General features: G+C 72.8%; 42 protein-coding genes (1 of these 42 running past the window's edge). 19 read left to right on the top strand and 23 right to left on the bottom strand.

The window, feature by feature from the left end:
* Positions 1-1,433 carry the 5' end (the start) of a nitrate- and nitrite sensing domain-containing protein gene (locus tag AB0H82_RS08295; RefSeq protein ID WP_362990155.1) on the bottom strand. The gene continues 1,576 nt to the left of window position 1, outside the view, so only the first 1,433 of its 3,009 coding nucleotides appear in the window; its start codon is at positions 1,431-1,433; the stop codon falls past the left edge of the window.
* Positions 1,434-1,792: 359 nt separating this feature from the next.
* Between AB0H82_RS08295 and AB0H82_RS08290 the strand changes: the two genes are divergently transcribed.
* Positions 1,793-2,638, top strand: coding sequence for a hypothetical protein (locus tag AB0H82_RS08290; protein ID WP_362990153.1), 846 nt, complete (start codon positions 1,793-1,795; stop codon positions 2,636-2,638).
* Positions 2,639-2,686: 48 nt separating this feature from the next.
* Here the strand turns inward: AB0H82_RS08290 and AB0H82_RS08285 are convergent, their stop codons facing one another.
* Positions 2,687-3,175 carry a MarR family transcriptional regulator gene (locus AB0H82_RS08285; protein ID WP_362990151.1) on the bottom strand — a complete coding sequence of 163 codons (489 nt, stop codon included), beginning with the start codon at positions 3,173-3,175 and terminating at the stop codon, positions 2,687-2,689.
* Positions 3,176-3,434: 259 nt separating this feature from the next.
* On the opposite strand from AB0H82_RS08285, the gene AB0H82_RS08280 reads away from it, so the two are divergent.
* Positions 3,435-4,268, top strand: coding sequence for a lysozyme (locus tag AB0H82_RS08280; protein WP_362990149.1), 834 nt, complete (start codon positions 3,435-3,437; stop codon positions 4,266-4,268).
* A 58-nt stretch (positions 4,269-4,326) separates the two neighbouring features.
* On the opposite strand, the gene lon is transcribed toward AB0H82_RS08280, so the two are convergent.
* Positions 4,327-6,741, bottom strand: coding sequence for an endopeptidase La (lon, locus tag AB0H82_RS08275; RefSeq protein WP_362990148.1), 2,415 nt, complete (start codon positions 6,739-6,741; stop codon positions 4,327-4,329).
* 218 nt (positions 6,742-6,959) lie between these two features.
* Between lon and AB0H82_RS08270 the strand changes: the two genes are divergently transcribed.
* Together AB0H82_RS08270 and AB0H82_RS08265 are read left to right on the top strand one after the other, a co-directional pair.
* Positions 6,960-7,997, top strand: coding sequence for a methyltransferase (locus tag AB0H82_RS08270; RefSeq protein ID WP_362990146.1), 1,038 nt, complete (start codon positions 6,960-6,962; stop codon positions 7,995-7,997).
* Between the two features lie 328 nt (positions 7,998-8,325).
* Positions 8,326-8,952, top strand: a complete 627-nt coding sequence (locus tag AB0H82_RS08265; protein WP_362990144.1) for a GNAT family N-acetyltransferase — start codon at positions 8,326-8,328, stop codon at positions 8,950-8,952.
* Here the strand turns inward: AB0H82_RS08265 and AB0H82_RS08260 are convergent.
* Positions 8,867-9,694 carry a rhomboid-like protein gene (locus AB0H82_RS08260; protein ID WP_362990142.1) on the bottom strand — a complete coding sequence of 276 codons (828 nt, stop codon included), beginning with the start codon at positions 9,692-9,694 and terminating at the stop codon, positions 8,867-8,869. The genes AB0H82_RS08265 and AB0H82_RS08260 overlap by 86 nt on opposite strands.
* Before the next feature lie 185 nt (positions 9,695-9,879).
* On the opposite strand from AB0H82_RS08260, the gene AB0H82_RS08255 reads away from it, so the two are divergent.
* From AB0H82_RS08255 to AB0H82_RS08240, 4 genes are all read left to right on the top strand, one after another.
* The gene (locus tag AB0H82_RS08255; RefSeq protein WP_362990140.1) at positions 9,880-10,569 is read left to right on the top strand and encodes a spermidine synthase; all 690 of its coding nucleotides are present in this window, start codon (positions 9,880-9,882) and stop codon (positions 10,567-10,569) included.
* A gap of 65 nt (positions 10,570-10,634) precedes the next feature.
* Complete coding sequence (locus tag AB0H82_RS08250; RefSeq protein ID WP_362990138.1) at positions 10,635-11,375, top strand: response regulator transcription factor; 741 nt, start codon at positions 10,635-10,637, stop codon at positions 11,373-11,375.
* Positions 11,376-11,388: 13 nt separating this feature from the next.
* Entirely contained in the window at positions 11,389-12,468 is a 1,080-nt protein-coding gene (locus AB0H82_RS08245) for a HAMP domain-containing sensor histidine kinase (protein WP_362990136.1), read from the top strand.
* A 275-nt stretch (positions 12,469-12,743) separates the two neighbouring features.
* Positions 12,744-16,586 (top strand): multifunctional oxoglutarate decarboxylase/oxoglutarate dehydrogenase thiamine pyrophosphate-binding subunit/dihydrolipoyllysine-residue succinyltransferase subunit, encoded by a 3,843-nt coding sequence (locus tag AB0H82_RS08240; protein WP_362990134.1) that lies wholly within the window; start codon positions 12,744-12,746, stop codon positions 16,584-16,586.
* A gap of 94 nt (positions 16,587-16,680) precedes the next feature.
* Here the strand turns inward: AB0H82_RS08240 and AB0H82_RS08235 are convergent, their stop codons facing one another.
* From AB0H82_RS08235 to AB0H82_RS08220, 4 genes are all read right to left on the bottom strand, one after another.
* Positions 16,681-20,604, bottom strand: a complete 3,924-nt coding sequence (locus AB0H82_RS08235; protein ID WP_362990132.1) for an SAV_2336 N-terminal domain-related protein — start codon at positions 20,602-20,604, stop codon at positions 16,681-16,683.
* 4 nt (positions 20,605-20,608) lie between these two features.
* Positions 20,609-21,610, bottom strand: a complete 1,002-nt coding sequence (locus AB0H82_RS08230; protein WP_362990130.1) for a MoxR family ATPase — start codon at positions 21,608-21,610, stop codon at positions 20,609-20,611.
* An 82-nt stretch (positions 21,611-21,692) separates the two neighbouring features.
* Positions 21,693-23,723, bottom strand: coding sequence for a trypsin-like peptidase domain-containing protein (locus AB0H82_RS08225; RefSeq protein ID WP_362990128.1), 2,031 nt, complete (start codon positions 23,721-23,723; stop codon positions 21,693-21,695).
* Positions 23,716-24,153, bottom strand: coding sequence for a CU044_2847 family protein (locus AB0H82_RS08220; RefSeq protein WP_362990126.1), 438 nt, complete (start codon positions 24,151-24,153; stop codon positions 23,716-23,718). Before AB0H82_RS08220 ends, AB0H82_RS08225 begins: the two co-directional genes overlap by 8 nt.
* 202 nt (positions 24,154-24,355) lie before the next feature.
* Here AB0H82_RS08220 and AB0H82_RS08215 point away from each other — a divergent pair, with 202 nt between their 5' ends.
* Positions 24,356-24,538 carry a DUF6104 family protein gene (locus AB0H82_RS08215; protein WP_003961784.1) on the top strand — a complete coding sequence of 61 codons (183 nt, stop codon included), beginning with the start codon at positions 24,356-24,358 and terminating at the stop codon, positions 24,536-24,538.
* A 46-nt stretch (positions 24,539-24,584) separates the two neighbouring features.
* Here the strand turns inward: AB0H82_RS08215 and AB0H82_RS08210 are convergent, their stop codons facing one another.
* Positions 24,585-25,496 carry a TIGR03620 family F420-dependent LLM class oxidoreductase gene (locus tag AB0H82_RS08210; RefSeq protein WP_362990124.1) on the bottom strand — a complete coding sequence of 304 codons (912 nt, stop codon included), beginning with the start codon at positions 25,494-25,496 and terminating at the stop codon, positions 24,585-24,587.
* A 196-nt stretch (positions 25,497-25,692) separates the two neighbouring features.
* On the opposite strand from AB0H82_RS08210, the gene AB0H82_RS08205 reads away from it, so the two are divergent.
* Positions 25,693-26,280, top strand: coding sequence for a TetR family transcriptional regulator (locus AB0H82_RS08205; protein ID WP_362990122.1), 588 nt, complete (start codon positions 25,693-25,695; stop codon positions 26,278-26,280).
* A gap of 51 nt (positions 26,281-26,331) precedes the next feature.
* Here the strand turns inward: AB0H82_RS08205 and AB0H82_RS08200 are convergent, their stop codons facing one another.
* On the bottom strand, positions 26,332-27,198 hold the full coding sequence (locus AB0H82_RS08200) for a hypothetical protein (RefSeq protein ID WP_362990120.1): 867 nt from the start codon (positions 27,196-27,198) through the stop codon (positions 26,332-26,334).
* A 181-nt stretch (positions 27,199-27,379) separates the two neighbouring features.
* Here AB0H82_RS08200 and AB0H82_RS08195 point away from each other — a divergent pair, with 181 nt between their 5' ends.
* Both AB0H82_RS08195 and AB0H82_RS08190 read left to right on the top strand, forming a co-directional pair.
* The gene (locus tag AB0H82_RS08195; RefSeq protein WP_362990118.1) at positions 27,380-28,366 is read left to right on the top strand and encodes a DUF4097 family beta strand repeat-containing protein; all 987 of its coding nucleotides are present in this window, start codon (positions 27,380-27,382) and stop codon (positions 28,364-28,366) included.
* Between the two features lies 1 nt (position 28,367).
* Positions 28,368-29,441 (top strand): helix-turn-helix transcriptional regulator, encoded by a 1,074-nt coding sequence (locus tag AB0H82_RS08190; RefSeq protein WP_362990116.1) that lies wholly within the window; start codon positions 28,368-28,370, stop codon positions 29,439-29,441.
* Between the two features lie 442 nt (positions 29,442-29,883).
* Here the strand turns inward: AB0H82_RS08190 and AB0H82_RS08185 are convergent, their stop codons facing one another.
* The 4 genes from AB0H82_RS08185 to AB0H82_RS08170 all read right to left on the bottom strand — a co-directional run bounded on the left by AB0H82_RS08185 (position 29,884) and on the right by AB0H82_RS08170 (position 33,075).
* Entirely contained in the window at positions 29,884-30,468 is a 585-nt protein-coding gene (locus tag AB0H82_RS08185) for a Clp protease N-terminal domain-containing protein (protein ID WP_362990114.1), read from the bottom strand.
* Positions 30,468-30,677: a sigma factor-like helix-turn-helix DNA-binding protein gene (locus AB0H82_RS08180; protein WP_362990112.1), complete on the bottom strand. Its 210-nt coding sequence runs from the start codon at positions 30,675-30,677 to the stop codon at positions 30,468-30,470. The genes AB0H82_RS08185 and AB0H82_RS08180 overlap by 1 nt, the downstream gene beginning before the upstream one ends.
* Before the next feature lie 61 nt (positions 30,678-30,738).
* Entirely contained in the window at positions 30,739-31,701 is a 963-nt protein-coding gene (locus AB0H82_RS08175; RefSeq protein WP_362990110.1) for a zinc-binding dehydrogenase, read from the bottom strand.
* A gap of 150 nt (positions 31,702-31,851) precedes the next feature.
* Positions 31,852-33,075, bottom strand: a complete 1,224-nt coding sequence (locus tag AB0H82_RS08170; protein ID WP_362990108.1) for an NADP-dependent malic enzyme — start codon at positions 33,073-33,075, stop codon at positions 31,852-31,854.
* Positions 33,076-33,696: 621 nt separating this feature from the next.
* Between AB0H82_RS08170 and AB0H82_RS08165 the strand changes: the two genes are divergently transcribed.
* From AB0H82_RS08165 to AB0H82_RS08155, 3 genes are read left to right on the top strand one after another with little or no spacing between them, the layout of a single operon-like run.
* A complete protein-coding gene (locus AB0H82_RS08165; RefSeq protein ID WP_362990106.1) occupies positions 33,697-34,653 on the top strand; it encodes an ABC transporter substrate-binding protein in 957 nt (318 codons plus the stop codon).
* A 40-nt stretch (positions 34,654-34,693) separates the two neighbouring features.
* Positions 34,694-35,635 (top strand): amino acid ABC transporter permease, encoded by a 942-nt coding sequence (locus AB0H82_RS08160; protein ID WP_362990104.1) that lies wholly within the window; start codon positions 34,694-34,696, stop codon positions 35,633-35,635.
* Complete coding sequence (locus AB0H82_RS08155) at positions 35,632-36,393, top strand: amino acid ABC transporter ATP-binding protein (RefSeq protein WP_362990102.1); 762 nt, start codon at positions 35,632-35,634, stop codon at positions 36,391-36,393. Before AB0H82_RS08160 ends, AB0H82_RS08155 begins: the two co-directional genes overlap by 4 nt.
* A 75-nt stretch (positions 36,394-36,468) precedes the next feature.
* Here the strand turns inward: AB0H82_RS08155 and AB0H82_RS08150 are convergent, their stop codons facing one another.
* Positions 36,469-37,248, bottom strand: a complete 780-nt coding sequence (locus tag AB0H82_RS08150; protein ID WP_362990100.1) for a methyltransferase — start codon at positions 37,246-37,248, stop codon at positions 36,469-36,471.
* A 110-nt stretch (positions 37,249-37,358) separates the two neighbouring features.
* Here AB0H82_RS08150 and AB0H82_RS08145 point away from each other — a divergent pair, with 110 nt between their 5' ends.
* Positions 37,359-38,009 carry a CGNR zinc finger domain-containing protein gene (locus AB0H82_RS08145; protein ID WP_362990098.1) on the top strand — a complete coding sequence of 217 codons (651 nt, stop codon included), beginning with the start codon at positions 37,359-37,361 and terminating at the stop codon, positions 38,007-38,009.
* Here AB0H82_RS08145 and sodX read toward each other — a convergent pair.
* The gene (gene sodX, locus AB0H82_RS08140) at positions 37,892-38,326 is read right to left on the bottom strand and encodes a nickel-type superoxide dismutase maturation protease (protein WP_362990423.1); all 435 of its coding nucleotides are present in this window, start codon (positions 38,324-38,326) and stop codon (positions 37,892-37,894) included. The genes AB0H82_RS08145 and sodX overlap by 118 nt on opposite strands.
* A 144-nt stretch (positions 38,327-38,470) precedes the next feature.
* Between sodX and sodN the strand changes: the two genes are divergently transcribed.
* Complete coding sequence (gene sodN, locus AB0H82_RS08135) at positions 38,471-38,866, top strand: superoxide dismutase, Ni (RefSeq protein WP_187811750.1); 396 nt, start codon at positions 38,471-38,473, stop codon at positions 38,864-38,866.
* Between the two features lie 83 nt (positions 38,867-38,949).
* Here sodN and AB0H82_RS08130 read toward each other — a convergent pair whose 3' ends face one another.
* The gene (locus AB0H82_RS08130; protein ID WP_362990421.1) at positions 38,950-39,600 is read right to left on the bottom strand and encodes a response regulator transcription factor; all 651 of its coding nucleotides are present in this window, start codon (positions 39,598-39,600) and stop codon (positions 38,950-38,952) included.
* A gap of 68 nt (positions 39,601-39,668) precedes the next feature.
* Positions 39,669-41,876: a histidine kinase gene (locus AB0H82_RS08125; protein ID WP_362990096.1), complete on the bottom strand. Its 2,208-nt coding sequence runs from the start codon at positions 41,874-41,876 to the stop codon at positions 39,669-39,671.
* Positions 41,877-42,012: 136 nt separating this feature from the next.
* Here AB0H82_RS08125 and AB0H82_RS08120 point away from each other — a divergent pair, with 136 nt between their 5' ends.
* On the top strand, positions 42,013-42,966 hold the full coding sequence (locus AB0H82_RS08120) for a CPBP family intramembrane glutamic endopeptidase (protein ID WP_362990094.1): 954 nt from the start codon (positions 42,013-42,015) through the stop codon (positions 42,964-42,966).
* 145 nt (positions 42,967-43,111) lie between these two features.
* Positions 43,112-45,163 carry a translation factor GTPase family protein gene (locus AB0H82_RS08115; RefSeq protein WP_362990092.1) on the top strand — a complete coding sequence of 684 codons (2,052 nt, stop codon included), beginning with the start codon at positions 43,112-43,114 and terminating at the stop codon, positions 45,161-45,163.
* Positions 45,164-45,167: 4 nt separating this feature from the next.
* Here the strand turns inward: AB0H82_RS08115 and AB0H82_RS08110 are convergent, their stop codons facing one another.
* From AB0H82_RS08110 to AB0H82_RS08090, 5 genes are all read right to left on the bottom strand, one after another.
* Complete coding sequence (locus tag AB0H82_RS08110) at positions 45,168-46,100, bottom strand: sigma-70 family RNA polymerase sigma factor (protein ID WP_362990090.1); 933 nt, start codon at positions 46,098-46,100, stop codon at positions 45,168-45,170.
* Between the two features lie 20 nt (positions 46,101-46,120).
* A complete protein-coding gene (locus tag AB0H82_RS08105; RefSeq protein ID WP_362990088.1) occupies positions 46,121-47,563 on the bottom strand; it encodes an MFS transporter in 1,443 nt (480 codons plus the stop codon).
* Positions 47,547-48,650 carry an alpha/beta fold hydrolase gene (locus AB0H82_RS08100; protein ID WP_362990086.1) on the bottom strand — a complete coding sequence of 368 codons (1,104 nt, stop codon included), beginning with the start codon at positions 48,648-48,650 and terminating at the stop codon, positions 47,547-47,549. The genes AB0H82_RS08105 and AB0H82_RS08100 overlap by 17 nt, the downstream gene beginning before the upstream one ends.
* Positions 48,647-51,196, bottom strand: a complete 2,550-nt coding sequence (locus tag AB0H82_RS08095; protein ID WP_362990084.1) for a thioester reductase domain-containing protein — start codon at positions 51,194-51,196, stop codon at positions 48,647-48,649. The genes AB0H82_RS08100 and AB0H82_RS08095 overlap by 4 nt, the downstream gene beginning before the upstream one ends.
* A gap of 358 nt (positions 51,197-51,554) precedes the next feature.
* Positions 51,555-57,671: an HAD-IIIC family phosphatase gene (locus AB0H82_RS08090; protein WP_362990082.1), complete on the bottom strand. Its 6,117-nt coding sequence runs from the start codon at positions 57,669-57,671 to the stop codon at positions 51,555-51,557.

Raw genomic sequence — 57,671 nt, 5'->3', positions numbered from 1 at the left:
TCCTGGGGCGCGGGCTCGGTGGCGAGGCGGGCCGAGCCGAGGCGCAGGACGGCGAGCGGGCGGGTCAGCGAGCGGGCCGCGCCCATGGCGAAGCCGACCGCGACGAGCAGGCAGACGCCGACGAGCGCGATGCGGATCTCCAGGGCCGTGACGTCGTCGTCGCGCAGCTGGGCGAGGTGCTTGGTGCGCTCGACGCCGAGCGCGGACTCGGCGCCGCGCATCGTCTCGATGCGGGCGGAGAGCGCGGCGTCGACCTTCTTGCGGTCGTAGCGCCGCTCGTCGGCGGAGAGCGTGGGCTGGTCGGTGAGGCGCTTGAGGTACTTCTCCGCGGCGCTGACCTCGGCGCCCGTGACGGTCGACTCGTACGTGGCGCGGGCCGGGTCGCCCGCCGCGTCGCGGAAGTCGGCGAGCGCGGCCAGCTCGCGCACCCGGGCCTGCTGGGCGGCGCCGCTGAGCTCGTCGCGGCGCTTCGCGTCGGCCGTGGCCTCGTCGGTGCCGGTGGCCGGCAGGCCGGTGACCGGGTCGACGGCGGGGGTGCCGGTGGGGCGGGGCAGGGAGAGGGCGGCGAGGAGCAGGCCGCGGGCGGCGGCGGCCTGTTCGACGGCGTGGTCGAGGTCGGCGAGGGCGAGTGCGCCCTTGTTCGCCTCGGGGGGCAGTTGCTCGGCGAGGTCGCGGGTGAGGCCGTGGAGTTCGGCGATGACCTTGGTGTACGCCTCGTGGGCTTGGAGAGCGGTGCTCTTGCCGGTGAGCGCCGCTCTGCGCACGGCGGCGATGTCCGCGAGGTCGGCGCGGAGCGCGGCGGGCGCGTCGGCGCCGCGCAGCTCGTCGACCTGCCGGTCGACGCGGGCGCTGCGGCTCTCGGAGAGGCCCTTGCCCTGCGGGCGCCCGGCGGCGATGAAGGACGTGACCTCGTCCCGCTCGTCGGCGAGGGAGTGGCCGAGGGAGACCGCCTGCTGGGTCTGTTCGGCGAGCGTCACCAGGCTCTGGGTGTCGTTCAGCCGGTCGGACGCCGCGATGATCGCGGGCGCGCCCGCTCCCGCGACGGCGGCGGCCACGACGGCGACGGCGACAATCAGCCGATTGCGCACGCGGGCGGTGGGCGCCTTGTTGACCGGGGGCACCGGGGCAGGGGGTGTCGCGGCGGAGGCGTCGGGGCCGACGGGCCTCAGGGCAGGCGTGGCGGCCTTGCCGCCGGGTGCGGTGGCCTTGCCGCCGGGGGCTGCGGCCCGGCCCGGAGCGGCGGCCGGCTTCACGCCCGCCCCGGCGTCCGGGGAGGAAGCGGCTCCAGGGGGTGGAGCCGCGCCCGCGGAGGCGTCCGTGGCCGTACCCTCCGGCGCACGCTCGGTCGGAGTGGTCGCGCCCGGCGTGGCCCCGTCAGGGGCCGTCTGCTTGCCTTTGCGCCGAGGCCGCATCTTCTGCACCGGTGCTCGCATTCTCGTTCTCGTCTGCCCATGGGCCCGGGTGACGACCTGTCAACACGAGCGCTCCCCCCGGTACGGCTCCTGACCCTTCCAGTGCCGGTGAGTAGCGGTCGCGCATCGCCTGGCCGGCCACCCGAAGGAGTGAACATCGGCGGGGAGTTGGCGGGCAAGTCCCGGCAGGGCCGATGCGGGGCCCGACCGGTGCGCCGGTTGGACGTCTCCCACCGGCTTTGGCAGGATGCGCCGCCACACCCTTGCCGGAGTTGATCATTCCGGTCGAATTCCGGCGCACGGCCCGCCCGTACGAGCCGGTCCGGTGCCCCTTTGCGGCTTCTGGCGGGCCTTGTGAAGGGCTCGTGCAGACTGGCCGGATGCGCATCGAACTCGCCACCGAGCCCGGCGACCCCGCACGCCCCAACGAGGACTACGCGGCGGTCGCGCTTCCCGCGTCCGGACAGGGTGGATCGCTCGTCCTCCTGGACGGCGTGACGCCGCCCGAGGGCTCGGTGGGCTGTCCGCATTCCGTCCCCTGGTTCACTTCGCGCCTCGGCGGCGCACTGGGCGAACTGTCCGTTTCACGCCCGGATATGACGCTCTCTGAGATCCTCGCGGCCGGCATCTCTCGTACCGCCGAGTCCCATGGTTCAACCTGTGACCTTTCTCACCCGCGCACACCACAGGCAACCGTCGTGCTCGTACGGTGGGACGCGGAACGCGTCGAGCACCTGGTCCTGTCCGACTCGGCGCTCCTCATGGCGGGCCCGGGCGGCGCGGTGACCGCCGTGCTCGACCGCCGCCTCGCCGAACTGCCACCCGCGGTCCGGGCCCTGCGCGACGAGGTGCGCGCCCTGCCCCGCGGCTCGGCCGAGCGGGACGTGGCGGCCCGTGCCTACGGCGTCGCGGTCGAGGCGCTGCGCAACGCGGAGGACGGCTTCTTCACCGCCGCCGCCGACCCCTCGGCCGCCCTGCGCGCCGTGACGGGCGAGACCCCGCGGGCGGTGGTCACGGCGGTGGCGGCGCTCACCGACGGGGCCGGGCGGTGGGTCGAGACGTTCCGCGAGGGCGACTGGGCCGAGTGCTTCGCGCTGCTGCGCAAGGAGGGCCCGCAGCACCTGATCGACCGGGTGCGGGAGTTGGAGCGCGCGGACCCGGACCGCCTCGCCTTCCCGCGCGGGAAGCGGCACGACGACGCGGCGGTCGTCTACGCGGAGCTGTGACACGGGCTCCGAGAGGTCCGGATCATGTGCGGGGTGCGCGCGTACGGCTCACGAGTCCGCACCGGCGTTCAGGCGGCCGAGGAGCCGGGCGAGTTCGGCGACCTCCGCCCGGTCCCAGCTGGCCAGACGGCGCACGTAGCTGGCGCGGCGGGCGGCGCGCACCGTGCGGAAGCGGGTGCGGCCGTCGGGCGTGAGCCGGATGAGCCAGGCGCGCCCGTCGGCCGGGTCAGGCTCGCGGGCGACCAGGCCGAGCTCCTCAAGTGCCCGCAGCTGGCGGCTCATCGTGGCCTTGCCGACACCGATGTAGGCGGCGAGGTCGGTGGCCCGCTGCGGCCCGGAGTCGTCCAGGCGGACGAGCAGTCCGTACGCGGCGGGCTCCAGGTCGGGGTGGACCTGGCGGGCCATCTCGCCCGACGAGGCCCGCGCGCGGCGCAGCAGGACCGACAACTCCCGTTCGAGGGCGAGGAACTCACGGTCCTCCCCCTGTTCGACGGCATCCCGCGCGCCGCGCTCCACACGCTCTTCTGCAGCACCCATGTCCGCTTTCCCGATTCTGAAAGTTATCGCCGGAAGGCCCTCGCGCCGCGGCCGTGGCGGCAGCGGCCTGACCAGTATTTCGCAAGGTGGAGACGGTCCCGTCCGGCAGGCACCGCCACAGGAGTGGACCAACGGCAGCGCCTCGCCCCTCTTCCCTGGCAGTGGTCTACGTGCGTAGCTTTTTAAGTGACATGTTCACACCATTCGACATGTCGCAAGGTCCCCCCAGCGCACCACCGAGGCCTTCGGAGGCATACCCATGCCCGTGCACAGACCCGGACCGGCCCGCCGCTCGCGCTTGTCGCCGGCGGGGGTTCTCCTCGCAGCTCTCTCCGCCCTCTCCCTCCTCCTGACGCTCCCCACGGCGGCTCGGGCGGACGACGTCCCGCCGCGCGGCTCCGCCCGCCTCGGCCAGGGCGTCATCGAGCACGACGGCCAGGGCGGCCTGCCCAGCGGCGGCGGCGCCACGCAGACCGAGGGCGTCGACGTCAGCAGCCACCAGGGCAACGTCGCCTGGTCCACGCTGTGGAACAGCGGTGTGAAGTGGGCCTACGTGAAGGCCACCGAGGGCACGTACTACAAGAACCCCTACTTCGCCCAGCAGTACAACGGTTCGTACAACGTGGGCATGATCCGTGGCGCGTACCACTTCGCGACCCCCGACACCGCGAGCGGCGCCGCCCAGGCCAACTACTTCGTGGACAACGGCGGCGGCTGGTCGCGCGACGGCAGGACGCTGCCGGGCGCCCTCGACATCGAGTGGAACCCGTACGGGGCGGCCTGCTTCGGCAAGACCCAGGCCGGAATGGTCAGCTGGATCCGGGACTTCCTGAACACCTACAAGGCCCGCACCGGGCGCGACGCCGTCATCTACACCGCCACCAGCTGGTGGAAGCAGTGCACCGGCAACTACAGCGGCTTCGGCGCCAGCAACCCCCTGTGGATCGCCCGCTACAACACCAGCCCGGGTGAACTCCCGGCCGGCTGGGGCTTCCACACCATGTGGCAGTACACCTCGTCGGGACCGACGGTCGGCGACCACAACAAGTTCAACGGCGCCCTCGACCGGGTGCAGGCGCTCGCCAACGGCTGAGCACACGTGAGCGGTGGCCGCCCCGACGCCGGGCCGGCCACCGCTCACCCACGGCGCCCTACGCCGCGGCCGGGACCTTCACCTCCGCCTCGGTGAGCGCCAGTTCGAGCACCTGGCGCACGTCCGTCACCGCGTGCACGTCCAGCTTCTCCAGGACCTCGGCAGGCACGTCGTCGAGGTCCGCCTCGTTCCGCTTCGGGATGATCACCGTGGTGATCCCGGCGCGGTGCGCGGCGAGCAGCTTCTGCTTGACGCCGCCGATCGGCAGGACCCGGCCGGTCAGCGAGACCTCACCGGTCATCGCCACGTCCGTCCGGACGAGCCGCCCGCTGAGCAGCGACGCGAGGGCCGTCGTCATCGTGACGCCCGCGCTCGGCCCGTCCTTGGGGACGGCGCCCGCCGGGAAGTGGATGTGCACGCCGCGCTCCTTCAGGTCGGCGACGGGCAGCTCCAGCTCCGCGCCGCGCGAGCGCAGGAAGCTCAGCGCGATCTGCGCCGACTCCTTCATGACGTCACCCAGCTGGCCGGTGAGCGTGAGCCCCGAGGCGCCGGTCTCCGGGTCGGCGAGCGACGCCTCCACGAACAGCACGTCGCCGCCCGCCCCGGTGACCGCGAGCCCGGTCGCCACGCCCGGCACCGCCGTGCGCCGCTCGGCCGGGTCCTGCGCGGACTCGGGCACGTGCCGCGGCCGCCCGAGCAGACCGCGCAGGTCGTCGTCGGTGACGGTGAACGGCAGCTCCCTGTCGCCCAGTTCGTGCTGGGCCGCGACCTTGCGGAGCAGCCGCGCCACCGACCGCTCCAGGTTGCGCACGCCGGCCTCGCGCGTGTACTCGCCGGCGAGCTTGCGCAGCGCGCTCTCGTCGAGGATGACCTCGTCCTTCTCCAGTCCTGCCCGGTCGAGCTGGCGCGGGAGCAGGTGGTCGCGGGCGATGACGACCTTCTCGTCCTCGGTGTAGCCGTCGAGGCGGACGAGCTCCATGCGGTCGAGCAGCGCCTCCGGGATGGCTTCGAGGACGTTCGCCGTGGCGAGGAAGACGACGTCGCTCAGGTCCAGCTCGACCTCCAGGTAGTGGTCCCGGAAGGTGTGGTTCTGCGCCGGGTCGAGGACTTCGAGGAGGGCGGCGGCCGGGTCGCCCCGGAAGTCCGACCCCACCTTGTCGATCTCGTCGAGGAGCACCACCGGGTTCATCGACCCGGCCTCCTTGATGGCCCGCACGATGCGTCCGGGCAGCGCCCCGACGTACGTGCGGCGGTGGCCGCGGATCTCCGCCTCGTCCCGTACGCCGCCGAGCGCGACCCGCACGAACTTGCGGCCCATGGCGTGCGCGACGGACTCGCCGAGCGAGGTCTTGCCGACGCCGGGCGGGCCGACGAGGGCGAGCACGGCGCCGCCGCGGCGCCCGCCGACGACTCCCAGGCCGCGGTCGGCGCGGCGCTTGCGCACGGCGAGGTACTCGGTGATGCGCTCCTTCACGTCGTCGAGGCCCGCGTGCTCGGCGTCGAGGATCCGCTGGGCGCCCTTGATGTCGTACTCGTCCTCGGTGCGCTCGTTCCACGGCAGTTCGAGCACGGTGTCCAGCCACGTCCTGATCCAGGAGCCCTCGGGCGACTGGTCGCTCGCGCGCTCCAGCTTGTCGACCTCCTTGAGGGCGGCCTCGCGGACCTTCTCGGGAAGGTCGGCGGCCTCGACGCGGGCGCGGTAGTCATCGGACTCCTCGCCCTCCTTCTCGCCGTTGATCTCGCGCAGCTCCTTGCGGACGGCGTCGAGCTGGCGCCGCAGCAGGAACTCGCGCTGCTGCTTGTCCACGCCCTCCTGTACGTCCTTGGCGATGGACTCGGCGACGTCCTGCTCGGCGAGGTGCTCGCGCAGCTGCTCGGTGGCCAGCCTGAGGCGGGCCACGGCGTCCTCGGTCTCCAGGAGCTGGACCTTCTGCTGGGTGGTCAGGAACGGCGAGTAACCGGAGTTGTCGGCGAGCGCGGAGACGTCGTCGATCTGGGTGACCCGGTCGACGACCTGCCAGGCGCCGCGCTTCTTCAGCCAGCTGGTGGCGAGCGCCTTGTACTCCTTGACGAGCTCGGTGACGGCACCGGGCAGGGGGTCGGGCACGGAGTCCTCGACCTGCTGCCCCTCGACCCAGAGGGCGGCGCCGGGACCGGTCGTGCCCGCGCCGATGCGCACGCGGCTCCGGCCGCGGATGAGGGCGCCGGGGTCGCCGTCGGAGAGCCGGCCGACCTGCTCGACGGTGCCGAGGACACCGGTCGCGGCGTACGTCCCGTCGATGCGCGGAACAAGCAGCACCTTCGGCTTGCTGTCGCCACTGGAACGGGCGGCGGCCTGGGCGGCCTCCACCGCGGCGCGCACATCGGCGTCGGAGAGGTCGAACGGAACCACCATGCCGGGCAGGACCACCTCGTCGTCGAGCGGCAGCACGGGCAGAGTGAGCGGTGTGTACGAGGTGGACTCAGTAGCCATGATCTCCCCTTCGGCATTCAAGTTGAGCTGTATCGACTCAATGGTTATGAGCGCCGAGTTGTTCCCCGGTCCGTGTTCGCTCTGAGCGATCACGAAAAAGGGTGGCTCGGGGCCCTGGCTCGCCGTGGCTCGTTCCGGTCACGCACCCCCCCACGTACCGTTCCCTCCCGGCCGTCCCCTTGGGACCGTGGACGCTCCGACTCCCACGGAGGGGATCCATGGTGGACACACCCGAGAACGGTGACGGTGGCGTGCGGGACGTGACCGGGCAGCTCGTGGAGCACGCACTGGGGCATCTCTTCTCGGCGGCGCTGCGCACGGCGGCGCTCTGCCGGGCGGCCGACCATCTGGCGGCGGGGCCGCGCACCGCCGAGCAACTGGCCGAGCTGACCGGCACCCACGCCGGACACCTCCGCCGCGTCCTGCGCTTTCTCGCCACCCGCGGCGTCTTCCGCGAGGACGGGGCGGGCGCGTTCCACCTGACCCCGCTCGCGGACGCGCTCCGCACCGATGTGCCGGACTCCCTGCACCCTGCGGTCGTGCTGCTGACCGACCAGGCGTTCCGGCGGACCTCCGCGGGTCTTGAGGAGACGGTCCGCACGGCGGGCCCGTCCTTCGAACGGGCCTTCGGCAAGCCGTTCTTCGCGTACCTGGCCGAGGACCCCGCGCTGCGGGAGCTCTTCGACAGCGGCATGGCGTCGCTCTCGGGTCCGGTCGACGCGGTGATCGCCGGGACGTACCCCTTCCCGGAGAAGGGCACCGTGGTGGACGTCGGCGGCGGCCGCGGCGGGCTGCTGCGCGCGGTCCTGCGCGGGCGGCCCGGCCTGACCGGCGTCCTCTTCGACCAGACGCCCGCGGTGAGCACGAACCTCCTGGGCGGCGACGAGGAGTTGCGCGGCAGGTGGCGGGCCGAGTCCGGGGACTTCTTCGCGGAGGTCCCGGCGGGCGGCGACATCTACGTGCTCAAGCACGTCCTGCACGACTGGCCCGACGCCGACTGCGGACGGATCCTGCGCAACTGCCGCGCGGCGATGGCCCCGGACGCCCGCCTCCTGATCGTCGACTGCGTCCTGCCGTCCGGCAACGAGCCGCACATCGGCAAGACCCTGGACGTGGCCATGGCGGCGATCGTGGACGGCCAGGAACGCACGGAGGACGAGTTCGCCGCGCTACTCGTAGGCGCGGGCCTCCGCCTGACCCGCATCCTCCCGACCGACACGTTCCCCTCAATCGTGGAGGCAGTAGCGGCCCCCTGAGCCGACGCCGCGAAACGAAGCCGCCGCCCAGGGGCGCAGAGCACGAGCCGAACGACAGCGCGTCACCGCCGCCCAGGGGCGCGGGGAACTGCGCGCCCAGCCACACCCGGCCGGCACCCGAGACCGAGACAGGCGGCAGCCCACGGCGGCCAAGGCGCGGAGCACCAGCCGGGCGACGGCGCGAAGCCGCCGCCCAGGGGCGCGGGGAACTGCGCGCTCAGCCACAGCCGAGCGGCACCTGACCGCCGGGCGAGGGGGGGCGCTCCGCTCAGGGACCGGGGCGCCCCCTGCCCCCGACCGCGAAGATCAACAAGTGCAGAATGACCGCATGTCGACGACCAACGCCCCCGAGGCGGCCCGCCCCACCCCGCAGCCCGCGTCCCTCGACGACGCCGCGGCGATCGGCCGCACCCTGGCCCTCGCCTTCGACGACGACCCGATGATGCGCTGGTTCTTCCCGGACGCGGCGACCCGCGAGGCGGGCCTCGGACGCTACTTCGCCACTCTCCTCACCCGGCAGTACGGCCGCCACGGCGTCTGCGAACGGACCGCCGCGGCGGCCGCCTTCTGGGTGCCGCCGGGCGCGCAGGACAAGGCCGTGCCCGACGCGGAGACCGTCGAGGAGCTCGCGGAGATACTCGGCGACCGGGCCCCGCTGTTCCGCGAGGCCACGGCGGCCGCCGCCGGACACGGCCCCGAGGAGCCGCACTGGTACCTGGCGGTGCTCGGCGCCGACCCCGCCGCCCAGGGGCAGGGACACGGAGCCGCCCTCCTGCGCTCGGGCCTCGCGCAGGCCGACGAGGCCGGGCTGCCCGTCTACCTGGAGTCATCCAAGGCGGACAACCTGCCCGTCTACGAGCACTTCGGCTTCACGGTGCTCGGCGAGGTGCGGCTGCCGGGCGGCGGCCCGACCCTGTGGGCGATGCGCCGCGCGCCGCGCCGGGACGGCGCCTGAGCAACGGCCAGGTGGCGACGCCGACAAGCAGCGCGAGCAGGTGCCCCCAGTTCGTCATCGGGTCGGCGAACGCGATCAGGTCGTCGACCAGCATCCCGCCGAAGCCGACGAGGACGGGCCAGCGCAGCCACGGCGTGAGCAGCCCCGCGAGCGCGCCGACGCTGGCGGCCACCCCGAAGCTGATGCCGTAGTCGAGCCGGTGCAGCGAGCTGTCCGGCAGATGGCCCGCGAGGACCGAGAAGCCGACCGGGACCTCCGTCGCGAGCGTGGCGACGACGTGGCCGAGGAGGAAGACACCGGCGGTGCGCAGCCCGCCGATGCGCCGCTCCAGCGCGGTGAGCACCAGCAGGAAGCCGATCGCGTACGGGGACGTGATGCCGCCCGCGATCCACAGGGCGCTCGCGACCAGGACGAGGACGGGGCTGTGCGCGAGGTGCGCCACGTCGGTGCTCGACCCGTGGAGGAGCGTTTCCACCAGGTCCGGGTCGGCGTACCGCGCGAGCAGCGAGGTGGCCGCGAGCACGAGGGCGTACCCGAAGGTGAAGGGTGTGCCGGTGGGAGTGGGCAGGAGCAGCCAGGGACGGAGGCGCCGCGCGGACGCACCGGGGGCGCGGCCCTTCGCCGCCTGCTCGTGGCCCTCCCCCGGCGGGGGCCGGCGCGTCGACTGCCGCGGTATGCCGCTCAGGGTGCCCGGCGTCTCCGCGTCGGACGCGGCCCCCGCGGGCCGCACGCTCTGGTTCACGGGTGAGGCGCTCCTTCCGTCCCACCCCACCCTTTGCCCTTTTTTCGAGCGTTGTCTATGACGGGCGCCACGTGAGGTGCGTCTCACACGGCAACCCGCCGGGCTGCTCCTGCGTCGCACCCGTTCGCGTCCGGAAGACCGGAGAACCGCCCGCGGCCGGACCCCCCGTAAATATTCTGTGGGCCATGCACACCCACACCATCGCCCCCGTCGTGCTCGACCGGCGCGAGGGCCCTCACGGCGAGGTCGTCCTGCGGCGCCACGGTGAGCTGCTGCAGATCATCGCCAACGGCTGTTTCCTGATGGACACCAGCGACGGCCGCTCCGAGCGCCTGCTCGTCGACGCGGCCCGCGACGCCCTCGACGACCGCCCGTCCCCCGCCCTCCTCATCGGCGGCCTCGGCGTCGGCTTCTCCCTCGCGCACGCCGTGGCGGACCCCCGCTGGGGCCGCATCGACGTCGTCGAACGCGAGGACGCGATCATCGGCTGGCACCGCGAGGGCCCCCTCGCCGAACTCTCCGGAGTCGCCCTCGCCGACCCACGTGCGCAGATTCTTCACACAGACCTCGTCACGTACCTCTCCGGAGCCGGGGAGACACCCGCGGACACGTACGACGCGCTCTGTCTCGACATCGACAACGGCCCCGGCTGGACGGTGACGGAGGGCAACAACTCCCTTTACTCGCCTGCCGGTCTGGCCGCCTGCAAAGCCCGTCTGAACCCCGGCGGAGTGCTCGCCGTGTGGTCCGCCCAGCCGTCGTCCGCTTTCGACGACGCTCTACGGAATGCCGGATTCCAGAGGGTACGAACCGAAGAGATCCCCGTTGCCCGAGGCGTCCCGGACGTGGTCCACCTCGGCGTCAGGGCTGCGTAGCCGAGGTGCCTTCGCGACCCGTACCCTGCTGACCGAACACAAGCGATCAGTGTCAGGGGCGGGCGATGGAGCAGACACACACCTCCCAGAACGGCGCCACGGCGGCGACGCCGGGCGCCCAGCGCCGGGTGCTGGTGGTCGAGGACGACCCGACGATCGTCGACGCCATCGCCGCCCGGCTCCGTGCCGAGGGTTTTGTCGTGCAAACGGCCGGCGACGGCCCTTCGGCGGTCGACACCGCCCAGGCCTGGCAGCCCGACCTGCTGATCCTCGACATCATGCTGCCGGGCTTCGACGGCCTGGAGGTGTGCCGCCGGGTGCAGGCCCAGCGCCCCGTCCCGGTCCTCATGCTCACCGCGCGTGACGACGAGACGGACATGCTGGTCGGGCTCGGGGTCGGCGCCGACGACTACATGACCAAACCGTTCTCCATGCGCGAGCTCGCGGCCCGCGTGCACGTCCTGCTGCGCCGGGTCGAGCGGGCCGCGCTGGCCGCGACCACCCCCCGCAGCGGCATCCTGCGCCTGGGCGAACTGGAGATCGACCACGCGCAGCGGCGTGTGCGGGTGCGCAGCGAGGACGTACACCTGACGCCCACGGAGTTCGACCTGCTGGTCTGCCTGGCCAACACCCCGCGCGCCGTCCTCTCCCGCGAGCAGCTGCTCGCGGAGGTGTGGGACTGGGCCGACGCGTCCGGCACCCGCACCGTCGACAGCCACATCAAGGCACTGCGCCGGAAGATCGGGGCCGAGCGGATCCGCACGGTGCACGGCGTGGGCTACGCCCTAGAGACCCCGTCGCCGTGAGGCCGGTCCTGCCGTGAGCGGGCCCTTCGGAGAGCTGCGGCCGTTCTCCATCAAGACCAAGCTCGGCGCCCTCGTGGTCGTCTCGGTGTTCATCACCACGGGGCTGCTCCTCGTGGCCATGAAGACCAAGACCGAGCTGCGCTTCATCACCGTCTTCTCGGTGATCGCCACGCTCCTCATCACACAGTTCGTGGCGCACAGCCTCACCGCCCCGCTGGACGAGATGAACGCGGTGGCCCGCGCCGTCTCGCACGGCGACTACACGCGCCGGGCGCGCGGCGCGGACCGGCGCGACGAGCTGGGCGACGTGGCCTCCACCATCAACGCCATGGCGGACGACCTGGAGGCCCAGGACACCCAGCGCAAGGAGCTCGTCGCCAACGTCTCGCACGAGCTGCGCACCCCCATCGCGGCGCTGCGCGCGGTCCTGGAGAACGTGGTCGACGGCGTCTCCGCCGCCGACCCCGAGACGATGCGCACGGCCCTGAAGCAGACCGAGCGCCTGGGGCGGCTCGTCGAGACGCTGCTCGACCTCTCCCGCCTGGACAACGGCGTCGTGCCGCTGAAGGCCCGCCGCTTCGAGGTGTGGCCGTATCTGTCGGGCGTCCTGAAGGAGGCCAACATGGTGGCGTCCGCGCGCGCGGGCATCGCGTCGGGCTCCGGCAGTCACACGCGTACGGACGTCCATCTGCACCTCGACGTGTCGCCGCCGGAGCTGACGGCCCACGCGGACGCGGAGCGGCTCCACCAGGTCGTGGCCAACCTCATCGACAACGCGGTCAAGCACAGCCCGCCGCACGGGCGCGTGACGGTGCGGGCCCGGCGCGGCCCCTACCCCGAGTCCCTGGACCTGGAGGTGCTCGACGAGGGCCCCGGCATCCCGGAGTCGGAGTGGCACCGCGTCTTCGAGCGCTTCAACCGCGGCAGCCACGCGGGCGCTCCCGTGAAGGGCTCGGGGAACGACGGCGGGACGGGTCTCGGCCTGGCCATCGCGCGCTGGGCGGTCGATCTGCACGGCGGCCACATCGGGGTGGCCGAATCCCCTCGCGGCTGCCGCATCCAGGTCACTCTTCCGGGCCTGCCCGAGGCATGAAGTTGACGTAGGGTTCGAGTGAAAGCGATTCGAGGGTGCCGTTCCTGGGCACTCGGGGACCGCCGCCGCGCGTAGACGTCCCTCGGACGTACCCGCGCGGCCATCTGGCGTTGCGGAACCTCGCTTGTTTCCCGCCATTTACAGCGCCGAAACCACTGTTCCAGTGTGACTTACGCGACGGAAGCCGGGCCCGGTCTGCACCTCGCGGCTTCAGAGGCGTAGCCTTTATTTCCGCTGTCCATCACCTTGTGAAGCGGAAGAGGGCGGTTACCGCCGTGTCGCCACAGTCCCCCAGTAACTCGAGCATCTCGACCGACCAAGACGGGCAGGGCAAGGACCCTGCTGCTGCCTTCGGTCCCAATGAGTGGCTCGTCGACGAGATCTATCAGCAGTACCTCCAGGACCCGAATTCGGTCGACCGAGCCTGGTGGGACTTCTTCGCCGACTACAAGCCAGGGGCGGGCGCTTCCGTAGCCGCCGCCCCGGCGAAGCCGGCGGGTGACGCGGCCGCGGGGGCCGCGGCCACCACTCCCGCCGCGCCGACGGCCGAGGCCGCTCCGGCTCCGGCTCAGGCCGCTCCGGCCGAGGCCGCGCCCGCGGCGCCCGCCGCCCCGGCGGCCAAGCCCGCGGCCGCGCCGCAGGCCGCTCCCGCCGCGAAGCCGGCCGCCGCAGCTCCGGCCCCCGCCGCCAAGCCCGCCGCCGCGAAGCCCGCGGCCGCCAAGGCTGAGCCGGCGACCGAGGCTCCGGCCGGCCCCGAGTACGTGACGCTGCGCGGCCCCGCCGCCGCGGTCGCGAAGAACATGAACGCCTCGATCGAGGTCCCGACGGCGACGTCGGTCCGCGCGGTCCCGGTGAAGCTGCTCTTCGACAACCGCATCGTCATCAACAACCACCTCAAGCGCGCCCGCGGCGGGAAGATCTCCTTCACGCACCTCATCGGGTACGCGATGGTGCAGGCCATCAAGGCCATGCCGTCGATGAACTACTCCTTCCAGGAGAAGGACGGCAAGCCGACCCTGGTCAAGCCGGAGCACATCAACTTCGGCCTCGCCATCGACCTGGTGAAGCCCAACGGCGACCGCCAGCTGGTCGTCGCGGGCATCAAGAAGGCCGAGACCCTGAACTTCTTCGAGTTCTGGCAGGCCTACGAGGACATCGTCCGCCGCGCCCGTGACGGCAAGCTGGGCATGGACGACTTCACCGGTGTGACGGTCTCCCTGACCAACCCCGGCGGCCTCGGCACCGTCCACTCGGTCCCGCGCCTGATGCCCGGCCAGTCGGTCATCATGGGCGTCGGCTCCATGGACTACCCCGCGGAGTTCCAGGGCACCTCCCAGGACACCCTGAACAAGCTCGGCATCTCGAAGGTCATGACGCTCACGTCGACCTACGACCACCGGGTGATCCAGGGCGCCGCTTCGGGTGAGTTCCTGCGCATCGTCGCGAACCTCCTCCTCGGTGAGAACGAGTTCTACGACGAGATCTTCAAGGCGCTCCGGATCCCCTACGAGCCGGTCCGCTGGCTCAAGGACATCGACGCCTCGCACGACGACGACGTCACGAAGGCCGCCCGTGTCTTCGAGCTGATCCACTCCTACCGCGTCCGCGGCCACGTCATGGCCGACACGGACCCGCTGGAGTACAAGCAGCGCAAGCACCCCGACCTGGACATCACCGAGCACGGCCTCACCCTGTGGGACCTGGAGCGGGAGTTCGCGGTCGGCGGCTTCGCCGGCAAGTCGATGATGAAGCTGCGCGACGTCCTCGGCGTGCTCCGCGACTCGTACTGCCGCACCACCGGCGTCGAGTTCATGCACATCCAGGACCCGAAGCAGCGCAAGTGGCTGCAGGACCGCATCGAGCGGACCCACGCCACCAAGCCCGAGCGCGAGGAGCAGCTGCGCATCCTGCGTCGGCTGAACTCCGCGGAGGCCTTCGAGACGTTCCTCCAGACGAAGTACGTCGGCCAGAAGCGCTTCTCCCTGGAGGGCGGCGAGTCCGTCATCCCGCTGCTCGACGCCGTGCTCGACAGCGCCGCCGAGTCGCGCCTGGACGAGGTCGTCATCGGCATGGCCCACCGCGGCCGCCTGAACGTCCTCGCCAACATCGTCGGCAAGTCGTACGCCCAGATCTTCCGCGAGTTCGAGGGCAACATGGACCCCAAGTCCATGCACGGCTCCGGCGACGTGAAGTACCACCTGGGCGCCGAGGGCACCTTCACCGGCCTGGACGGCGAGCAGATCAAGGTCTCGCTGGCCGCCAACCCGTCCCACCTGGAGACGGTCGACCCGGTCATCGAGGGCATCGTCCGCGCCAAGCAGGACATCATCAACAAGGGCGGCACGGACTTCACGGTCCTGCCCGTCGCCCTGCACGGTGACGCGGCCTTCGCGGGCCAGGGTGTGGTCGCCGAGACGCTCAACATGTCGCAGCTGCGCGGCTACCGCACGGGCGGCACGGTCCACATCGTCATCAACAACCAGGTCGGCTTCACCGCCGCCCCGGAGTCGTCGCGCTCCTCCATGTACGCCACCGACGTGGCCCGCATGATCGAGGCGCCGATCTTCCACGTGAACGGCGACGACCCCGAGGCCGTCGTCCGCGTCGCCCGCCTCGCCTTCGAGTTCCGCCAGGCGTTCAACAAGGATGTGGTCATCGACCTCATCTGCTACCGCCGCCGCGGGCACAACGAGTCGGACAACCCGGCGTTCACGCAGCCGCTGATGTACGACCTGATCGACAAGAAGCGCTCGGTGCGCAAGCTCTACACCGAGTCCCTCATCGGTCGCGGCGACATCACCCTCGAAGAGGCCGAGCAGGCGCTGCAGGACTTCCAGGGCCAGCTGGAGAAGGTCTTCACCGAGGTCCGCGAGGCCGTCTCGCAGCCCGCGCAGGCCGACGTGCCCGCCCCGCAGGCCGAGTTCCCTGTGCACGTCGAGACCGCGATCTCCCGGGAGGTCGTCAAGCGGATCGCCGAGTCCCAGGTCAACATCCCCGACCGGGTCACCGTCCACCCGCGTCTGCTGCCGCAGCTGCAGCGCCGCGCGACGATGGTCGAAGAGGGCACGATCGACTGGGGCATGGGCGAGACCCTCGCCATCGGCTCGCTGCTCCTGGAGGGCACCCCGGTCCGCCTGTCGGGCCAGGACTCCCGCCGCGGCACGTTCGGCCAGCGCCACGCGGTCCTCATCGACCGCGCGACGGGCGAGGACTACACGCCGCTGATGTACCTCTCCGAGGACCAGGCGCGCTACAACGTCTACGACTCGCTCCTCTCCGAGTACGCGGTGATGGGCTTCGAGTACGGCTACTCGCTGGCCCGCCCCGAGTCCCTCGTCATGTGGGAAGCGCAGTTCGGTGACTTCGTCAACGGCGCGCAGACGGTCGTCGACGAGTACATCTCGGCCGCCGAGCAGAAGTGGAACCAGCACTCCGGTGTCACGCTGCTCCTGCCGCACGGCTACGAGGGCCAGGGCCCGGACCACTCGTCCGCCCGCATCGAGCGCTTCCTCCAGCTGTGCGCGCAGAACAACATGACGGTCGCGATGCCGACCCTCCCGTCGAACTACTTCCACCTCCTGCGGTGGCAGGTGCACAACCCGCACCACAAGCCGCTGGTGGTCTTCACCCCGAAGTCGATGCTGCGCCTCAAGGCGGCGGCCTCGAAGACGGAGGAGTTCACGACGGGCGGCTTCCGTCCGGTCATCGGCGACAGCCACGTCGAGGCGTCGGCGGTCCGCAAGGTCGTCTTCTGCTCCGGCAAGCTGTACTACGACCTGGAGGCGGAGCGCCAGAAGCGCGGCGCCGACGACACGGCGATCATCCGCATCGAGCGCCTGTACCCGCTGCCGGGTGCGGAGCTCCAGGCGGAGATCGCCAAGTACCCGAACGCCGAGAAGTACCTGTGGGCGCAGGAGGAGCCGGCGAACCAGGGCGCGTGGCCCTTCATCGCCCTCAACCTCATCGACCACCTGGACCTGGCGGTCGGCGCGGACATCCCGCACGGCGAGCGCCTGCGCCGCATCTCGCGGCCGCACAGCTCGTCCCCGGCGGTCGGCTCGGCCAAGCGTCACCAGGCCGAACAGGACCAGCTGCTCAGCGAGGTCTTCGAGGCGTAAGCCTCGCCGGTCGTACGTGGGTGGGCCCGGCCCCGAGTTCTCTGGACTCGGCGCCGGCCCACCGGCGTTCGCTCACCCTTCGCTCACCCTTCGCTCACGCTTCGCGCAGCAGGGCCGCCAGGCGGGTGATCGCGGCGTGGATCTCGTCGGCGCGGACGTAGGTGGCGCGCGGGCCGTACTCGGGCAGCAGCCGCCGGGCCTCGCGGTACTCCGTCAACGCCCGCTCCGGGTCACCGAGTTCTTCGAGGGCCTCGGCGTACGACTGGTGGGCCTCGGCGGCGAGCGACGGTTCACCGGCGGCCACGGCCGTCTCAGCCGCCTCGCGGTAGTACTCGGCCGCCCAGTGGAGCTGCGCCGACAGTCCGGTGCGGGCGAAGATCTGCGCGGCCACCTCGCCGCGCCGCAGGAGGCAGTACGCGGCGAGCACGGGGTCCGTGACGTTGCGCGCGACCGCGCCGAGGAGCCATTCGGCCTCGTGGAGGTCGGCCAGGGTCCGCTGGACGTGGAAGCGGGCGATGTACGCGTTGGCCAGCTGCATCCGGCGCTCGTCCCGGCCGGGGTCGCGCGGCGGCGTCGCGTCGACGGCCTCGCGCAGCCGGCGCACGGCGTCGTCGGTGTCCGCCACGGAGGCCGTCGCGACGCCGCGCTGAGCGAGGGCGGTGCCGAGCCGGGACATCAGCACGACCCGGCTCGGGTCGTCCCGCGCCGTCAGGGGGAGGGCGTTCGTCCAGCCCTCGATGGCCAGTTGGCGGTGGACGGGCAGGCCCGTGGCCAGGTGGCGTGCCCAGTACACGTCGGCGCCGCGCACGTGGCAGGCGAGGGTCAGCCCGTGGTCCCCGTCGGCCGCTTCGAGCGCCTCTTCCAGGGCGGTGTGGATGAGCCGCTGGCCGCCCTCGTCGGCGTCGTGGCACCAGGCGAGCTGCAGCGCCTCGGCGAGGTCCAGCCAGGCCAGGCTGCGCTCGTCGGCGGCGAACGTGCCGCGCGCGAGGGCCTCTTGCAGGTCGTCACAGGCGTCGGCGGCGATGGCGGTCCCGTCCGGCGCCCCGCGGTCACCCCCCTCCCGCGCGATCTCGCCCCGCCCCGTGCAGTGCCGCGCCAGCCGCTTGCGCAGCCGCCCCCGCAGCAGGAACCCGTCGGCCGGGTCGGGGCCGAGGGTCAGCACACCGGTGGTGTCGACGGCGCGGCGCATGAAGTCGACGTACACGTCCTGCGGCCGGGGACCGTCCACGCCGTGGCGGGGCCGCCCCAGGGTGCTGCCGTGAAAGGCGACGTCACCGAGGTCGAGGTGCCCCGCACGGGGGGCGGGCCGCTGTACGGCACCGTCCGCCCCCGCGCTCCCTGCTCTTTCCCCCGCCACCGGTCCGAGAAAGACCCCGCCGCTGAAGTCGATCCGCGGGACCGCACCCGACGCACCTCCAAAGGTGTCGGCAAGCCCCCCACGCCCGGGGCCGCCCTCCACGACCCGTCCCCCGAACACCCCGGCCGCCCCGCCCCATGGCCCCTGCCCGACCCCGGCGGCCGAGCCGGAGCCGGGGACACCACCGGGGCCCGCCCCGGAGCCCCGTCCACCCGAAGGAGCGCCCGGGTTCGGGGCGTCACCGGGTCCCGACCCGGCGCCCTGACCCACACCCTCACCACGTCCGCCGAAGGCGGGGCCGGGAGCGCCGCCTGCCCCGGACCCGTAGCCCTGTTCACCAGGAGTACCGCCGGAGTCCGGGGCCGCACCCCGACCCGGGTCGGCGTCCGAACTCGCGCCACCGACCCGCACGCCCCCCTCCACCAACCGCGCCGCCACCACCGCCAAGCGGCCCAGTGTCTCCGCCAGGGCGCGTTGGGCGGGCCAGCCCGGGTGGGACGGGTCGTCGCCGATGTGGGCGGGGATCGGGAGGAGTTCGGCTGTCGCGTCGTTCAGGAGGAGGTATTCGGCCCAGAGCGCCCCGCGCGTCCCACGGGGGCCGCGTGGCGGGCCGTCGGCGAGGCGGGCCGCCCGCACCCGCACCTCGTCGGGCAGCGCGGCCGCAACCGTGCCCGCGCGCTCCACCTCCTCGGCGATCTCCATGAGCACCGCACCGAGGAGGAGCCGGGTCTGCGGGGGCCGGTCCGCGATCGTGGCCGCGGCCCGCAGCGCCTCGCGCAGGTCAGCCACGCTGCGCCGCGCCGTCCACCGCAGGAACAGCGTCTCGCCCAGCTCGGCCAGGACGGCGTCGCGCCCCGCACCGGCCGGCGCGGCCCCGACCGCCGCCTCCAGCAGGTCGACCGCGCGGTCCAGTTCACGGGCCTGGCGCCCCTGCGCGTACCGTTCGCGGGCCGCGCGGGCCGCCACCCGCAGCGCCGTCGCGTCGCCCCCGCCGGGGTCCCGGCCGATCTCCGTCCGGGTCCTCGGGAGGAACCGCCGCAGCACCTCCCCGGAGACTTCGGCGAACGCCCGCAGGCCGGGGTGGTCGGCCTCGCCGCCGGTGCCCGGCGGCTGCGCGGGCTCCCCCGCGTCGCCGAGCAGCGCGACCGCCGTGGCGGGGAAGTTGTGGACGCTGCGGCCGAACCGCCGCTCCAGGTAGTCCGAACAGTGCTTCTGCAGCAGCCGCGCGTCGTCCGGCGCGAGGTGCCCGATGAGCTCCTCCTCGACACCGTCGAGGAACTGGTAGGCGAGCACCTCGGGGTCGTCGTCCCGCTCGCTGCGTTTCAGGAGCCCGCCGAGCAGTACCTCGGCGAGGACCTCCGGCCCGCTGCCCGCCAGCATCGCGCGCTGCACGAGCTGCATCACCGGCAGGATCGTCGGCACCGCCGACAGGTACACGGCGAGCTGCCAGGCCGCGGGCGACGCGGTGCGCCGGAACGCCCGCACCCGTTCCCTGCCGCCGACCTCCTGCCGGGCCCGCACGGGCGCGGCGGACGGCCCGTGCCCGGCCTCGGCCAGGCCGGCCGCAGCCTCCAGTGACTGCCCGGTCGCGCCCGACACGAGCTTGGCCCAGCCCTCCACGGAGGACCGGCGCAGGGCGAGCACCGGTACGGGGATGCCCCGCCGCGGCCGCCCTCGCGCGCCCCCGCCGCCCGCGGGCTCGAACTCCAGGTGTCCGGCGGGCCCCTCCCAGCGGTGCAGGTGCCCCCGCCGCGCGGGCAGGTGCGTACGCCGCCACATCCGCTGCGGCAGCGGCTGCACCACGGCGACCGGCGCGAGCGAACCCCACCGGTACAGGAGCCGCTGCATCAGGCCGCCGCGCCACATCGGTCCCGCGCAGTCGCTGAGGACGAGGGTCAGCCGGCTTCCCGTGGGGTCGCTGAGGCGCCCGGGGTCCTGGAGCGCGGCGCCGGGGCGGGCCGTCGCCGCGTACCCGGGCCGGCCGTCGGCGCCCTCGTGCAGGAACTGCACCTGCACCTCGCGGAAGGCGCCCGACCGCTCGCACACGTGGCGTAACTCGCCGAGGGCCTGCTCCCACACGACCGTCGAGGTCGACAGGTCCATCACGAGCAGCAGCCGCGCCTCGCGCCGCCGCGCGTGCCGCAGCACGGGCACCACGAGCCCGGTGTCGGCGGCCCGCTCCGCCGTGGCCTGTTCGTCGAGGTCGCGCGGCACGGGCCGGACGGGCGGCCGGTACCGCTGCAGGGGCCGCAGCGCGCGCTGCAGGGCGAGCGGGTCGGGCAGCACCGCGGCGGCGGGCACCTGCACGGGGACGCCGCCGGGCCGTTCGGGGCCGCCGCCGTCCTCGACGGGCACGACGAGGCGGGAGCGGGGCGCGGGGCGGGGCGGCGGGTGGGGTGTGGGGGCGGGTGGGGCGGGCGTCCAGTGCGGGTCGGCCTCACCGGGCGCGCCGTCGGACCGCGCGGGCCGTGCCCGGTCCGCCTCGGGGCGGCGCGCCCCGTCGCCCTCGTCCCCCTCGCCGCACGCGGCGACCTGCGCCGCGAGCCACAGCGAGTCGGCCAGCTCCCGCACGGTGGGGGCAAGTTCGGCGTCCCGCAGCCGCGCGACGAGCGCCGTGAGCGCGTCGCTCGCGGCGTCGGTGCGGTGCGGGGCTTGGGTCATGGCGTCACCGCGGCCCGCGGTCCAGGGGCCGCATGAGCAGCCCGGCGATCTCCTCGCGCCGCTCCGGCTGCTGCCGGGCGGCGTGCTGGGCGAGGAAGATGGCGTTCAGGAGCTGGTCGGTGGGGCGCAGCGCGCCGTCGGCCTCGGCGTCCGTGAACTGGTCGACGAGGTCGATGTTCGTGTCGTACGCCCCCGTCCCGAAGTGCGCGAGGACCATCGCGGCGAGCCGCTGGTCGCGGGGCGGTTCGAGGTCGAGCGGCACGCAGCGGCGCAGCAGCGGTCCGGGGAACTCGCGCTCGCGGTTGCTGGTGAGGACGACGACGGGGAAGGCGCGGCAGCGGACCCGGCCGCGGGTGACGGGCACGCGGCGGCCGTCGTCGGTGAGGACCTGCACGGTCTCCTGTCCCGGCCGGTCGGCGATCCGCTCCAGCTCGGGGATGCCGAACTCGCCCTCTTCCAGGACGTTCAGGAGGTCGTTGGGCAGGTCGATGTCGCTCTTGTCGAGCTCGTCGATGAGCAGGACGCGCGGCCGGTCGGACGCGATGAGCGCGGTGCCGAGCGGGCCGAGCCGCAGATAGCGGCCGATGTCCTCGGCGTGGTCACGGCCGAGCTGGTTGTCCTGGAGGCGGCCGATCGCGTCGTATGTGTAGAGGCCGTCCTTCAGTTCGCTGCGGCTGACGATGGCCCACTGCAGGACGCGGCCGAGTCCCAGTTCGTACGCGAGGGAGTGCGCGAGGGTGCTCTTGCCGGAGCCCGGCTCGCCGGTGACGAGGAGGGGGCGCCGCAGGTAGAGGGCGGCGTTGATGAGTTCGAGGGCCTCGGCGCCCTGCACGGACATGGGGACGTTGCTGTCGCCGAGGCGCCGGCGCGTCGCGGAGTCGATGTCCGGGACGTCGTACGGCACCGGTTCGGCGTCGAAGGCGCGCCAGGGCGGCGGCGCCGGCAGCCGTCGGATCCTGTCCGGATCCGGACCACCGACCCCTTCATAGATGAACCATCCGCTCACTGCGTGCTCCTCGTCGACGGTCGGTGGAAACGTACCCACGATCGCGCCCTCGCCACCGCGCGCGTGCCCGCGCGTGCCGCCCTCACGGCGAGTCCGCCGGCATCGTGTCCTCGGGCGGCAGCGGCCGCCGCGGGTCGTCGTACAGCAGGGCGAGGGGTTCCGCCCAGTGCCGGTCGTCCCTGCTCCTGCTGATGTCCTGCCGGATGTGCCGGATCCGGTCGGGGAGCTCGGCGACCGAGCCGAGCCGTCCGAGCAGCTGCTCCACGCCCGCGTGCAGGTCCTCGCAGGCGTCCTGGCAGCCCCGGGTGGCGTGCCCCTCGATGTGCCAGAGCACGACGCCGTGCCCGCTGCCGAGGGCGAGCCTCATGGCGTCGCGTCCGACGCCGCGCCCGGCGGGCCTGCACATCACGGGGATCACGGTGTGCGGCAGCTTCTGGAAGTGCCGGGCCTGCGGCCTGCTGTCGCGTTCGGGTACGCGCGCGGGCGCCAGTGCGCGCGCGGCGGCGACCGACCGCCAGCGGTCGTGCCAGTCGGGGTTGTCCGGATCGGCGCGGCGTGCCAGGTCGCGCAGGACGACGCGGCGCTGCGTGCCGAGCCGCTCGGTGGCGTACAGCTTCGCGATGTCGTCGAACTGCCAGCGGTGCACCTGCGTGTCGAAGTGCTCGGCGGGCAGGGCGAATTCGAGCGGAACGGGCGGTCCCTCGCCGTCCAGCCGGTGCAGCGTCCTGCCGAGGGGCGTGCGCAGCGCCTGGACGAGCTCCCCGGGCAGGAAGCCCTCTCCGGAGTAGTCCTCGGCGGCCAGTTCCGTGTCGCCGTACGCGCCCTCGTACTCCCCCTCCCCCTGGTGCTCCCCGTGGTTGACCCAGATCTGCCAGTGGAAGCGGGCGGGCGTCACGCTGATCACGGGGTCGAGCAGGACGGTGACGGTGGGGCCTTCGCCGGGGCCCGGGTAGGGCACGGCGGCGCGGTCCGGGCCGCCGGGGTCGGGGAGCAGCCCGTCGGGCAGCCGGGCGTCGGTGACCAGGGCGTGCAGGTGGACGCGGTCGTCCTCGCGGAGCCGCTCGGCGACCCAGTCCTCAAGGCGTTCCGCGTCGCCGCCGCGGCTGCGGACGTACGCGGCGACGAGCCGCAGGTAGTGCAGGAACGTCAGCGCGTCCTCGGGCAGGGCGCTGTCGTAGAGCAGTCCGTGGCCGTCGCGCCAGGTGAGCAGCGCGGGCACGGCGCCGGGCGGCCTGCGCCCCCGCACCTTGCGCACGATCTTGGCGACGGACGGCGCGGCCCCCGGGCCGGGCAGGCCTGCGAGGAGGCCGAGCGCGGCGCGGCGGTCCCTGGGGGTCCACTGGTCGGGCCCCGGGCGGCGCTCCATGCCGGGCAGCCGCTGCTGTTCGTCGATCCAGTTGTCGCCGGTGATGACGCGCGGGGCGGTGCCGTGCCAGCGGTCGTGGGCGGCCGTCACCTCGCGGTAGGCGTCGCCGAACTGGCGCAGCGCGAGCGTCGCGACGGCCATGCCGCCGTCGCGCTCCCTGCGGCGCGACTTGATGACGCCGACGACGGCGCCGGTGCGCGGGTCGAGCAGCGGGCCGCCGGAAACCCCCTTGGGGAAGGCGATGTCGGGCTTGAAGCGCAGCCCGGCGCCGTCGTCCCGGACGTTGATCTCGGCGTCGGCGCTCCAGGGCTTGGCGCCCGCGCTGCTCTCGTTCTCGTCGGGCCGGTAGCCGTACGCGACGACGTCGCCGAAGGGCCGTACGGCACGGTCGGCGAGCCATACACACTCGTGCTCCACGGCGTCGTCGAGGAGCCGGACCAGGGCGAGGTCCTCCTCGGGCGGCAGCACGGCCCGCTCGTGGTCGCCGATGAGCCAGTGCGCCAGGCGGGCCGTGACGGGAATGCCGTCGTTGAGGTCGGTGCCGCGCACGGCGAACGTCCGCCCGCGGTCCCTGGCGAGATACGGCCGCAGCACGTGGGCGCAGGTCAGCACCCACCCGGGCGCGACGAAAAATCCACTCCCCCACATGGCCGACTCCGTGCCGTGCGCGCCGTCGCCGTCCGCCGCCATGAGGTGGACGGTGGCGGCCTGCGCGAGGGCGTCGAGCCGGGGGGCGGGCTCAGGCATGCGGGGTGGCGGGGGTCGGTGGGGTGCCGGTGGTCGGCGGGGGCGCGGCGGTCGGTGGGGTCGCGGCGGTCGAAGGAGTGGCGGCGGCGTTCTGCGGGGTGCTCGCGCCACGGTCGAGCCGCCACGTCAGCGTGACCTGCACGGACGCCTTGGCCTCACCCTCGGCGAGTACGGCGATCACCTTGCCGGGCTTGGCGCTGAGCTCCACGCCGAAGGTGACGCTGGCCTCGTCGGGCCCGGCGGCCGCCGCGGCGTCGAGCACGGAGCCGCCGACGCCGCGGATCAGCTCGCCCAGCTCCTCGACCCGGGCGACGGCGGTGTCGAGCACGCCGACGTCCTCGTCGTCCTCGCCGTGGCGGCCGGACGCGCCGATCCGCGCGTGCACGACCTTCCCGCCGGGCAGTTCGATCCGCTGGACGTGTCCCGCCACTGTCCCCCGCTCTCCGCGCAGCTCACCCTTCGCCCTCGCCTACTCGGTCTGCGACGAGGGCAGTGGCCCGCATGGTTGCAGGCGCCCCTCGAACGGCGCACGAAACCGGCCAGGTGGGAGCGGCCCCCGTACGGCCTACCATGAAGCTGAAACAGCCGTTTTTGCGTCTTCGTGTAGAGGCCGTCCGCAACAGGAGCATCAGTTGTACTTCACCGACCGTGGCATCGAGGAGCTGGAGAAGCGGCGCGGCGAGGAAGAGGTCACTTTCGAGTGGCTCGCCGAACAGCTCCGCACCTTCGTGGACCTCAACCCCGACTTCGAGGTCCCGGTGGAGCGCCTGGCGACATGGCTGGCGCGTCTGGACGACGAGGACGAGGACGAGTAGTCACCCGGGCCAGGCGGCTGCCCGAGACGAGTAGTCACCAGGGCGGTCACCCGCCGAGCAGCGCGGGGGCCAGCTCCCGCCACTGCGGCAGCGGCAGGGCGGCGGGATCGGCTGTAAGCACCTGTACGCAGACGTGGTCGGCGCCCGCGTCGAGATGGGCCCGCACGCGCGCGTGGAGCACGTCGACGTCTCCGTAGGCGACGATCGCGTCGACGAGGCGGCGGCTCGGGCGTCCGCCCGCAATGTCTTCGTCGCCGAATCCCATGCGGCGCATGTTCGCCGCCTGGTGGGGGGCGCTCCCGACGTAGCCCGCCACGTGCCGCTCGGCCACCTCGTACGCCCGGTCGACGTCGGTGTCGAGGACCACGGCCTGCTCGACGCCGAGGAACGCGTTCGGCCCCATGGCCTCGCGGGCCAGTGCGGTGTGCTCGACGGGAACGAAGTACGGGTGGGCGCCCCAGGTGCGCTCGGCGGCCAGCGCCAGCATCTTCGGGCCGAGCGCGGCCAGGACTCGGCGCGGGGCGGGGTCGGGGGCGGGCCCGTGCGCCGGGGCGGCGTCCATGGAGTCCAGATAGCGGCGCATCGTCGAAAGCGCCTTCCCGCGCGCGGGAACGCGATAGCCGTCCACCTCGACGACGGCGTCGTCCACCCGGTGACCGCCGAGGCCGAGCAGATAGCGCCCCGGAAAGGCCTCGCCGAGCGTGCGCTCCGCCGCCGCCATGGCAAGCGGGTCCCGGAAGGCGATGTTGGCGATGCCCGAGGCGACGACGATGCGCCGGGTCGCGGACAGCAGCAGCCACGCCTGCCCCACGGTGTCCCGCCCGAAGGCCTCCCCGAACCAGAGGGCCCCGTAGCCCAGCTCCTCGATCTCCGCGGCGGCCTCCCGCACCCGCGTCGCGGGGTGCCCTTCGAAGGCGAAGGTCCACACCCCCACCCGCCCGAGCCCGTCCCGCGCCATGAAGCCACCGCCACCGCCACTGCCACTGCCACTGCCATTACCGCTGCCACCCACGCGCCACCCCTGCCCTTCCCCGTCACCCATCACCTATCACCGGTCCCCTATCCGGAGAACGTCTCCGTTTGACCTGGGCCACGATACGGAGAACCTCTCCGTTTGACTAGCCCCCGGCGCCGCGGCAAGCGAGGATGACCCGATGACGAACTCTCGGGGAGCCTCCGCAGACCGGCAGCCGCGCGCGGACGCACGGCGCAACCGCGAGCGGATCGTCACCGCGGCACGTGACGCGTTCGCCGAGGCCGGCCCCGAGGCATCCCTCAACGAGATCGCCCGCCGCGCGGGGGTCGGCGCCGGCACGCTCTACCGCCACTTCCCCACCCGCTCCGCGCTCCTGACCGCGGTGCTCAAGGACCGCATCGACACCCTGTGCGAACGCGCGGATGCGCTGCTCACGGCCGACTCTGCCGACGAGGCGCTGGCCGAGTGGCTGCGCGCCTTCCTGGCCCACGCGCGCGTGCATCAGGGCCTGGGGAGCGCCCTGTTGATCGAGGAGGCGGAGCGGCCGGACGCCCTGGGCTTCGACTGCCACCAGCGGATCCAGGACGCGGCACACCGGCTCCTCGCCCGGGCCCAGCACTCCGGCACGGCCCGCCCCGACCTCACAGCCCCCGACCTGCTCCAGCTGGTGGTGGGCATCGCGCTGTCAACGGCACACGCCACCGCGGACCCGTCCCAGCCGGCCCGCCTCCTCGCCCTGACCCTGGACGCGGTCCGCCGCCCTTGAGCCCATCGACTTCCCCCCACCTCCACCCATGACCGCCCCCGGACACTCACTTCAGCCCCGCGCCCGCGTCCTGTCGTACGCGAGGCCGCCGGCCCCCTGCGCCAGCAGCAGCGCGGCCGCCGCGGCCCATCCCGCGCTGCGCCGCCGCACCGCCCACACCGCCAGTGGCAGCCCGGCCGCGACCTGTGCCGCCGCCAGCGCCCGCGCCCTCGGCCCCCGCACCCAGGGCCCGAGCGGACCTTGCTCCACGGCTCCGAACTCCGCCCGCACGGCGTCCCGCCACCCGGGCCACTCGATCTGTCGGACGCCCTGCTGGACGCGCGCCACCTCGCGCAGCCGGTCGGCCGGTTCACAGGGGCCGAGGCCCGGCGGGAGGGCGAGACCCGTGCGGGTGAGGACGGCGAGGAGCCCGCGCATCCTGGCGCGCGCGTCGGCCTCCGTGTCGGGCCGGGCGAGCGCTTCGAGGGACTGCAGGTCGAGTACGGGATCGAGGCCGAGGCGCGCGGCGAACGTGCGCATCGCCTCGTCCTCCCCGAGGGGCGTCCCGTTCGCCAGCCACTCGTATCCGACGGTCCGCCGGAAGCCTGCCGCGAGGGTGTAGCCGGAGCGGTCGCCGTCCCACCACAGGGCGAGCACGGGCCAGCCGGAGCCGACGGCGAGCGCGGTGGCCCACCCGGTAAGGACCCGGTCGACGGGCTCCACACTTTCGCCGCCTTGCTCCCCTTGCAGCCACGGCTTGCCCTCGGGCACCAGCACGCTCCAGCCATGACCGGCCTCGACGAGCAGCATCCGTTCGTGGAGCAATCGGGCGACGGTCTCGACGGCGTCGGGCTCGGCCCGGCACAGCAGCAACGCACCGGCGGCTGTGGCGAACCCGGAGGAACCGGCGGAATCGGGCGAAGAGGCATGGGACGGCATGGCTCCACGCTAGGACAGATAGGCACAATCGGCGCAGATAGCTGCATAAACGCGTCCATGAGGCAGCTCGGACGGGTGGTTCACCCCGCCGGGTGTCTTGACTTCACGGATCCGCGATATATCGTGAATGGCAGAGACGCGATATGGCGCGTCGCGTCCGGCCCGCCAAGGAGGTCAGCCCATGTCCGAGTGGTCCGTCGCCGAGCCCCGGAAGCTCACGTTCGACGCCCCAGTGACAGCACTCCACGTCCGCGTGGTCAACGGCACGGTGAACGTGGTGGGCACGGACGAAGCCTCCGCCCGCCTGGAGGTCTCCGAGATCGAGGGCCCGCCCCTGCGGGTGACCCTGGAGGACGGCGTCCTCACCGTCGCCTATGACGACCTGCCCTGGAAGGGCTTCCTCAAGTGGCTCGACCGCAAGGGCTGGCGCCGCAGCGCGGTGGTCTCCCTCGCCGTGCCCTCCGCCACCGCCGTCGAGGTGGGGGTGGTCGGCGCGGGCGCCGTGATCTCCGGCATCGAGGGCCGCGCTGAGGTGAAGGGCGTCACCGGTGACACGACACTGCTCGGGCTCGCGGGCCAGGTCCGCGCGGACACGGTCTCCGGGAGCGTGGAGGCCCAGGGCGTCACCGGCGCCCTCCGCTTCAACTCCGTGTCCGGGAGCCTCACGGTCGTCGAGGCGGCGGGCCCCGCGGTCCGGGCCGACTCGGTGAGCGGCTCGATGATCGTGGACCTCGACCCGGCGGGCACCCCGACGGATGTGGCCCTGACGAGCGTGTCGGGCGAGATAGCGATCCGGTTGCCGCACCCGGCGGACGCGGAGGTCGAGGTGGACACGGCGAGCGGCGCGGTGTCGAACGCCTTCGAGGATCTGCGGGTCGGCGGACAGTGGGGCGCCAAGCGGATCACGGGACGGCTGGGCACCGGGCGCGGACGGCTCAAGGCGACGACGGTGTCCGGTTCCATCGCGCTCCTGCGCAGGCCACAGACGGAGGAAGAGCCGATGGAAGAGCCAGTGGGAGGGCCGGTGGGAGAGCCGGTGGGAGGACCGATGAGGGAAGATCCATACGACGAGGCCCCCCTGGACGTGCCCCCGGCCGACACCCACGGCCCGGCTGACGCCCCGACCGACGGCCCGACGGATGGCCCGACCGACAAGAAGGTGCTCTGACATGCCCCCCGTCTTCGCCCACGGCCGCCTGCGCCTGTACCTGCTCAAGCTGCTCGACGAGGCCCCGCGCCACGGCTATGAGGTGATCCGCCTCCTGGAGGAGCGCTTCCAGGGGCTGTACGCACCTTCGGCAGGCACGGTCTACCCCCGCCTCGCGAAGCTGGAGGCGGAGGGCCTGGTCACCCACACCACCGAGGGCGGCCGGAAGGTCTACGCCATCACGGACGCGGGCCGCGCCGAGCTGGCCGGCCGCAGCGGCGAGCTGGCCGATCTGGAACTGGAGATCCGCGAGTCGGTGGCCGAGCTCGCCGCCGAGATCCGTGACGGCGTCCAGGGCGCCGCCGGTGAGCTGCGCCGCGAGATGCGCGCCGCCGCCAAGGAGGCGCGGGCCGCGGGCGGTTCGGCCCCCGGCAAGCCGTTCCCGGACCCGAGCGACTTCTTCGACGGCACCTGGGGCGACAAGGAGAGCTGGCACCAGGCGAAGGAGGAGTTCAAGCGCGCGAGGCAGGAGTGGAAGGAGCAGGCGCGGCGCGCGAAGGACGAGAGCCGCCGGGCCCGTGAGGAGGCCCAGCGGGCCCGCCGCCAGGCCAAGGACGCCCAGGAGGAGGTCCAGCGGATCGCCAGGCGCGTGCAGGAGCAGGTGCAGGACCACTTCGCGCGGGGCGACTGGCCGACGGGCGTGCGCGAGGGCCTGACCGAACTGGCCAAGGAGTTCGGCGGTTTCGGCAAGGACTTCGCCAAGAACTTCACCACAGGCACGGAGACCGCCAACGGCACCGGCACCAAGCCCGACGCCGCCACCGGCACCGGGGCCGCCACCGGCACCGGCACCGGCCCCAAGTTCAGCACCGCCCGCGAGGACATCCCCGTGGACTACGCCCCGGACTGGGCCCGCGAGGACCTCACCGGCGACCCCGGCAGAGACCTCGACCGCCTCCTGGACCGCTTCCGCGACGACATCCGGGACGCGGCCCGCGACCACGGCGTGACGGAAGCCCAACTCCGCGAGGCCCGCCGCCACTTGTCCCAGGCGGCGGCACACATCGGAGCATCCCTGCGGACACCCGCCCGCTGACAGGTCGGAAGCCCTCGGGCCCCCGGCTTTGACCCGGGGCCCGGGGCTGCGACCTACGAGCCCGGGACTGCGGCCGGGGACGCCAGGACGTGGCACGCGCCGGTCCTGGCACTCCGGGCCTGAGGCCTGGCCCCGGGGCGTGGACCCTGACACCTCGGACTTGGAGGCCTGCGGACCCCGGCTGTGGCCTGGGGCTGAGGCCTACGATCTCGGGATTGCGGCCTGGGACGCCATGCCCCGGGCCTGAGGCCTGGCCCCGGGGCATGGCCTCGATATCTCGGGCCTCGCACCTTGAGGACCCGAGGGCCTGGCGCCCTCCGGACATCCGGGCCTCGGGACATCCGGGCCTCGGGAGCTGCTGGCCTCGGGACCTGCTGGCCTCGGGACCCCCAGGCTGAGCCCCGCGGGACGCGGCCTGCGGGGTTCCGGCACCTCGTCGGGGTCACGGCGCCCCGGCGAAGAGGACCCGCTCCAGTTCCGTGTATGTCACCCCGTGGTTCGCCAGGGCCTCCGAGGTCACCCCGGGGCGGACCGTGAGCGCCAGGAGCAAGTGGTGGCCTCCGATGACCCGGTCGCGGCGGGCGGTCGCGATGCGCAGGGACTTGATGAGGACCTCTTTGGCGTCCCGGGTGAAGGGCAGTCGGCCGAGCCAGGCCTTCAGGCCCCGGCCCTGGGCGCGCCCACCCGTGTGCGCACCGGCCAGCACCCCCGCCCCGTGCGTCTCTTCCACGCGGGCGACGATCTCCTCGACGTCGATGCCGAGGCCGGCGAGCGCTTCGGTGTCGGCCTGCGAGAGCCCGCCCCTGCGCCGCGCCTCGGCGAGGGCCCGTTCGATCGACTCGCGCCGGTCCGCCGCTCCCAGAGCGGTCAGCGCGAACGAGGCGCGGCTGGTGGCCCCCTGGTCGAGCTGCGCGAGCAGGGCGAGCAGCATGTGCCCGTCGTCGACCGCGGAGGCCCCCGCCCGCTCGGCCTGCTCGACCGCGCCAAGGACCACGGCGCGGGACTCCTCGGTGAACCGCTCGAACATCACTGCCTCCCGTACTTCTTGTGCACGGCCTGCCTGCTCACTCCGAGCTCCGCGGCGATCTCCTGCCACGACCAGCCCTGCAGGCGCGCGCTGCGCACCTGCACGGCCTCCAACTGCTCCACCAGCTTCCGCAGCGCGGTGACGGCCCGCAGACCGACCCGTGGGTCGTGATCGCCCGCGCGCTCGGCGAGATCCGTTGCTTCGGTCATGCACGTCAACTTACGTTGACATCGAGCAGGCGTCAACCCACGTTGACAGAACTCAGGGGCTTCAGACCTCCAGCACGATCTTGCCGAACAGGTCGCCGGATTCCAGTCGTTCGAAGCCCTCGCGGGCCCGGTCCAGGGGCAGTACCTCGTCGATCACCGGCCGGACGCCCGTGGCCGCGCAGAACGCCAGCAGGTCCTCCAGCTCGTCCTTGGTGCCCATGGTCGAGCCGACGACCTTCAGTTCCAAGAAGAAGATGCGGGTGAGTTCGGCGTGCGAGGGCCGGTCGCCGCTCGTCGCCCCCGAGATGACCAGCGTGCCGCCGGGCTTCAGCGACTTGACGGAGTGGGACCAGGTCGCCGCGCCCACCGTCTCGATGACGGCGTCCACCCGCTCCGGGAGCCGCGCGCCCGACTCGACCGCCTCCACCGCGCCCAGCTCAAGCGCGCGCTTGCGCTTGGCCTCGTCCCGGCTCGTGGCGAAGACCCGCAGCCCGGCGGCCCTGCCGAGGACGATCGCGGCCGTGGCGACGCCGCCGCCCGCGCCCTGCACGAGGACCGAGTCCCCGGGCCGTACACCGGCGTTGGTGAACAGCATGCGGTAGGCGGTCAGCCACGCGGTCGGCAGGCAGGCCGCCTCCGCGAAGGAGAGCTCCTTCGGCTTGGGCAGGACGTTCCAGGTGGGGACGGCGACGCGTTCGGCGAAGGTCCCCTGGTACTTCTCCGTGAGGATGGAGCGGCCCTCGCGGGGCCCGACGCCGTGCCCCGTCTGTCCGATGACGGAGTGGAGGACGACCTCGTTGCCGTCCTCGTCGATCCCGGCGGCGTCGCAGCCGAGGATCATCGGCAGCTTCTCCTCGGGCAGGCCGACCCCGCGCAGGGACCAGAGATCGTGGTGGTTGAGAGAGGCGGCTTTGACGTTCACGGTCGACCAGCCGGAGCGCGCCTCGGGGGCGGGCCGCTCCCCCAACTCAAGGCCGTCGAGCGGCTGGTCACGGTCGATACGAGCAGCGTAGGCAGCGAACATGAGGCGACCCTAGGCGTGACCGCCGCCCCGGCGGAACCACGTACGGCTGTGACACGCACCGCGCCCCCTGCCGCACGGTGTGGCACGCACCGCGCCCCCTGCCGCACGGCGTGGCACGGCAGGGGGCGCGTCGGTTCGCGTGGCAACGGGTCAGCTGCGGGCCACGCCCTCCGCCCGGGCGGCGGCGGCGACCGCGGCCGTCACGGCCGGGGCGACCCGCTCGTCGAACGGCGACGGGATCACGTAGTCCGCGGAGAGCTCGTCCCCGACGACGTCCGCGAGGGCGTCGGCAGCGGCGATCTTCATGCCCTCGGTGATGCGGGAGGCCCGCACCTGGAGCGCGCCCGCGAAGATGCCGGGGAAGGCCAGCACGTTGTTGATCTGGTTCGGGTAGTCCGAACGGCCGGTCGCGACCACGGCCGCGTACTTGTGCGCGACGTCCGGGTGCACCTCGGGGTTCGGGTTGGCCATGGCGAACACGAAGGAGTCGGGCGCCATGGAGGCGACGGCCGGCTCGGGGACCGTGCCGCCCGAGACGCCGATGAACACGTCGGCACCGTCGAGGGCGGCCTCCAGCGAACCGCTGATCCCGGCCTTGTTGGTCAGCTCGGCGAGCTCCCGCTTGACCGGGGTGAGGTCGTCCCGGTCCCGGCTCACGATGCCCTTGCGGTCCGCGACCGCCACGTCGCCCAGCCCCGCTTCGAGCAGGAACTTGGCGATGGCGACACCGGCCGCGCCGGCGCCGGAGATCACCGCGCGCAGTTCACCGAGCGTGCGCCCGGTCAGCTTCGCCGCGTTCCGCAGCGCGGCGAGCGTCACGACGGCCGTGCCGTGCTGGTCGTCGTGGAAGACGGGAATGTCGAGCCGCTCCTGGAGCTTGCGCTCGATCTCGAAGCACCGCGGTGCCGAGATGTCCTCCAGGTTGACGCCACCGAAGGAGGGGGCGAGCCGCACCACCGTCTCGACGATCTCGTCGGCGTCCGTGGTCGCGAGCGCGAGCGGCACCGCGTCGACGCCGCCGAACTGCTTGAACAGGATGGCCTTGCCCTCCATCACGGGGAGGGAGGCCTCGGCGCCGATGTCCCCGAGACCGAGCACCGCGGTCCCGTCGGTCACCACGGCGACGACATTGGATTTCCACGTGTAGTCGTGGACGAGCTCCGGCCGCTCGGCGATCGCGCTGCACACCTTCGCGACGCCGGGCGTGTAAGCCAGGGACAGGTCGTCCTTGTCGCGGACCGGCACGGTGGCCTGCACGGCCATCTTGCCTCCGCGGTGCAGCGCAAACGCCGGATCGAAGGGCTCGGCCGCACCCGCGGGGCCCTCATGATCCGTACTGCTGTCGCTGCGAGGATTGACGATCTCCGCTGCCACTTGTCTGACCCCTTAAGTCTTATTCATCAGTTGAGGGTGTCCACTCCCGGTTGAGAAGTGGGCGGGCACCGCGTCCGTTCCCCGCCTGTCGGCGGGGGGAGGTACGGACACGCGGGCGCGCCGCACACGCGCCCTGAGCCCCGGATGAGGGGTGTAGCCAACCTTTGTACCCGAAGGCGGCGGGCCCGGGCGAGTGACATTGGTTGCAGCATGGTCCGCAGACGTCCCTCAAGGCCGGGACGAGTGGCACTGGGAAAAAGGGATCTCGCACCGTCTCGCGACATCTCGTGGCGCCTCACGGCATCTCACCGCGTCCACAAACAACCCGATGTCCGAATTCTCCGAATAGTGCGCTCCATAGGGCGCTCAGGGAGTCGGAGAGTCCACATTCCGAGATTCAGCGGATATCGATCGGTTAACGGCGATTCGCTCCCACCCCGATACGCCCTTGCCGTACCGGGATGTTGGCTTTCGAGGCTCGCCCGTTATCCGATTTTGACATCTCCGGCACCCAGAATCGGACGGTCCGAATGGCAAGATGCCGTCATCACACGAGGTCGCGACACCCGAAGGTGTGTGCCCGACCCATCGGCAACTCCCTCATCCGCCGGAGGACCCACCATGACCGCACGCTCCATTTGTCGTAAGACCGCAGCGAAGTCCGCGAAGTCCCGGATTGCGGTGGTCGGCACGATCGCGGTCGTCGGTTCGCTGCTGCTTTCCGGCTGCGGCGACCAGACCAACGACAAGGAGAGCGACACGGTCAGCAACGCCCCGCTCGCCGACAAGCTGCCCAAGGACATCCGCGACAAGGGCGTCATCAAGGTCGGGTCCGACATCGCCTACCCGCCGGTCGAGTTCAAGGACAAGTCCGGCAACACCGTCGGCATCGACCCCGACCTGGGCGAGGCGCTGGGCAAGCAGCTCGGTGTGAAGTTCGAGTTCGAGAACGGCACCTTCGACACCCTCCTCGGCGGTCTGCGCTCCAAGCGCTACCAGATCGCGATGTCGGCCATGACCGACACCAAGAACCGTCAGGAAGGCATCGACGAGGAGACCGGCAAGAAGGTCGGCGACGGCGTCGACTTCGTCGACTACTTCACGGCGGGCGTCTCGATCTACACCAAGAAGGGCGACGACCAGGGCATCAAGACCTGGGCGGACCTCTGCGGCAAGAAGATCGTGGTCCAGCGCGGCACCGTCTCGCACGACCTGGCCAAGGCCGAGTCGAAGAAGTGCAAGGGCGGCAAGAAGATCTCGATCGAGCAGTTCGACAACGACCAGCAGGCCCAGACCCGGCTGCGCTCCGGCGGCGCCGACGCGGGTTCGTCCGACTTCCCGGTCGCCGCGTACGCGGTGAAGACGTCGGGCGGCGGCAAGGACTTCCAGCTGGTCGGCGAGCAGGTCGAGGCGGCTCCGTACGGCATCGCCGTCTCCAAGAAGAACCCCGAGCTGCGCGACGCGATCCAGGCCGCGCTGAACGCGATCATCAAGAACGGCGACTACGAAAAGATCATCAAGAAGTGGGGCGTCGAGGACGGCGCGGTCGAGGAAGCCAAGATCAACGGCGGCAAGTGACCCCGCCCCTCCCCCTCCCAGTCGCTGAAAGGCCACTCACGTGACCCCAGACATCTCCAAGAAGGGCCCGGCGGACGACGTCCCCACGGCCCGCCCGGCGGAGGCCATCAAGGCCATCCCGGTCCGGCACTTCGGCCGTTACATCGCCGCGGTCCTGGCGATCGGCGTGCTCGCCTCGATCGTCTACGCCTTCTCGCAGGGCGACATCAACTGGGGCGCGATCCCCGACAACTTCTTCGACGAGCGCATCCTCAAGGGTGTCCGCGAGACGCTGATCCTCACCTTCCTCTCGATGCTCATCGGCGTCGTCGGCGGTGTGATCCTCTCGGTCATGCGCCTGTCGAAGAACCCGGTGACCTCGTCGATCGCCTGGTTCTACATCTGGTTCTTCCGCGGTACGCCGGTCCTGGTCCAGCTCTTCGTCTGGTTCAACCTCGGCTTCGTCTTCGACTACATCAACCTCGGCCCGGTCTACAAGGACGAGTGGTCGGACTTCATGACGCCGTTCCTGACGGCGCTGCTCGGCCTCGGCCTCAACGAAGCCGCGTACATGGCGGAGATCTGCCGCGCCGGCCTGCTCTCGGTCGACGAGGGCCAGACCGAGGCGTCGCACGCGCTCGGCATGAGCCACAACAAGACGCTGCGCCGCGTCGTACTGCCGCAGGCGATGCGCGTCGTCGTGCCGCCGACCGGCAACGAGTTCATCAACATGCTGAAGACGACGTCGCTGGTCGCCGCCGTCCAGTACTACGAGCTCCTCAAGTACGCCCAGGACATCGGCACGTCGTCCGGCGCGACGGTGGAGACGCTGCTGCTTGCCGCCTGCTGGTACCTGATCATGACGTCGATCCTCAGCGTCGGACAGTTCTACCTGGAGCGCTACTACGCGCGCGGTTCGTCGCGCTCGCTGCCCGCCACGCCGTGGCAGAAGATCAAGGCCAACATGCTGTCCCTCAACAGCCCGCGGGGAGGCACCGCATGACCGCCATGGTGAAGTCCGAAGGCGTCCACAAGTCCTTCGGCAACGTAGAGGTCCTCAAGGGCATCGACCTGGAGGTCGAGTCGGGTGAGGTCTTCTGCCTCATCGGCCCGTCCGGCTCCGGCAAGTCGACGTTCCTGCGCTGCATCAACCACCTGGAGAAGATCAACGCCGGCCGGCTGTACGTCGACGGGGAGCTGGTCGGCTATCGCCAGAAGGGCGACAAGCTGTACGAGCTGAAGGACAGCGAGGTCGCCCTGAAGCGCCGGGACATCGGCATGGTCTTCCAGCGCTTCAACCTCTTCCCGCACATGACGGCGCTGGAGAACGTCATGGAGGCGCCGGTCCAGGTCAAGGGCATCGCGAAGGCCGAGGCGCGGGAGCGCGCGGGCCAGCTCCTGGAGCGCGTCGGCCTCGCCGACAAGGCGGGCAACTACCCGTCGCAGCTCTCCGGCGGCCAGCAGCAGCGTGTGGCGATCGCCCGCGCGCTGGCGATGGACCCGAAGCTGATGCTGTTCGACGAGCCGACGTCGGCGCTCGACCCCGAGCTGGTCGGTGACGTGCTCGACGTGATGCGCGACCTCGCGGAGACCGGCATGACGATGATCGTCGTCACGCACGAGATGGGCTTCGCCCGTGAGGTCGGCGACAGCCTGGTCTTCATGGACGGCGGCGTGGTGGTCGAGTCCGGCAACCCGCGGGACGTCCTGACGAACCCGCAACAGGAACGCACGCAGTCGTTCCTGTCGAAGGTGCTCTAGCGCTTCGCTGGGTGAGCCGATCGCCGAAGGGGCCGGTACGGATTCCGTACCGGCCCCTTCGGCGCGCCCGGCGTCCTACTTCAGACCAAGGACCACCGCGTCCGAGGGCGAAGCCCAGACGGGACGCGCCTCGGCGAATCCGGCCTCACGAAGGGTGCGGGCATGCCACTCGGCGGAGGGCATGTCCCCGTCCGCGTGCTCCCCGTAGATCTCGAACCGCTTGGCGGTGGGGCCTGCCAGGACCGGGTCCTGCGCGGCCAGCTGCCACCACTCCTTCCAGTCGAGAACGCCCTCGGCCTTCTCGCGGTCCATGCGGCGGTGCCTCAGCGCGCTCTCCGCGGCGTTGATGCGGGGCGTCGCCGGGTCGGGCATGTGGTCGGCGTTCATGAAGACGCCGCCGTCGCGGACGAGTCCGGCGACCTGGCCGTAGAGCGCGGCGAGGGGCTCGCTGAACAGCCAGTGCAGGGCGGTGGCGGTGAGCACGGCGTCGTACGAGTCGTGCGGGAGCGCTGCGGTCCAGTCGGGGTCCTTGAGGTCGGCGGTGACGAAGGTGACCCGGTCGTCCCCGGCGAAGGTGCCCTCGGCGATGGTGAGCAGCGCGGGGTCGAGGTCGACGCCGACGCTGGTCGCGTCCGGGAACCTCTTGAGCAGCCGGTCCGTAATACTTCCCGTACCGCACGCCAGATCGAGGACGCGCGGCGCGGTGCCGACCACGGCCTCGACCATGTCGAGCATGATCCGGAACCGCTCCTCGCGGTCGGGAAGGTACCACTGCTGCTGCCGGTCCCAGCTGTCCTGCCAGGCGCGCCAGTCGGTGCCGAGCGTGGCGCCGGTCCCGGCCCCCGTTTCCGTCATCAGAAACCCTCCACTACGTAAGACACGTCATACCCGTAATACCCTGGTACCGCAATCGGCCATTACCGGCCGGTGGGAATGACCCTAGCCCGCCCCCGTAAGGACTACAAGTGGAACTGGCCTATTACTCGGACTACGCCGTACGCCTGGTCAACAGCGAGGAGCCGGGCCGCAACAAGGACGCGCTGACGTCCGTGGAGGCGATCAGGGAGCTGTTCGGGCCGAGCACGCAGATGGCTCGCCGCGCGACGGACGCCGACGTCACGCGCTTCCGTTCCGTGCGGGCCAGGCTCCGGGCGGTCTTCGAGGCGGCCGATGGCGGCGACGAGACCCTCTCCGTCGACCTGCTGAACTCACTGCTCCTGGAGTTCCCCGTCAGCCCGCAGATCTCGGGCCACGACCACCGGGACGACGACGACCGCCCCCTGTGGCACCTGCACCTGGCGGACCACCCCTCGAACGCGACGGCCGGGTACGCCGCGATCGCCGCGATGGGCCTCGCCTTCCACCTCACCGAGCACGGCGTGGACCGCCTCGGCCTGTGCGAGGCGGCGCCGTGCCGCAACGCCTACCTCGACACGTCCACCAACCGCTCCCGGCGCTACTGCTCGGACCGCTGCGCGACCCGCGCCAACGTCGCCGCCTACCGCGCCCGGAAGCGCCTGGAGACCGAGCGGTCCGCCGCCACCGGCCGCACCGCGCCCAGCGCCCAGCGCACCAGCGCGAACGGCGAGCGGCGGCCGGGCGCGGGCGGCCGGTAGCGGAAGCGCACCTTGCCGAGGACGAGCTCCTCGGGGACGACGCCGTAGTCCGTGCTGTCGCCGCCCGCGAACGCGTTGTCGCCGAGCACCCACCAGCCGTCCCCGCGCCGCTCCTTGGCCCGCTTGACCACCAACAGATCCTGCTGGAAGGGGTGGCACAGGATCACCACGTCACCCGGACGCACCCGTGCCCCCCACTGCACGAGCAGCCGGTCCCCGTGGTGCAGCGTCGGCACCATCGAAGGGCCCGTCACCTCCGCGGCACCCCACGGCACGACGGCCCTCCCGCGCTCGCTCTCCTGCGACAGCTCCGGCATCACCGGCACCTCCCCGGTCCTATCCTCCACCAGTCCCAGTCTGACCCTGGACTTTTGTCCTAAGCCCAAGGGGGCACTCGCGAAAACACGTCTCTCACGGAGTAATGTCCCACCTGAGAAGACGATCACGAGGAGGACAGCAACATGCTTTCCCGCCTGTTTGCCCCCAAGGTGAAGGTCAGCGCCCACTGCGACCTGCCCTGCGGCGTGTACGACCCGGCCCAGGCCCGCATCGAGGCCGAGTCGGTCAAGGCCGTGCAGGAGAAGATGGCCGCCAACGACGACGCGCACTTCCAGGCGCGCGCCGTGGTCATCAAGGAGCAGCGCGCCGAGCTCGCGAAGCACCACGTCTCGGTGCTCTGGAGCGACTACTTCAAGCCCCCGCACTTCGAGAAGTACCCGGAGCTGCACCAGCTGGTCAACGACACCCTCAAGGCCCTCTCGGCCGCGAAGGCGTCGACGGACCCGGCCACGGGCCAGAAGGCGCTGGACTACATCGCCCAGATCGACAAGATCTTCTGGGAGACGAAGAAGGCCTGACGCACCGCGTCGGACCTCTTCACGCTTCGTCCGACAGCACCCGGCATCCGCGCGGAGCCGGGTGCTGTCGGCGTTTCACGGGGTCAGTGCGTGCGCCGGGGGCGGGCGATGCCCACGTCGTACGCGAGGATCGTGGCCTGGACGCGGTCGCGCAGGCCGAGCTTGCCGAGCACCGCGTTGACGTGCGACTTCACCGTGCCGATGGTCACGCCCAGCGCCGTCCCTATCTCCGCGTTCGTGTGTCCCGCGGCCACCAGGGTCAGGACCTCGCGCTCGCGGGGTGTGAGGGCGTCGAGGAGTTCGGGGTCCGGTGCGGGGGCCGTGCCGGCGAACGCGTCGATGAGGCGGCGGGTCACGGTGGGGGCGAGCATCGCGTCGCCCGCGGCGACGATGCGGATGCCGGCGAGGAGTTCCTCCGGCCGCGCGTCCTTCAGGAGGAAACCGGAGGCGCCGGCGCGCAGGGCGTCGTGGACGTAGGCGTCCTGGTCGAACGTGGTCAGGACGAGGACGCGCGGGGTGGACGTGTCGGCCGCCGACGTGAGCAGACGGGTCGCCGTCAGGCCGTCCATGCCCGGCATGCGGATGTCCATCAGGACGACGTCCGGGGTGAGTTCGGCCGCGAGCCGTACCGCCCGGGCGCCGTCCTCCGCCTCGGCCACCACGTGCAGGTCAGGCTCCGCATCGACGATCGCCGCGAAGCCGGCGCGGACGACCGCCTGGTCGTCGACGACCATCACTCGGGTGGGGGTGCGTTCGGGCTCGGTGTCGATGAGCTCTCTCCTTCGGGCTTTCGGCTGCGGCCTCACACTGTCTGACGTGCGGTCGGCATGTCGGGTGCCGCTGCTGTCGGCTGCGGCTCCCGTACATCGCCGGGTCCCGTCACTTCTCTCAGCTGCGCCAGCAGGTCCCGCATCGACGACAGGGCTGCCCGGGCCCCGGCCGCGACGCCGGGCAGGTCGCCCGCCTCCGCCCGCGCGACCACCGCGCCGGCGTGGCGCAGGACCTCCCCGCGCAGTTCCGCGGCGATGCGGCGGCGCTCCTCGTGCGCCTCGGCGACGGCCGACCACACCGTCGCGGTGAGGGCGTGGTCCTCCCAGGCCCTGACGCGTTCGCGCCGGGTCCGTACGACCGCGCCGAGGCCCCAGAGCGCGGCCATCGGCGCCAGGAAGAACACGCTGAGCACGGCGCACAGGAAGAGGAGGAGTCCGGAGCCGCCGTCCTCCTCCAGGTTCGCGATGCCGTCGGCCGACGCGAGGGCGATCGAGGTCAGGGACAGACCGACCGCCGCCAACCCCGCCGCGAGCCACGTGACGCGCGCCGGACCGGCGAACGCCCCCACCGCGTACACCGCCACGCACTCCGCGACGCCACCCGCCATCACCAGGCACAGCGCCACAGCGGGCGACAGCAGCCCGAACGCGAGGCCGAGCGGCCCGAGCAGAGCCGTGGCGAGGACCGCGCACAGCACCGCCCAGGGAGCCCGGCGCCGCCACAGCAACGGGAGCGCGTGCGCGACGGCGGGCACGAGGGCGAGGGCGGCCGCAGCGGGCTCCTCGACGAGAACCGCGAAGACCGGCAACGTGCCCACGGCAAGGGCAACCGCCACGTCGGACAGATCCAGGCCACGCAGGGCGGGATGATTTACGGCCCGGCGGCGCAGGGCCCCCGTGCCGCGCGGAAGCCGGGCCCACACCGACCACCCCGGACCACCCGCCCCCGCCGCGGCCACCGCCGGCCCGCCATCGAGCACCGCCGCCCGCATACCCGCCGTGCCGCGCGGAAGCCGAGCACCCACCGACCAACCGGGGCCATCCCCCCGCGGTCCGGCCGTCGGCGGCATGCCGTCGAGCGCCATCGCCCGTATATCCGCCGTGCCGCGCGGAAGCCGGGCCCGTACCGACCAACCGGGGCCGTCCGGTCGCGGGCCGGTCGTCAGTGTGCCGTTGAGGGCCGCCGCTCGTTCTCGCATGCCTGTCGTGCCGCGGCCGGAGCCGAGGTTCTGGCGGGCGGGTGTCGCGGCCGCGGCGCCGTCGTCCTCGATGGTGAGGTCCACCGGGCCGTCGGGCTCCGTGGCGTGGATGTGGACGCGTACCGTCGCTCCGGGGGCGTACCGGAGGGCGTTGGTGAGGGCCTCGCGGACGATGCCGAAGGCCGCGTCGGCGACCGGTCCCGTCAGCGCGGCCAGGTCCGGCGCCACGTCCACGGCGGGGCGTGGGCCCAGGCGGGCGAAGCCGGCGGCCAGTTCGGCGACGCGGTCCGCCAGGGCGCTTTCCTCGTCCGCCGCCGCCGTCCGCATCAGCGTGACCAAGCGGTGCAGCGCCGTCAGGGTGTCGCGCCCGGACTCGGCCGCGAATTTCAGGGCCTGCGCGGTGAGTTCGGGGCGGCGGTCGGCGAGCCGCAGCGCGGCGTCCGCGGTGACCACGACCGAGGTGAGGTGGTGGGCGCTGACGTCGTGCAGTTCGCGGGCGAGCCGTTCGCGTTCGGTGAGGGCGGCGCGGGCCCGTTCGGACTCGGCCCGCGCAAGCTCCCGGGCGGCGGCCCGGCGTCCGGCGAGCCAGCGGCGGCGGCTGCGGCCGAGGCCCGCGACGGTCAGGAAGAGCACGCAGTTGACCGCGGTCTCGCCGGCGGCCTCGACCGCCGAGTCGAGCAGCAGGGCCGAACGCCCCGCCTCGCAGACGGCGAGGGCCGAGCCGACGACGGCGACCGTCCGCCCACAGCAGCGCACCGCGACCGAGAACAGGGCGACCAGCAGGCTCAACGCGTGCAGGAGCGTCGCGTCCTCCGGCAGGAGCAGACAGGCGATGAGGGCGGCCTCGACGGTGACGGCCGAGGCCACCGGGCGGTGGCGGCGCACACCGAGCGCCGCGGTGATCACGACCGCGGCGGTGAACGCCGCCACAAGCTGTCCCGCCCCGACCGGCTCGTCCTCGCGCAGCGCGCGGCCCGGCCAGTAGGCCAGCTGCTGGATCGCCAGCAGGACGGGCAGCAGCCAGTTACGTATCCGGTCCATATCGGGCACGATGATACGGAGGGGGACGCGACCGCCCCGGAGCGGTTCGTGCGCGACCGCGTCTATCCCTGGTTGGAGAGCGGAATCGTGCGGGCGGCCGACGTCCGGGCCCCGCGGCGCCGGAATGCTGGTGGGCATGACGACGATGCCCCACCCGCCCTACGTGCCGGTCCCGCCCGCCCCCGTACCGCCGCTCCCCTACCACCGCCTCGCCCTGGCCACCGGCCGGCACCGCTGGTGGCGCCCGCTGGCCGGCACCTGCCTGGTGCTGGGCGGCACCGTCGTCGTCATGATGCTGGTGCTGCTCGGCGGCGAGATCGCGGGAGCGGTCCTGGACCGGCCCGTCGACAAGGACGGGTTCCACGTCTGGGGCGGCATCGGCGAGACGGGGCAGGGTCTGCTGTCGCTCGCCCTGGTCACCCCCGTGGTGTTCCTCGCCGCGCGCTGGGCGCAGCGGCGCCCGGCGGGCACCCTGTCGTCGGTGGCCGGACGGCTGCGGTGGCGCTGGCTCGGGCGGTGCGCGGCCGTGGGGCTGCCGCTGGTCACCGCTTCGCTGGGCGTCATGCTGCTGCTGCCCGAGGAGTCGGGCGGCGGCACGGACGGCGTGGAGTGGGCCGGTGTGCCGGACTTCCTGCTCGGCCTCGCGATGGTGTGCGTGCTCGTGCCGTTCCAGGCGTCGGCCGAGGAGTACGCGTTCCGGGGCTGGCTCGTCCAGGCGGTCGGTGCCTGGTGCCGCTCGCCGTGGGTGGCGATCGTGCCGCAGGCCCTGCTGTTCGCCGCTGCGCACGGCTGGGGCACGCCGTGGGGCTTCGCGGACCTCGTGGTGTTCGGCGTGGTCGCGGGCCTGCTGACGGTCCGTACGGGCGGCCTGGAGGCGGCGATCGGCCTGCACGTGCTCAACAACCTGCTGGCGATGGGCGTATCGGCCGCGATCGCCGGCGCCCTCGCCTCCGACGAGACGGCCGCCGACATGGACGGGATGTCGGTGGCCGTCGACGTGGCGATGCTCTGCGCGTACGCGGCGATCGTGCTGTGGCTGGCGGGGCGGCACCGGATCGCGACGGAGGCCACGGGGACCTCTGGGGCCTAAATCGGTTGCCGCCTGCTGCTGCCGCCTGCTGCACTGGCGGGAGCCGGCGAGAGCCCGGCGGAGTCTGCGGAGGAGAAGGAAATGCGGCGTTCGTGCATGTCCCACGCGAAAGGAATCGCCACTTCTCCCGAGGACATGACGCCACGTGCATTCAGCTGCCCCGCACACTCTGAACCTGGGCGTTCTCGCCCACATCGACGCCGGTAAGACCAGCCTGACCGAGCGGCTCCTGCACGCCGCCGGTGTCATCGACGAGGTCGGCCGCGTCGACGACGGAACCACCCGGACCGACACCCTCGCCCTGGAACGACAGCGCGGCATCACCATCAAGTCCGCCGTCGTCTCCTTCTCCATCGGCGGCACGGCCGTCAACCTGATCGACACCCCCGGCCACCCGGACTTCATCGCCGAGGTGGAGCGGGTCCTGAGCGTGCTCGACGGCGCCGTGCTCGTGGTGTCCGCCGTGGAGGGCGTCCAGGCGCAGACCCGCGTCCTGCTGCGGACGCTGCGCCGGCTGCGCATCCCCACGCTGATCTTCGTGAACAAGGCGGACCGCCGCGGCGCCCGCTGCGAGGGCGTGCTGCGGCACATCGCGGAACGGCTGACCCCCGACATCGTCCCGATGGGCACGGTCTCCGGGCTCGGCACGCGCGAAGCCGCCTTCACCCCGTACACCGGCGGGAGCGCCGGGGCCGGCGGCTTCACCGCCCGGCTTGCCGAGCTGCTCGCCGGGCACGACGACGCGCTCCTCTCGGCGTACGTCGACGACGCGGCATCCCTCTCGTACGACCGTCTCCGCGCCGAACTGGCCCGGCAGACCCGGAGTGCGCTCGTGCACCCGGTCTTCTTCGGGTCGGCGGTGACGGGGGTGGGTGTCCGTGAACTGATCGACGGCATCCGGGAGTTCCTGCCCTCCTCGGCCGGCGACGCCGAAGGGCCCGTCTCCGGGAGCGTGTTCAAGGTCGAGCGGGGCGCGGCCGGGGAGAAGATCGCGTACGTACGCGTGTTCACGGGCACGGTCCGCACGCGCGATCGCCTGGAACTCCGTAGTGGTGGTGACGGCGGGGTGGTCCGCGAGGGCAAGGTCACGGCCGTCAGCGTCTTCGACCAGGGCTCGGACGTGCGGCGCCAGGAGGTCCGCGCGGGGCGGATCGGCAAGCTGTGGGGGCTGGGGGACGTCCGGATCGGGGACGTGCTCGGCGTACCGCGCGAGGGCGTCGGGCCCAGCAGCCGTTTCTTCGCGCCGCCGACCCTGGAGACGGTCGTCACCCCGCTGCGCCCCGCCGACCGCGGCGCCCTGCACCTCGCGCTCACGCAGCTCGCCGAGCAGGACCCGCTGATCGATCTGCGGCAGGACGACATCCGCCAGGAGGTGTCGGTCTCGCTCTACGGCGAGGTCCAGAAGGAGGTCGTCCAGGCGACGCTCGCCGAGGACTTCGGGCTCGACGTCTCCTTCCGGGAGACCACGACGATCTGCGTGGAGCGGGTCGCAGGCACCGGCTCGGCGTTCGAGATCATCGACAAGGACCCCAATCCGTTCCTCGCCACGGTCGGGCTGCGGGTGGCGCCCGCACCGGTCGGCGCCGGGGTGGAGTTCCGGCTCGGGGTCGAGCTCGGGTCGATGCCGTACGCGTTCTTCAGGGCCGTCGAGGAGACGGTCGGGGAGACGCTGCACCAGGGCCTGCACGGCTGGCGGATCCCCGACTGCACGGTGACGATGACGCACGCCGGCTACTGGCCGCGCCAGAGCCACGCCCACGGCACGTTCGACAAGAGCATGTCCAGCACCGCCGGGGACTTCCGGAACCTGACGCCGCTGGTCCTGATGGACGCGCTGCGGGAGGCGGGCACGGTGGTGCACGAGCCGATGCACCGCTTCCGGCTCGACGTGCCCGCCGACACGGTCGGGGCGGTCCTGCCCGTCCTCGCCCGGCTGCGCGCCGTCCCGCACTCCCCGACGGCGGACGGAGCTTCGTACCGCCTGGAAGGGGACATCCCCGCGCAGCAGGTGCACGCGCTGGAGCAGCTGCTGCCCGGACTCACGCGCGGCGAGGGCGAGTTGGAGTCCGCCTTCGACCACTACGAGCCGGTGCGCGGCGGCACGGTACCGAGGCGCGCGCGGACGGACCACGATCCGCTCCACCGCAAGGACTACCTGCTGCGGGTGGTGCGCCGGACCGGCAGTGCGGCCCGGTGATGTCTCAGGCGTCCGTCAGGGACCGGGTCAGGTGCCGCAGCCGCTCGCGGTCCGCGATGATGTCGATCTCCACGATCCTGCCGTCCACGACCGTGAAGGCGCCGAGCGAGACCGCCTCGCCGCCGGGGAGCCCGACCAGGCCGGGGAGGCCGTTGACGAGCACCATGTGCTGGTCCGCGGCGCCCCGTGCGAACATCGCCGCCTGTCCTGCCACCGCCGCGGCGCCCCGCACCACCTTCGAGAGGCCGGAGGACAGTTCGCCGGTGTCGGCGCGCAGCACGACGTCCGGGTCGAGGAGTTCGAGGAGCGCGTCGAAGTCGCCGGCGCGCGTGGCCGCCATCCACGCCTCGACGACCTCGCGCTGCTTGGCGACATCGGTCTCCGCCGCGGGCGCCGAACCCCGCACGCGGCGGCGGGCCCGGCTCGCCAGCTGCCGGGTCGTCGCCGCCGAACGCTCCACGACGGGCGCGATGTCGTCGAAGGGCACGGCGAACATGTCGTGCAGGACGAACGCGAGGCGTTCGGCGGGCGCCAGCGTGTCGAGTACGACGAGGAGCGCGAGGCCCACCGAGTCGGCGAGCAGCACCTCCTGCTCGGGGTCGGCCGTGTCGACGCGCGTCACGACCGGGTCCGGGACGTGCGTCTCGCCGTAGGCCCGCAGGGACGCGTCCAGGGAGTCCTCGCGCCGGGACTTCCGTGAGCGCAGCAGGTCGAGGCAGATACGGCCGACGACGGTGGTCAGCCAGCCGCCCAGGTTCCGCACCTCCCCCGCCTCCGGCCCCGCCGCGGTGCGGCTCAGCCGGAACCAGGCCTCCTGCACCGCGTCCTCGGACTCGCTCAGTGAGCCGAGCATGCGGTACGCGACCGCGTTCAGGCGAGGCCGGTGCTCCTCGAACCGTGCTGCCAGGGCGACTTGGGCCGAACCGTTCCCGTCCATCCCGCCATTGAACAGGAGGCTCAGGCGACCCGGTCCGCCGCCCTGGGTTCGCCGGCCGGGGCGGTCGGTCCTGGCCTGCGCATGAGGAGGACCGAGACGATTCCGAGGACCGCCGCGCACAGCGTGGAGCCGATCGTGATGGCGGCGAACCCGCCGCGCGAGGCGTCGTCGGCGTCGCCCGCGAAGCTGGCGAAGAGCGAGCCGAAGAGCGAGACCGCGATGGCCTCGCTGCCCAGGCGGACCGTGTTGATCCAGCCCGCCCCCATCCCCGCCTCCTCCGCCGGTACGTGCGCGAGCGCCTCACCGTCGACGAGCCCCGCCTGCAGTCCGAACCCGATGCCGACGACGACCATCGGCAGTGTCATCCAGGCGAGCCCGGGAGCGGCGGTCGCACCCGCGAGGACGAGGCCCGCCACCAGCAGGCCGATGCTCCACGTGAAGATGGTGTGGGCGGGTGTGCCGCGGGCGGTCAGGCGGGCGGCGATCAGCGGGGCGACCAGGACGGGCAGGGTCAGGAACATGAGGTACGCGCCGCTGGCGCCGGCCGACGCGCCGTAGGCGCCCTGGAAGAACACCGGGAGGTAGGCGACCGCGTTGGTGAAGGTGAACGACGCCACCGCGACCACCAGCGTGATGCCGGAGAAGCGCCTGCTGCGCAGGGTGCGCAGGCTCAGGAGCGGGTTGGGCGCGGTGGACTCGCGCCAGGCGAACAGGCCGTAGCAGCCGATGCCGAGAGCGGTGCAGAGCAGGAAGGGCGGTGAGGCCCAGCCCGTCGCCGAGCCGAGGGCGAGGCCGCCGAGCGTGACGGTGGTCGCCGTGCAGAACAGCACCGCCCCCGGCCAGTCGATGCGGGCCGCGCGCCGCTTCCCGTGGGCGGCGGCGCGGCGGATCAGCGGCATGCCCGCGCAGGCGACGACCAGGCAGGCCAGCTGGAAGCCGTAGACGAGGCGCCAGCCGGAGAGCTGGGTGAGCAGCCCGCACAGGGACGGGCCGAACGCGAGCGACAGGCCCGCGACCGACCCGAGGAGGGCGAAGGCGCGGGTGCGGCGTTCGCCCTCGAAGTGGGACGAGACGACGGCCGTGCCCACCGAGAAGACCGCTCCGGCCCCCGCGCCGGCCAGCAACCGGGCCCCGTCCAGGACCCAGTAGTCGCCGGCGACGAGGCTGAGCGCGGAGCCCGCGCCGAACGTGAGCAGTCCGAAGAACAGTGCCTGCCAGCGCCCGATGATGTCGGCGACGGAGCCCCAGACGAGGGTCGAGCAGGCGAACGTCAGGTTGTATCCGTTGAGGACCCACTGCTCGCCCACCGACGAGCTGCCCAGGTCGTCCGCGATGTCGCCGAGGGACACGGCGGTGCCGGACACGGACAGCGGGACGGTGAAGATCGCGAGCAGGATGACGGGCATGAGCAGGCGGGTGCCGGGCGCCGGAGCGCCCGGCCGGTGGTCAGGCGCGGACGTCATCGGAGACCCGGCACTCGTCGAGGAAGTCGACGATGTGGCCGAACACGTCGAGCGCGGCGTTGCGGCCGATGAACGCGTCCAGGTGGCCGTAGCCGGGCACCTCCACGTACCGGACGTCCATCTCGGGGTAGCGGCGCTTCAGGACGTCGTGGCAGATCTCGTTCGAGTCGTACCAGAAGCGGTTGTCGCTGCCGGAGAGCAGCATCAGCGGGGTGTCGAACGAGCCCGCCTCGTCGAGGGCGTTCTTCGGCAGGGCGTCGTAGCGGCCGTCGCCGTCGTTGTACCGCATCATCGTGTGCGCCAGTTCGATGCTGCGCAGGTGCGGCAGGATCCACATCGGCACCGTGCCGTACAGGTCGGCGAGGCGGTCGTGGGTGACGTCGTCGAGGTTGTCGTGCTCGAAGAGCGATCCGCCGACACCCCACGAGTCGTTGTGCAGGATCTGGCAGTTGGGGTCCTTGCACTCGGCGCCCAGCGACACCTCGGCGAAGATCAGCGAGTGCTTCGACCACATGCCGACCTTCTTGAAGTCGGTGGGGATGTTGACGAAGCGGGAGCGCAGCAGCTCCCCGCCGAAGTGCAGGCGGGCCCGCGTCTTCCAGGACATCTTCGGGGTGAGGAAGACGCCCTGCGCGACGACGCCGGAGAGACCGGGCACCAGGCCGGCGGCCATGCTCAGCGACAGGCACATCGCGCCGATGCAGTGGGCCACGACGAGGAGTTCGCGTCCGTCGATACGTTCCTTGATCAGCGACACCGCTTCGGGGATGTCGTAGAGCGCCACGTCGTCGAAGGTGTAGCGGACCCGGCCCTCGTTGTACGGCAGCCGACAGCTGCCCCGCCAGTCGAGGAGCCACGGTTCGTAGCCCGCGTCGAGCAGGACGTCCACGAGGTTGCGGGTCTCGGGCAGCGTGAACATGTCGGCCGACGCGGTCAGTCCGTGCAGGATCAGGACGACCGGGCGGTCGGTGGAGCCGTCCTCGGGGGCGACGCGGGTGAGGCCGAGCCGGGTGCCGTCGGAGGCGGTGAAGGGGATGTCCTCGACGCGGTCGCCGAGTGCGTGGTGGAGGGGCCTCAGCGGCGTCATCGGGTCTGCTCCCTTTTGATCATCAGCTTCCTGATCTTGCGTTGCAGCTTGTCCTGGTCCCGGTCGATGGCGTCCTTGCGCAGGTCGAGGAGTTCGGCGACGGCGCGCAGGGACGGCTCGGCGAGGCCCATGCCGACCTGCACGAAGAACCAGGAGAGCCAGGCGAGTTTGGCGAGGCGCTGCTCCTGCGAGGTGAGGCGCGGGTCGACCTCGATGCCGTCGATCTGGTCGGGCACGTAGCTCTTGCCGGGGACCTTGACGACACCGGCGAGGCTCGCGGGTTCGTTCTCGCGGCCGATGGTGACGTCGATGGTGCGGGTCTGCTTCCAGAAGTCGCGGCTGGCGCGGGCCGTCTTCCAGCCCTCCAGCCACCAGCGGCCGCCGTCGCGGTCCACGAGGACGAGGCGGTAGCGCAGCAGCGGATGATCACTTCCGTGCCGCAGCGGCACGCCCTCGTCGGGGCGGACCCAGATCTCGCCCGCCTCCACGGTCAGCGGCTCCGGGTGCAGCCGCTCGCAGAACACCTCACCGCGGACGTCGATCTTCCGGTGGCGTACGACCTGGTACATGCTGGCGATGGAGAGGGTCAGCGCCATCCTGCACCTGGCGTCGCGGTCCGCTCCGACCGGCCCGACGCGCCCCTTGGTGCGCTCACGGAACTGCAGGTAGGGCGGGTCTTCGCGACTCGGCAGCCGGGCGACGCCGTCCTTGGCCATCCGCTCGAACGCCTTCAACTGCGCCTGCGAGCCGTACCGTTCGGCCTCCGGCAGCCGGTGCCGCGCGACGAAGCGGTCGGTGCGCTCCGAGCCCGCCTCCGGGCCGAACATCAGCGCCTCGAAGAGCTTCATGGCGGTGGGGCTGCGCAGGATGCGGATGAGGAAGTCGAGCTCGGGCACGGGGTCGGCGGCGTGCCGCTCGATGAGGTCGTCGCGCCAGTCGCGCCAGTTGGCCACCCGGACGTTCATGCCGGCCAGCTTCATGTCCTTGACCAGCTGAGGCAGGGTCTCGGCGCGGCCGGTGACGTTGTAGTTCTGGCCCCACGCCTTGGGGTCGAAGACCACGGCGGCCGTCACCTTGCTGATCCAGTCGACCGGCGCGAGGTTCATGAACTTGAAGGCGGGCACGGTCCGGTACCGGGAGAACGCGCCGATCAGCCCGGTGCTGAGGTCACGCGGGTTGTACACGCCGGTGCGGGTGTGGCCGCCGATCGCGCCGGGCCGCAGGAACGTGACGGTGAGCCCGTGCTCGCGGGCGCGCCGCAGCACGGCTTCCGCCGCCCACTTCGACTTGTCGTAGCCGGCGAAGAGCCGGTCGATGTGGGCCACCGGGTCGTCCTCGCCCATCTTCTCGATGCCGACCTCGTTGAAGACGGCGACCGAGGAGATGTGGTGCAGCGGTTTGGCGCGTCCCGTCATCGCCAGCTCGGCGAGTGCCAGCGGGCCGAGCACGTTGGTCTGGCGCAGGGAGGGGTAGCCGCGCAGGAAGTCGACGGCGGCGGCGACGTTGACGATCGAGTCGAGGTCCCGGGCGAGCCCCTCCCACACGTCCCGCGCCAGCCCGAGGAACGGTTGCCGCAGGTCGGCGGCGAGCACGGTGACCCTGCGCCGGACCTCGGCGGTCCACGGCTGGTCGAAACTCGCGAGCGCGTCGGCGAGCCGCCGCTCCGCCGCGGCGTCGTCGGCCGCACGCACCAGGCACACCACGTGGGCGTCACCCTGCCGCAGCAGGTCGAGCAGGAGGTGACTCCCGAGGTACCCGGTGGCACCGGTGAGCAGGATGTGGCGGGGCGGCACCGGGTCCGCCTGCCGGCTGAACGGCAGCCGGTCGGCGAGCGCGAGGTCGGCGAGGATCGCCTCCAGATCCTCGTGGACGGCGCCGCCTTCCGCGGCGGGGATTATGACGGGGGGGATGGAGGGGGTGGGGGTGGGAGTGAAGGTGGGGGTGGTCGTCGTGGGGGCTGTGGGGGTCGCGGGTGCGGAGGCCCCGGCCGCAGGGGATCCGGGCGCGGAGGCCCCGGGCACGGAGGCCACGGAGTCGGGGGTCCCGGCCGCGGGGGCCCCCGACCCGAAGGCCCCGGCCGCAGGGGTCCCAGCCGCAGGGGTCCCCGATACGGAGGACCCGGCCGCGGGGATTCCGGACACCGGGGACCCGGCCGCGGAGATCCCGGGCGCGGGGGCCCCGGGCGCGGGTGACGCCGTCGTGGGCAGGCCCAGGGCCTTGGCCCAGCGCTGGGCCAGGCGCCGCGGGCGGGCGTCGGCGAAGACGTCGTCGAGGGTCAGCTGTACGTCGAGCTCCCGCGCCATCAGCGCGACGAGTTCGACGGCGTCGACGGAGGACAGACCGGCGTCGAACAGGTCCGTCTCGGAGTCGGGCGCGCCGCCGGGCAGGAAGCGGGCGGCACGGGCCGCGATGTCCGCGGCGACTTCCGCGACGGTCCGCGCGGACCGGCCGCCGGTGGCCTCGGCGGCCTGCGCGGGTCCCGCGGGATGGTCAGGCCCCGCGACATGGGCAGGCCCCGCGGGGTGCGCGAGACCCGCAGCGCTCACGGGCGCCGCAGCACTCCCAGGCGCCACGGAACTCGCGGGCGTCGTAGGACTCGCAGGCCCCACGGAACCCGCGGGCACCGCAGCATTCCCCGGCCCCGCTGCACTCACGGGCGCCGCAGCACCCGCAGGCCCCCCGGAACCCGCGGGCTCCGCAGCACTCCCCGGCCCCGCAGGACTCGCAGGCCCCGGAGGCGTCGTCGCCCCGGTGGACGGCTGCGTGGTGGCAGGTCCGGGCGGGGGCTTCCGGAAGTGGGACAGGAGGTTGGCTGCCGCGCTGCGGCCGGGCGCGTGACGCTCGATCGCCTCCTCCTCGGGTCGCCGGTTGACACTGCGGTTGCGACTCGTGCCGCTGGCCGCCTCAGGCATTGCTGTCCTCCGCTGCAGGATCGGATGCGGGGTCCCAGGAACGGAACTCCCGAAGGTGTGCGAGCCCCACCGCCGTCTCCAGGCGGGGTGCGTCGACGTCGCCGCCGCCGAGGCGGGACACGAGGCGTCGGGCGGGAATGTTGCGGGGCGTGTGGTCGGCGATCAGGCGCACCGTGGTGCAGCCGTGGGCCTCGGCGCGGTCGGCGAGCCACTGCAGCAGCCGGTCCTCGACGCCCCGGCCGAGCACGCGGCAGCTCATCATCCAGGCGACGACTTCGAGCGCGTCACCGTCGACGGTGACGGCCAGGACGCCGATCTGCCCGTACGCGCCGAAGCGGTCCCGTGCGGTCGCCGTCCACACCTCGCCGCTCTGCCGCAGCCGCGCCAGTTCGGCGTCGTCCAGGGGGCGGGGCCGCAGGTTGAACTGGTTGGTGCGCCTGCTGAGCTGGACGGTGCGCTCGGCGGTCTCCTCGTTCACCGGCTCGATGTCCAGTTCGAGCCGGAGGTTCGCCAGGAACTCGGCGAAGCCGAGCTGGGCCCTGGCCTCGTCGCGCACCTGCTCCTGCCGGTAGAAGTCGGCCCTGGCGGAGTCCTCCGCCGTCGCGGCCCGCGGCACCATCGGCCACAACCGGTGGACGAACGCGGCGAGTTCGTCGGCGCTCGGGCAGGTGAGGCAGAGCACCTCCGGCAACTGGGCGCGGACCCCCGCGATTTCGACGGGGTTGTCGTCGAGGAAGAGGAAGCTGTCGAGGCCGAGCCGGAGTTCGTCGGCGATCCTGACGATCCGGGTCCACTTGGGTTCCCAGGCGGCGGAGATCGCGGCGAAGTGCTCGCGGCGCAGCGGGCTGTCGGGCCGGTCGAGGATGCGGTGGACGGTCTCCTCGTCGTTGTTGGAGACCATGGCGAGCAGCACGCCCGCCTCCCGCCACTGCAGCAGCCGGGCGGCAAGCAGGGCGCGGCCCCCGGTGAAGTCGACGTTCTCGGGGCCGACTTCGCCCGCGATGCCGCTCCACAGCGTCTCGTCGCCGTCGACGACGATCACCTTGGGTGCCCGCCGGCGTACCTGCTGGAATACGTCGGCGAGGCGCAGCGCCACCAGTGCCTGGAACTCGTCCTGGAACGGCAGGTGGGCCATCGCGTCGGTGTGGGCGTCGAACACGTCCGCCACCGGGTAGTCGTCGCCGGTCCAGGTGTCCGAGGGCAGGACGGCGATGCCGGGGACCTCCGCGAGGTGCCGCGTCACCCGCTGTTCCCAGTTCCGGAGGCGTCCGTCGTCGGCGCTCTCGGGCAGGAAGGCGACGACGAGCGGCTTGCGGGTGCGCTCGGCGAGGGAGCGCAGCGCGGCCGGGTACTCGTCGGCGAGCTGGTCGAGCAGCGCGTGCTCCGGCCCGCTGCCGTCGTCCGTGAAGCGGGTGAGGTCGCCGGGCCGCAGCAGGACGAGTCCGACGGCCGTCGACGTTTGGACGAACACGCTGCCCGGGTCGTGCAGGCTCGCGAGGACCTGGTGGTACGGCGCCTCCGCCACGTCGAAGGGCCCGCCCTCGACCCCGGCGTCCCGCACGGCGAAGGACAGCATGGCCGGGAGGTTGCCGAGGGCGAAGGTCGCGGCGAGGGCGATCCGGGGAGTCGGGGCAGCGGTGGGCCCGGGTTCAGTGGTGAGTGCGGGTTCAGTGGCGAGTGCGGGTTCAGTGGTCAGTGCGGGTTCATCCGTGAGCACCGCTGCGGCGGCCGGTGCGGCCCGCCTCGCCGGTGTCGTCGCGTCCGTCGCGAACTGTTCCGCGAGGCGCAGGAATTCCTCGGCGAGCGACGCGCAGGACGCGTCGTCGAGTACGTCGGTGTTGTACTCCAGGCCGACCTTCCCGAGGCCCGGCATCACCGTCACCATCAGGTCGAGGTCGGAGTAGCCGGTGCCCGCAGGGACGATGTGCAGGCCCTCCGCCGCTCCGGCCTGCGGCGGCATGTAATTGAAGTAGACCTCGACGAGCGGCGCGTCCTTGCGGTACAGGCCTTCCTGCACGAGCGCGGACATCGCGTCGAAGAACGTGACGCCGCGCTCCAGGACCCGGCTGAGCCGGCTGTCGGTGCGCCGGAGGACGTCCTCGGCGGTGTCGTCGGCGTCGACCTGCGCGGCGTACGGGATCGGCAGTCCGAAGTAGCCGACGGCGTCGAGCGCCGACACGTGCATGCGGGTGTCCACGGGGACCGCGAGGACGAACCGGTCCCGGTCGCGCAGCCGCGCGAGGTGCGCGGTCAGCGCGCCGAGCCAGAACGCGGCGGGCGTGATGCCGAGCCCCTTGGCCCCGCTCTCCACCCGCTCCTGGAGCTCCCGCGGCAGCTCGGCGAGGTGCATGGCCGAGCGGTACGACCGCTGCGCGGGGCGCGGCGCGGCGAGTTCCAGGTCGAGCCGCCCGGCCCCGGCGAAGTCCGCACGCCAGTCCTGGGCGCTCGGGGCGCTCGGGGTGCTCTGGGCGCGCAGCAGCAGGTCGATGTCGCGGTTGGTGACCTCGGCGGGCGGCTGTGCCCCGGCGAGCCCCGCGCCCAGGCCGTGCGCCACGAGCATGAGCGAGGCCAGGTCGGAGACGGCGTGGTGCGCGCCGAACACGAGGACCTGCTCGCCGGACGGGTGCGCGAGCAGCTCGAACCGCCACAGCGGGGCCGTGGCCAGGTCGAACGGCGGCTCCATCAGCGCGCACAGCCGCTCGTCCACGTCGGTGTCCTCGGCGACGTCGGACCACCGCAGCAGGTCGCCGTCGAGGGAGCGGCGTACCTCCAACTGCTGTACGCCGTCGGTGTCCTGGACGATCGCGGTGCGCAGCGCGGCGTGCCGGGCGGCCAGCGAGGTGATGACCTCGGCGAGCCGCTCCGGGGTGGTCGGCGTGGTGAGGCGCACGGCGAGCCCGATGTGGTGGGTGACGCCGGGCGTGCCGTGCTGTTCGGCACGGAGGAGGCGTACGACGTCGCGGGTGGCCGGGTGGCGTACGACGTCGTCGACGATCTCGGCGCCCACCGCGGCGTCCGCACTCTCCGGAGCGGCCTCGGCGGCCCCTTCCGCGCCCGCGATCAGCTGGTCGGCGATGGAGTCCACGCTGGCGCCGTTGAACAGCGAGGCGATCGGCAGGGACTGGCCGAAATCGGCCTCGATCAGGCTGCGGATCTGCATGGCCATCACGGAGTCGAGGCCCTGCCCGACGAGTGCCGCGCCGGCGTCGAGCTCCTCGGTGCCGAAGCCCATCGTCGCCGCGAACCGGTACCGCAGCCGGTCGACGACCGCGTCCCGCGAGTCGAGGGAGAGCCGTCCGCCGGCGTCCGCCGGGCGTCCCTTGCGGGACCCGGCGAGACGGCGGCGCGGCGGGTACAGGCCCGCGAGGAGCGGGGGCAGCAGCGCCGGTTCGGTGGCGCGCAGGACGGGTTCGTTGAGGGCGGCCGCGAGGAGCAGCGCGTCGTCCGCGTCGCGAGTGAGCGCCGCGTCCAGGAGCCCGAGCCCCTGCTCGGTGGAGAGCGCGGCGATGCCCCCGCGGTTGATGCGCTCCAGGTCGGCGTCGCCGAGGTGTCCGGTCATGCCGGTGGCCTCCGCCCACAGCCCCCAGGCCAGGGAGAGTCCGGGCAGTCCGGTCCTGCGGCGCTGCTGCATCAGCGCGTCGAGGAACGCGTTGGCGGCGGCGTAGCCGGCCTGGCCCGCGCCGCCGAGGACGCCGGCGAGGGAGGAGAAGGCGATGAAGGCGGAGAGCTCCGTGCCCTCGGTGAGCGTGTGCAGGTTCCAGACGGCGTCGGACTTCGGCCGCAGCACCGCGTTCAGGCCGTCCGCGTCGATGGACTCGACGACGGCGTCACGGAGGATGCCCGCCGCGTGGACGACGGCGGTCAGCGGATACTCCTGCGGCAGTTGACGCAGTACGCGGGCCAGCTGCTCGCGGTCCGCGGCGTCGCAGGCGACGACGGTGACCCGGGCTCCCGCGGCGGTGAGTTCGTCGCTCAGGGCGGCCACGCCGTCGCCCGCGGGGCCGCGCCGGGACAGCAGGAGGAGGTGCCGGGCGCCGAGCCGGGCGGCGTGCCGGGCGACCTGCGCGCCGAGGCCGCTCGTACCGCCGGTGATGAGGACGGTGCCCGTGCCGAGGGCTGCGCCGGGGACTGCACCGGGGGCCGCTTGGGCGTCCTCGGCGCGGAGGGACGGCACGTACGGCTTGCCGCCCCTGAGCGCCAGTTCGGGCGCGCCGGAGCGCAGGACGTCCGCGAGGGTGCCCTGGCCGAGCCCGTCGGTGCCGGTGCCCTCGCCGGCTCCGGAGTCGACATCGGTGTCCACGAGGATGACGCGGCCCGGGTTCTCCGCGCGGGCTGCCCTGGCGAGGCCCCACACGGAGGCCTGGGCGAGGTCGAGCGCGGCGTCGGGCGCCTCGGCTCCGGTGAGCACGGCGTGCCGGGTGAGCACGACCAGGCGGGCCGGGGCGGGCCGGTCCCGCGCCAGCCACTCCTGCATCCGGGCCAGGGTGTCGTGGAGGACGGTCCGCGCGCGGGCCGCGTCGTCGGCGGTGGAGCTCGTGCCCGCGATGGCGCTGACGTCGATGACCGTGACGTCCGAGGTCTCCGTCCCCGCCGGGGCCGTTCCGCCGGCATCCGCCGCCTGCGGCGCCCAGGTGAGGGAAAGCAGCGCCTGCGTGCTGCTGTCCGGCGTGGCGAGATCGCCGGCGGCCACCGGGCGTACGAGGAGGGAGTCGATGCGCGCGACCGGCGTACCGGACGGGTCGGCCGCCTCCACCGTGAACGTGTCGCCACCGGTGGGCACGATGCGTACGCGCACCTCGTCGGCGCCCCGGCTGTGCAGGGTCACCGAGCCGAAGGAGAACGGCAGCGGCGTGGCGCCTTCGAGCCCGTCCACGGCCGCGGCCTGCAGTGCGGCGTCGAGGAGGGCGGGGTGCGCGCCGAAGCGCCGCGCCTCCTCCGCCTGCCGGCCGGGCAGGGCGACCTGCGCGAGGATCTCGCCGTCGAGCCGCCATACGTCGGACAGGCCCTGGAACGCGGGACCGTACTCCAGGCCCGCGTCCGCCATCGTGTCGTAGTGCGCGGCGGCGTCCAGCCGTTCGGCGCCCGCGGGCGGCCAGGCGGCGCCGTACAGCGGGTTGCCGGCGGTGTCCGCCGTCGTGCCGCCGGTGGTCAGGATGGCGGACGCGTGCCGGGTCCACGCTCCGGAACCGTCGGACCGGCGGGGCCGGGCGTAGATGTCGAGGGCGCGCCCGGCGCCGTCCGCGCCGCCCACCTGCACCTGGACGTCGACCTCGCCCTGTTCGGGCAGCCGCAGCGGCGCGGTCAGCGTCAGCTCACGCACCGTGTCGCAGCCCACCTCGTCGGCGGCGCGCAGGGCCAGCTCGACGAAGGCGGTGCCGGGCAGGATGACCGTGCCGAAGACCGCGTGGTCCGCGAGCCAGGGCTGGGCGGCGCGCGACAGGCGTCCGGTGAGGACGACGTCGTCGCTGTCGGCGAGCCGGACGGCGGCGCCGAGCAGCGGATGCCGTACGGCTTCCAGGCCCGCGGAGCCGACGTCGGCGGAGGCGGCCGCGGCGGGCTGCCAGTACCGGCGGCGCTGGAAGGCGTACGTCGGCAGCTCGACGAGCCGGCCACCCGCCACCCACGGCGACCAGTCCACGTCGACGCCCGCGACGAACACCTCGGCGAGGCCGCGGAGCAGCTGTGCCTTCTCGTCCTCGTTGCGCCGGAGCGTGCCGACGGCGGTCACGCCCTTCGTACGAAGGTGATCGGCGTTCTGCACGACGGCGCCGAGGAGCACGGGGTGCGGGCTGGCCTCGACGAAGGCACGATGCCCGGCCTCCAGGAGGTGGTGCAGGGCAGCATCGAAGCGGACGGTCTGACGAAGATTGGTGAACCAGTACTCCGCGTCCATCACCGCCGTGTCGACCACATCGCCCGTGACGGTGGAGAACAGCGGCACCTGCCCACTGCGAGGCTCGATCTCCCCGAGCACCTCCAGCAGCTCATCGCGCAGATCCTCGACCTGCGGCGAGTGCGAGGCGTAATCCACCGCGATCCGCCGCACCTGCACACCATCGGCCTCACACGCGGCCATGAAGGCATCCAGCTCGCCCGGCGAACCCGACAC

This window comes from Streptomyces sp. NPDC050732 (assembly GCF_040654255.1).
Lineage (GTDB): Bacteria > Actinomycetota > Actinomycetes > Streptomycetales > Streptomycetaceae > Streptomyces.
This window is presented reverse-complemented; position numbering and strand designations above follow the sequence as displayed.

Bases quoted from the DNA above. Each gene is read 5' to 3' on its own strand.
- AB0H82_RS08150 (WP_362990100.1), bottom strand. From the start codon at position 37,248: ATGACGGAAACGGGGGCCGGGACCGGCGCCACGCTCGGCACCGACTGG.
- AB0H82_RS08265 (WP_362990144.1), top strand. From the start codon at position 8,326: ATGTCGACGACCAACGCCCCCGAGGCGGCCCGCCCCACCCCGCAGCCC.
- AB0H82_RS08190 (WP_362990116.1), top strand. From the start codon at position 28,368: ATGCCCCCCGTCTTCGCCCACGGCCGCCTGCGCCTGTACCTGCTCAAG.
- AB0H82_RS08210 (WP_362990124.1), bottom strand. From the start codon at position 25,496: ATGGCGCGGGACGGGCTCGGGCGGGTGGGGGTGTGGACCTTCGCCTTC.
- lon (WP_362990148.1), bottom strand. From the start codon at position 6,741: ATGGCTACTGAGTCCACCTCGTACACACCGCTCACTCTGCCCGTGCTG.
- AB0H82_RS08165 (WP_362990106.1), top strand. From the start codon at position 33,697: ATGACCGCACGCTCCATTTGTCGTAAGACCGCAGCGAAGTCCGCGAAG.
- AB0H82_RS08285 (WP_362990151.1), bottom strand. From the start codon at position 3,175: ATGGGTGCTGCAGAAGAGCGTGTGGAGCGCGGCGCGCGGGATGCCGTC.
- sodN (WP_187811750.1), top strand. From the start codon at position 38,471: ATGCTTTCCCGCCTGTTTGCCCCCAAGGTGAAGGTCAGCGCCCACTGC.
- AB0H82_RS08225 (WP_362990128.1), bottom strand. From the start codon at position 23,723: ATGCCTGAGCCCGCCCCCCGGCTCGACGCCCTCGCGCAGGCCGCCACC.
- AB0H82_RS08125 (WP_362990096.1), bottom strand. From the start codon at position 41,876: ATGGACCGGATACGTAACTGGCTGCTGCCCGTCCTGCTGGCGATCCAG.
- AB0H82_RS08120 (WP_362990094.1), top strand. From the start codon at position 42,013: ATGACGACGATGCCCCACCCGCCCTACGTGCCGGTCCCGCCCGCCCCC.
- AB0H82_RS08100 (WP_362990086.1), bottom strand. From the start codon at position 48,650: ATGACGCCGCTGAGGCCCCTCCACCACGCACTCGGCGACCGCGTCGAG.
- AB0H82_RS08270 (WP_362990146.1), top strand. From the start codon at position 6,960: ATGGTGGACACACCCGAGAACGGTGACGGTGGCGTGCGGGACGTGACC.
- sodX (WP_362990423.1), bottom strand. From the start codon at position 38,326: ATGCCGGAGCTGTCGCAGGAGAGCGAGCGCGGGAGGGCCGTCGTGCCG.
- AB0H82_RS08250 (WP_362990138.1), top strand. From the start codon at position 10,635: ATGGAGCAGACACACACCTCCCAGAACGGCGCCACGGCGGCGACGCCG.
- AB0H82_RS08175 (WP_362990110.1), bottom strand. From the start codon at position 31,701: ATGTTCGCTGCCTACGCTGCTCGTATCGACCGTGACCAGCCGCTCGAC.
- AB0H82_RS08205 (WP_362990122.1), top strand. From the start codon at position 25,693: ATGACGAACTCTCGGGGAGCCTCCGCAGACCGGCAGCCGCGCGCGGAC.
- AB0H82_RS08290 (WP_362990153.1), top strand. From the start codon at position 1,793: ATGCGCATCGAACTCGCCACCGAGCCCGGCGACCCCGCACGCCCCAAC.
- AB0H82_RS08130 (WP_362990421.1), bottom strand. From the start codon at position 39,600: ATGGTCGTCGACGACCAGGCGGTCGTCCGCGCCGGCTTCGCGGCGATC.
- AB0H82_RS08235 (WP_362990132.1), bottom strand. From the start codon at position 20,604: ATGACCCAAGCCCCGCACCGCACCGACGCCGCGAGCGACGCGCTCACG.
- AB0H82_RS08180 (WP_362990112.1), bottom strand. From the start codon at position 30,677: ATGACCGAAGCAACGGATCTCGCCGAGCGCGCGGGCGATCACGACCCA.
- AB0H82_RS08195 (WP_362990118.1), top strand. From the start codon at position 27,380: ATGTCCGAGTGGTCCGTCGCCGAGCCCCGGAAGCTCACGTTCGACGCC.
- AB0H82_RS08280 (WP_362990149.1), top strand. From the start codon at position 3,435: ATGCCCGTGCACAGACCCGGACCGGCCCGCCGCTCGCGCTTGTCGCCG.
- AB0H82_RS08185 (WP_362990114.1), bottom strand. From the start codon at position 30,468: ATGTTCGAGCGGTTCACCGAGGAGTCCCGCGCCGTGGTCCTTGGCGCG.
- AB0H82_RS08110 (WP_362990090.1), bottom strand. From the start codon at position 46,100: ATGGACGGGAACGGTTCGGCCCAAGTCGCCCTGGCAGCACGGTTCGAG.
- AB0H82_RS08200 (WP_362990120.1), bottom strand. From the start codon at position 27,198: ATGCCGTCCCATGCCTCTTCGCCCGATTCCGCCGGTTCCTCCGGGTTC.
- AB0H82_RS08105 (WP_362990088.1), bottom strand. From the start codon at position 47,563: ATGACGTCCGCGCCTGACCACCGGCCGGGCGCTCCGGCGCCCGGCACC.
- AB0H82_RS08155 (WP_362990102.1), top strand. From the start codon at position 35,632: ATGACCGCCATGGTGAAGTCCGAAGGCGTCCACAAGTCCTTCGGCAAC.
- AB0H82_RS08255 (WP_362990140.1), top strand. From the start codon at position 9,880: ATGCACACCCACACCATCGCCCCCGTCGTGCTCGACCGGCGCGAGGGC.